The organism is Streptomyces sp. NPDC001920 (assembly GCF_053594495.1).
Genome location: NZ_JBSFEP010000013.1, coordinates 1 through 57,671, shown reverse-complemented (window position 1 = coordinate 57,671; position 57,671 = coordinate 1). Strand labels below are relative to the sequence as shown.

Annotated in this window: 40 protein-coding genes (1 of these 40 running past the window's edge); 26 read left to right on the top strand and 14 right to left on the bottom strand. The window is 71.4% G+C overall.

All coding sequences use genetic code 11. The features are described 5' to 3' along the window. Both ACWCPI_RS22815 and ACWCPI_RS22810 read left to right on the top strand, forming a co-directional pair. Positions 1-791: the 3' portion of a gamma-aminobutyraldehyde dehydrogenase gene (locus ACWCPI_RS22815; RefSeq protein ID WP_451039843.1), read on the top strand. The gene continues 658 nt to the left of window position 1, outside the view; 791 of the gene's 1,449 nt are visible here — the last part of the coding sequence; the start codon falls outside the window, past its left edge; its stop codon occupies positions 789-791. Positions 792-934: 143 nt separating this feature from the next. Further along, positions 935-2,125 (top strand): ABC transporter substrate-binding protein, encoded by a 1,191-nt coding sequence (locus ACWCPI_RS22810; protein WP_451039842.1) that lies wholly within the window; start codon positions 935-937, stop codon positions 2,123-2,125. Positions 2,126-2,213: 88 nt separating this feature from the next. On the opposite strand, the gene ACWCPI_RS22805 is transcribed toward ACWCPI_RS22810, so the two are convergent. The 5 genes from ACWCPI_RS22805 to ACWCPI_RS22785 form a co-directional block, all read right to left on the bottom strand. After that, the gene (locus tag ACWCPI_RS22805) at positions 2,214-6,125 is read right to left on the bottom strand and encodes an nSTAND1 domain-containing NTPase (RefSeq protein WP_451039841.1); all 3,912 of its coding nucleotides are present in this window, start codon (positions 6,123-6,125) and stop codon (positions 2,214-2,216) included. Between the two features lie 177 nt (positions 6,126-6,302). Further along, on the bottom strand, positions 6,303-7,820 hold the full coding sequence (locus ACWCPI_RS22800) for an NlpC/P60 family protein (RefSeq protein WP_451039840.1): 1,518 nt from the start codon (positions 7,818-7,820) through the stop codon (positions 6,303-6,305). A gap of 198 nt (positions 7,821-8,018) precedes the next feature. Continuing rightward, positions 8,019-8,537, bottom strand: a complete 519-nt coding sequence (locus ACWCPI_RS22795; RefSeq protein WP_451039839.1) for a hypothetical protein — start codon at positions 8,535-8,537, stop codon at positions 8,019-8,021. A gap of 97 nt (positions 8,538-8,634) precedes the next feature. Then, positions 8,635-9,099 (bottom strand): hypothetical protein, encoded by a 465-nt coding sequence (locus tag ACWCPI_RS22790; protein ID WP_451039838.1) that lies wholly within the window; start codon positions 9,097-9,099, stop codon positions 8,635-8,637. Between the two features lie 249 nt (positions 9,100-9,348). After that, entirely contained in the window at positions 9,349-10,698 is a 1,350-nt protein-coding gene (locus ACWCPI_RS22785) for a diacylglycerol/lipid kinase family protein (RefSeq protein ID WP_451039837.1), read from the bottom strand. Positions 10,699-10,866: 168 nt separating this feature from the next. Between ACWCPI_RS22785 and ACWCPI_RS22780 the strand changes: the two genes are divergently transcribed. Further along, complete coding sequence (locus ACWCPI_RS22780; RefSeq protein WP_451039836.1) at positions 10,867-11,400, top strand: hypothetical protein; 534 nt, start codon at positions 10,867-10,869, stop codon at positions 11,398-11,400. On the opposite strand, the gene ACWCPI_RS22775 is transcribed toward ACWCPI_RS22780, so the two are convergent. The 3 genes from ACWCPI_RS22775 to ACWCPI_RS22765 form a co-directional block, all read right to left on the bottom strand. Next, positions 11,390-12,550 (bottom strand): serine hydrolase domain-containing protein, encoded by a 1,161-nt coding sequence (locus ACWCPI_RS22775; RefSeq protein ID WP_451039835.1) that lies wholly within the window; start codon positions 12,548-12,550, stop codon positions 11,390-11,392. The two genes, ACWCPI_RS22780 and ACWCPI_RS22775, sit on opposite strands and share 11 nt — an antisense overlap. Positions 12,551-13,012: 462 nt before the next feature. Continuing rightward, on the bottom strand, positions 13,013-13,732 hold the full coding sequence (locus ACWCPI_RS22770) for a glycerophosphodiester phosphodiesterase (protein WP_451039834.1): 720 nt from the start codon (positions 13,730-13,732) through the stop codon (positions 13,013-13,015). 27 nt (positions 13,733-13,759) lie between these two features. Beyond that, positions 13,760-14,821, bottom strand: coding sequence for an adenosine deaminase (locus ACWCPI_RS22765; RefSeq protein ID WP_451039833.1), 1,062 nt, complete (start codon positions 14,819-14,821; stop codon positions 13,760-13,762). Between the two features lie 398 nt (positions 14,822-15,219). Between ACWCPI_RS22765 and ACWCPI_RS22760 the strand changes: the two genes are divergently transcribed. Continuing rightward, a complete protein-coding gene (locus tag ACWCPI_RS22760; protein ID WP_451039832.1) occupies positions 15,220-16,164 on the top strand; it encodes a hypothetical protein in 945 nt (314 codons plus the stop codon). Positions 16,165-16,413: 249 nt separating this feature from the next. On the opposite strand, the gene ACWCPI_RS22755 is transcribed toward ACWCPI_RS22760, so the two are convergent. Then, the gene (locus ACWCPI_RS22755) at positions 16,414-16,998 is read right to left on the bottom strand and encodes an NADAR family protein (RefSeq protein WP_451039831.1); all 585 of its coding nucleotides are present in this window, start codon (positions 16,996-16,998) and stop codon (positions 16,414-16,416) included. Positions 16,999-17,168: 170 nt separating this feature from the next. Between ACWCPI_RS22755 and ACWCPI_RS22750 the strand changes: the two genes are divergently transcribed. From ACWCPI_RS22750 to ACWCPI_RS22715, 8 genes are all read left to right on the top strand, one after another. Further along, positions 17,169-18,704, top strand: coding sequence for a gamma-aminobutyraldehyde dehydrogenase (locus ACWCPI_RS22750; protein ID WP_451039830.1), 1,536 nt, complete (start codon positions 17,169-17,171; stop codon positions 18,702-18,704). A gap of 86 nt (positions 18,705-18,790) precedes the next feature. Continuing rightward, positions 18,791-20,038: an ABC transporter substrate-binding protein gene (locus ACWCPI_RS22745; protein WP_451039829.1), complete on the top strand. Its 1,248-nt coding sequence runs from the start codon at positions 18,791-18,793 to the stop codon at positions 20,036-20,038. A 5-nt stretch (positions 20,039-20,043) separates the two neighbouring features. Continuing rightward, positions 20,044-21,189 carry an ABC transporter ATP-binding protein gene (locus ACWCPI_RS22740; RefSeq protein ID WP_451039828.1) on the top strand — a complete coding sequence of 382 codons (1,146 nt, stop codon included), beginning with the start codon at positions 20,044-20,046 and terminating at the stop codon, positions 21,187-21,189. Continuing rightward, a complete protein-coding gene (locus ACWCPI_RS22735) occupies positions 21,189-22,118 on the top strand; it encodes an ABC transporter permease (RefSeq protein ID WP_451039827.1) in 930 nt (309 codons plus the stop codon). The genes ACWCPI_RS22740 and ACWCPI_RS22735 overlap by 1 nt, the downstream gene beginning before the upstream one ends. Continuing rightward, on the top strand, positions 22,119-22,946 hold the full coding sequence (locus ACWCPI_RS22730) for an ABC transporter permease (protein ID WP_451039826.1): 828 nt from the start codon (positions 22,119-22,121) through the stop codon (positions 22,944-22,946). Between the two features lie 18 nt (positions 22,947-22,964). Next, entirely contained in the window at positions 22,965-24,383 is a 1,419-nt protein-coding gene (locus ACWCPI_RS22725) for an NAD(P)/FAD-dependent oxidoreductase (RefSeq protein ID WP_451039825.1), read from the top strand. A gap of 113 nt (positions 24,384-24,496) precedes the next feature. Continuing rightward, positions 24,497-24,949 (top strand): hypothetical protein, encoded by a 453-nt coding sequence (locus ACWCPI_RS22720; RefSeq protein ID WP_451039824.1) that lies wholly within the window; start codon positions 24,497-24,499, stop codon positions 24,947-24,949. 86 nt (positions 24,950-25,035) lie between these two features. Beyond that, positions 25,036-26,829, top strand: a complete 1,794-nt coding sequence (locus ACWCPI_RS22715) for a chitinase (protein WP_451039823.1) — start codon at positions 25,036-25,038, stop codon at positions 26,827-26,829. Here ACWCPI_RS22715 and ACWCPI_RS22710 read toward each other — a convergent pair. Continuing rightward, a complete protein-coding gene (locus ACWCPI_RS22710) occupies positions 26,768-27,631 on the bottom strand; it encodes a phosphatase PAP2 family protein (RefSeq protein ID WP_451039822.1) in 864 nt (287 codons plus the stop codon). The two genes, ACWCPI_RS22715 and ACWCPI_RS22710, sit on opposite strands and share 62 nt — an antisense overlap. Positions 27,632-27,822: 191 nt before the next feature. After that, the gene (gene gabT / locus ACWCPI_RS22705) at positions 27,823-29,157 is read right to left on the bottom strand and encodes a 4-aminobutyrate--2-oxoglutarate transaminase (RefSeq protein WP_388800746.1); all 1,335 of its coding nucleotides are present in this window, start codon (positions 29,155-29,157) and stop codon (positions 27,823-27,825) included. Positions 29,158-29,387: 230 nt separating this feature from the next. Here gabT and ACWCPI_RS22700 point away from each other — a divergent pair, with 230 nt between their 5' ends. From ACWCPI_RS22700 to ACWCPI_RS22690, 3 genes are all read left to right on the top strand, one after another. After that, the gene (locus ACWCPI_RS22700) at positions 29,388-31,508 is read left to right on the top strand and encodes an ATP-binding protein (RefSeq protein WP_451039821.1); all 2,121 of its coding nucleotides are present in this window, start codon (positions 29,388-29,390) and stop codon (positions 31,506-31,508) included. A 143-nt stretch (positions 31,509-31,651) separates the two neighbouring features. Beyond that, positions 31,652-33,334, top strand: coding sequence for a PucR family transcriptional regulator (locus tag ACWCPI_RS22695; protein WP_451039820.1), 1,683 nt, complete (start codon positions 31,652-31,654; stop codon positions 33,332-33,334). A gap of 160 nt (positions 33,335-33,494) precedes the next feature. After that, positions 33,495-34,940, top strand: a complete 1,446-nt coding sequence (locus ACWCPI_RS22690) for an aldehyde dehydrogenase family protein (protein WP_451039819.1) — start codon at positions 33,495-33,497, stop codon at positions 34,938-34,940. A 210-nt stretch (positions 34,941-35,150) separates the two neighbouring features. Here the strand turns inward: ACWCPI_RS22690 and ACWCPI_RS22685 are convergent, their stop codons facing one another. Next, complete coding sequence (locus ACWCPI_RS22685) at positions 35,151-37,991, bottom strand: glycoside hydrolase family 3 C-terminal domain-containing protein (protein ID WP_451039818.1); 2,841 nt, start codon at positions 37,989-37,991, stop codon at positions 35,151-35,153. A 370-nt stretch (positions 37,992-38,361) separates the two neighbouring features. Between ACWCPI_RS22685 and ACWCPI_RS22680 the strand changes: the two genes are divergently transcribed. The 7 genes from ACWCPI_RS22680 (at position 38,362) to ACWCPI_RS22650 (ending at position 49,304) form a co-directional block, all read left to right on the top strand. Beyond that, the gene (locus ACWCPI_RS22680) at positions 38,362-40,041 is read left to right on the top strand and encodes an extracellular solute-binding protein (RefSeq protein WP_451039817.1); all 1,680 of its coding nucleotides are present in this window, start codon (positions 38,362-38,364) and stop codon (positions 40,039-40,041) included. Continuing rightward, positions 40,041-41,093, top strand: a complete 1,053-nt coding sequence (locus ACWCPI_RS22675) for an ABC transporter permease (RefSeq protein WP_451039816.1) — start codon at positions 40,041-40,043, stop codon at positions 41,091-41,093. Before ACWCPI_RS22680 ends, ACWCPI_RS22675 begins: the two co-directional genes overlap by 1 nt. Further along, the gene (locus ACWCPI_RS22670) at positions 41,090-42,016 is read left to right on the top strand and encodes a carbohydrate ABC transporter permease (protein WP_451039815.1); all 927 of its coding nucleotides are present in this window, start codon (positions 41,090-41,092) and stop codon (positions 42,014-42,016) included. Before ACWCPI_RS22675 ends, ACWCPI_RS22670 begins: the two co-directional genes overlap by 4 nt. A 154-nt stretch (positions 42,017-42,170) precedes the next feature. After that, complete coding sequence (locus ACWCPI_RS22665) at positions 42,171-44,384, top strand: 1,4-beta-glucanase (RefSeq protein WP_451039814.1); 2,214 nt, start codon at positions 42,171-42,173, stop codon at positions 44,382-44,384. Further along, positions 44,384-46,351 carry a beta-galactosidase gene (locus tag ACWCPI_RS22660; protein WP_451039813.1) on the top strand — a complete coding sequence of 656 codons (1,968 nt, stop codon included), beginning with the start codon at positions 44,384-44,386 and terminating at the stop codon, positions 46,349-46,351. The genes ACWCPI_RS22665 and ACWCPI_RS22660 overlap by 1 nt, the downstream gene beginning before the upstream one ends. Next, positions 46,348-48,549 (top strand): glycosyl hydrolase family 95 catalytic domain-containing protein, encoded by a 2,202-nt coding sequence (locus ACWCPI_RS22655; RefSeq protein WP_451039812.1) that lies wholly within the window; start codon positions 46,348-46,350, stop codon positions 48,547-48,549. Before ACWCPI_RS22660 ends, ACWCPI_RS22655 begins: the two co-directional genes overlap by 4 nt. A gap of 38 nt (positions 48,550-48,587) precedes the next feature. Next, complete coding sequence (locus tag ACWCPI_RS22650; protein ID WP_451039811.1) at positions 48,588-49,304, top strand: glycoside hydrolase family 12 protein; 717 nt, start codon at positions 48,588-48,590, stop codon at positions 49,302-49,304. 31 nt (positions 49,305-49,335) lie between these two features. On the opposite strand, the gene ACWCPI_RS22645 is transcribed toward ACWCPI_RS22650, so the two are convergent. Beyond that, positions 49,336-50,523, bottom strand: a complete 1,188-nt coding sequence (locus ACWCPI_RS22645; RefSeq protein WP_451039810.1) for a sulfotransferase family protein — start codon at positions 50,521-50,523, stop codon at positions 49,336-49,338. Between the two features lie 247 nt (positions 50,524-50,770). After that, positions 50,771-51,787, bottom strand: a complete 1,017-nt coding sequence (locus ACWCPI_RS22640; protein WP_451039809.1) for a LacI family DNA-binding transcriptional regulator — start codon at positions 51,785-51,787, stop codon at positions 50,771-50,773. Between the two features lie 331 nt (positions 51,788-52,118). On the opposite strand from ACWCPI_RS22640, the gene ACWCPI_RS22635 reads away from it, so the two are divergent. From ACWCPI_RS22635 to ispG, 4 genes are all read left to right on the top strand, one after another. After that, complete coding sequence (locus ACWCPI_RS22635; RefSeq protein WP_451039808.1) at positions 52,119-54,065, top strand: acyl-CoA dehydrogenase family protein; 1,947 nt, start codon at positions 52,119-52,121, stop codon at positions 54,063-54,065. A 117-nt stretch (positions 54,066-54,182) separates the two neighbouring features. After that, a complete protein-coding gene (dxr, locus tag ACWCPI_RS22630; protein ID WP_451039807.1) occupies positions 54,183-55,445 on the top strand; it encodes a 1-deoxy-D-xylulose-5-phosphate reductoisomerase in 1,263 nt (420 codons plus the stop codon). 8 nt (positions 55,446-55,453) lie between these two features. After that, positions 55,454-56,746 carry a M50 family metallopeptidase gene (locus tag ACWCPI_RS22625; RefSeq protein WP_451040013.1) on the top strand — a complete coding sequence of 431 codons (1,293 nt, stop codon included), beginning with the start codon at positions 55,454-55,456 and terminating at the stop codon, positions 56,744-56,746. 170 nt (positions 56,747-56,916) lie between these two features. Continuing rightward, a partial coding sequence (ispG, locus tag ACWCPI_RS22620) for a flavodoxin-dependent (E)-4-hydroxy-3-methylbut-2-enyl-diphosphate synthase (RefSeq protein ID WP_451039806.1) occupies positions 56,917-57,671 on the top strand: 755 nt, incomplete at its 3' end.

Sequence of the window (57,671 nt, the reverse complement as noted above, 5' to 3'; positions counted from 1 at the left end):
TCGAGCACGAGATCCCGGCCATGGCGTCCATCACCGGTTCGGTGCGGGCGGGCATGCAGGTCGCCGAGTCGGCGTCGAAGGACCTCAAGCGGGTCCACCTGGAGCTGGGCGGCAAGGCGCCGGTCGTCGTCTTCGAGGACACCGACATCGCCAAGGCCGTCGAGGACATCTCCGTCGCGGGCTTCTTCAACGCCGGGCAGGACTGCACGGCCGCCTGCCGCGTCCTCGTCCACGAGGCGATCCACGACGAGTTCGTCACCGCGCTCGCGAAGGCCGCCGCCGACACCAAGACGGGGCAGCCGGACGACGAGGACGTCCTCTTCGGCCCGCTCAACAACCCCAACCAGCTCAAGCAGGTCGAGGGCTTCATCGAGCGGCTGCCGGCGCACGCGCGCGTGGAGGCCGGCGGCAAGCGGGTCGGCGACAAGGGGTACTTCTTTGCGCCGACCGTCGTCTCCGGCGTCAAGCAGGACGACGAGATCATCCAGAAGGAGGTCTTCGGGCCGGTCATCACCGTGCAGTCCTTCTCCGACGAGGCGCAGGCCGTCGAGTGGGCGAACGGCGTGGAGTACGCGCTCGCGTCGTCGGTGTGGACCAAGGACCACGGGCGCGCGATGCGGATGTCCAAGGCGCTGGACTTCGGCTGCGTGTGGATCAACACGCACATTCCGCTGGTCGCGGAGATGCCGCACGGCGGGTTCAAGAAGTCGGGCTACGGCAAGGACCTCTCGGCCTACGGCTTCGACGACTACACCCGGATCAAGCACGTGATGACGTCTCTGGACGTGTAGTCGCACTCGGGCGTCGCGGCCCCGGACGGTCAAGTGCCGTCCGGGGCCGCGGTGTTCCCCGGTGACAAGGTGTCCGCTCCGGGCCCCGGCGCTCGACACGGCGTCGATTGCCCGGCGACCGGGAACGGCTGCATGCTGCGGCCATGGCCCCTCCCTCGAAGAACCCGCTGCCGTCCCGCCGGACCGTGCTGCGGACGCTCGGCGCAGGCACGGTGCTGGGCGGGCTCGCGGGCTGCGGGGTGCCCGCCGCCTACGTGCCGCCCGCCGAGCGGGCCGCCGCCGATCACTCCGCCACCGAGAAGCGGCTCACCTGGTCGAACTGGCCCCTGTACATCGACACCGACGAAGCGGACGAAAGCCGGCGGCCGACGCTGGAGGCGTTCCGGCGGCGCACGGGCATCTCCGTCGAGTACGTCGAGGAGATCAACGACAACGACGAGTTCTTCGGCAAGCTCAGCCCCGCCCTGATGAACCGCCGGCGCACCGGCCGCGACCTCGTCGTCATCAGCGACTGGATGTGCGCCCGGTTCGTACGGCTGGGCTGGGTGCAGGAGATGGACCGGGCGAGGCAGCCGAACGTCACGAAGTACCTGGATCCGCTGCTGCGTTCGCCCGCCTTCGACCCGGGCCGCAGGTTCACCGTCCCCTGGCAGTCCGGCATCACCGGCATCGCCTACAACCGCCGCAGGCTGGGCCGCGAGATACGCCGCGTGTCCGAGCTGTGGGCGGGCGACCTCAAGGGCCGGGTGACGCTGCTGTCCGGCCTGGACGAGGCGTTCGCGCTGCTCATGCAGGGCAACGGCGTCGACATCACCCGGTGGGCGACGGACGACTTCCACACGGTCTGCGACCAGGTCGAACGGCAGGTGCGCAAGGGCCAGATCCGCCGCTTCACCGGCAACGACTACATCAAGGACCTCTCCAGCGGCGACGTGCTGGCCTGCCAGGCGTACTCCGGCGACGTCATCCAGCTCCAGGCGGACGACCCCGACATCCGCTTCGTGGTCCCCGAGGAGGGCGCCGAGCTGTGGTCGGAGTCCTTGATGATCCCCAACCTGGCCCGCCACAAGGCCAATGCCGAGCGGCTGGTCGACCACTACTACGAGCCCGAGGTCGCCGCGGAGCTGGCAGCGTGGGTCAACTACGTCTGCCCGGTCCCGGCCGCCCGGGACGTGCTGGCCTCCGCCAAGGACCAGGAGACGGCCGCCCTCGCCGAGGACCCGCTGATCTTCCCGGACGCGGCGATGCGTGAGCGCCTCGCCGTCGCACGGGACATCACCCCCGGGGAGCGGGCGGTCCTCGCCGATCGGTGGAACGCGATCGCGGGGCTGTAGCCGTTCGCAGGGCGGCTGTGACCGGGATGGCCGGTGTCCCCACGTCAGGACGGGGTGAGCCGGCGCGGTCAGGTCGCGCCGCCCTGTCTCACCCCCCGCACGTCCCGCGGTAGGCGTACCCCGGCAGCAGCCGTCGCCACCGCTGGCGGTCGACCGGCCCCACCACGCCGCACAGGTCCGCCACCCGGTCGGCGATGTCCGGGTCCCACAGCCTGACCGTGCCGTCGTTGCCGGCGCTGGCGACCGTCCTGCCGTCCGGGCTGTACGCGACGCTCCACACCGCCCGGGTGTGCCCGGTCAGCGTGGCGACGAGCCGGTGCCCCCGGGGGTCCCACAGCCGTACCGTGCGGTCGTTGCCGCTGCTGACGAGGGAGTTGCCGTCGGGGCTGAAGGCCAGGCCCCGTACCGAGCCGGTGTGCCGGGCGAGCTGGGCCGTCACGCGGGCCCGGGCCACGTCCCACACGCGGACGACACCGTCGTTGCCGCTGCTGGCGAGGGTGCGTCCGTCGGGGGCGAAGGCGACGGCGCGTACCGAGCCGCCGTGGGCGGTCAGGACGGTTGCCGGGCGGGCACCCGACACCGTCCACAGGCGCAGGGTGAGGTCGTCGCCGCCGCTGACGAGCGTGGCGCTGTCGGCGCTGAAGGCCAGGCAGTTCACGAAGTCGGTGTGCCCGGTGAGCACTTCGGCGGCGGGCGTCCTCGCCGGGATGCCGGTGGCCGACATCCGCCACAGCCGCACCGTGCGGTCGGCGCTCGCCGAGGCCAGCCAACGGCCGTCCGGGCTGAACGCCACGTCGAACACGGCACGGGTGTGCCCGGTGAGTACGACGGGGGCGGCGCCCTCTCCCGCCGTGACGGGCCACAGCCGTACGGTGTGGTCCGCGCCGGCCGAGGCGAGCCACCGGCCGTCCGGGCTGAACGCCACCGAGTAGGCGGCGCCGCTGTGGCCGGTCAGGGTGCGGATGCCGGTACGGCGTGCCACGTCCCAGAGCTGGACGGAGCCGTCCGTCGCCGCCGAGGCGAGCAGGCGTCCGTCGGGGCTGAAGCCGGCCGTCCACAGCTCGTCGACCGGGTAGCCGGCGAGCGTGTGGCCGGTGAGGTCCCACAGGGCGACGGTGCCGTCGAATCCCGCCGTCGCCAGCAGGTCGCCGTCCGCCGCGACGGCGATCACGTAGTCGGTGTGCCCGGAGAGCGTGTCGATCGCGCGGTGGGTGTGGACGTCCCAGCGGACGATCGTGCCGTCGCCCCCGGCGGAGACCACCGTGTGGCCGCCGGGCCCGAAGGCGAGCCCGTTCACATCGTCGTCGTGGCCCGACAGAACGGCGCTCCGGCGGAGTGCCGCCGGGTCCCACAGCCGTACGGTGCGGTCCGCGCCGCCGGAGGCGAGGACCCGGCCGTCGGTGCTGAACGCCACGGCGAGGGCGTCCCCGCTGTGCCCCCGCAGGACGCCGTTCCCGCGGTGGGTGCGCGGATTCCACAGCCGTACGGTGCGGTCGGCGCCCGCACTGGCCAGCCGGGATCCGTCGGGGGCGTACGCCAGCGCGAGAACGTCGTCGGTGTGGCCCTTCAGCAGGGCTGTCTGCCGCCGGGTCCTGATGTCCCACAGCCGTACCGTGCCGTCCTTGCCGGCGGAAGCCAGGGAACGTCCGTCGGGTGCGAAGGCCACGGCGCGGACCGGGCCCCGGTGGGCTGTCAGTACGGCGGTCTGGCGCCGGTCGGACACCGACCAGAGCCTGATCGTCGCGTCCGAACCGGCCGAGGCGAGGGTGCGTCCGTCCGGCGAGAAGGCCACGGAGCGCACGGGCGCCCGGTGGCCGGTCAGCGTCCCCGCGACGCGCCGGGTCCGGGTGTCCCACAGCCGTACGGTGCCGTCGGAACTGGCCGACGCCAGCAGCCGTCGCCCCAGGCCGAAGACCACGCCGTTCACCGGTCCCCGGTGGCCGGTGAGACGGCCGGCGAAGGCGTTGGCCTGGGTACTGAGCAGCGCGCTGCGCGCCTCCGTGGTGGGCGCGGTGCGGAAGGCGGACTCGGCCAGCAGCATCGAGGCCTCCGGGTGCCCGAACGCCAGTTGGGCGGAGCGGGCCGCCATGGCCTGGGACGTGGCCGTCCTGCGCTGCTCGTCGGCGGAGATGCGCTGCTGGAGAACCGTTCCGCCGGCGAGGAGGGCCAGGGCGAGCAGCACGGCGAGGACGACGAGTCCGGTCCGCTGCTGACGGACCCGGCGCCGCGCCATACGCCGGCGCAGGTCCTCCTCGTGCTCGGAGGCGCGCAGGAAGTCGGTCTCCACGGGGGCCGGCACACTGTCCCGGCCGCTGGGACCGGCCGCCCATTCCCGGGCCGCCGTCAGCCGCGCCCCGCGGTAGAGGAGTCCCGGGTCGCGGTTCTCGCGGTCCCATTCCCGGGCGGCGGCGCCCAGTTGCTGGTGCACGAGCAGATCGGCGCGCGTCGTGTGGATCCAGGTGCGCAGCCTCGGCCACGCTCGCAGCAGCGCCTCGTGCACCAGCTCGACGCGGTCGGCGTCCACGGTCAGCAGCCGGGCCGTCACCAGGGTGTCGAGGGTGGCACGCGCGGCTGCGGGATCGGGCAGCCCGGCGAGCAGGTCGGAGGTGGTGCGCGGTCTCCGGGAGGCCTCGTTGTCCTCCCCGACGCGCACCAGCCGCAACAGCAGCCTGCGGGCGGCGTCCTGCCGGGCCGGTGACAGCGCGGCGAACAGGTTCTCGGCGGCGGTGGCGACGGAGCCGTGAATCCCGCCCGTCGCCAGGTACCCCGCCACGGTCATGGTGGAGCCGGCGCGCCGCTGCCAGGTCTCCCGCAGGGCGTGCCCGAGCAGCGGAAGCACCCCGGGCCGCCCGCCGGGTACGGCCGTGTCCGGGCCGCTGCCGGCGGACGCGGCGGGGGTGTCGACCGCTCCCAGGTCGCGCAACAGCAGCTCGACCAGGCCCGGTTCCAGGCCCGTCCCGCTCGCCCTGGCCGGACGTACGATGCACTCCCGCAGTTCGTCCGCGGTCATCGCGCCCAGCGCGAACAGCCCGTCGCTGACGACCGGAACGAGGGTCGGGTGCTCCAGACAGCGCCCGGTGACATCGGCGCGCACCCCGAGGACGACGGCGAACGTGCCCTCGTCGGCACCCGGTTCGCCGTCGCCCGTGGTCGCCAGTGTCGTGAGCGCCTCGATGTAGGACCGGCGTTCCGCCTCGTCGTCGCAGAGGGTGAAGACCTCCTCGAACTGGTCGACGATGATGACGCCGCCGCCGTGGCGCGCTCGGACGGTCGTGGTGGCGGTCGTGGTGGCGGTCGTGGTGGCGGTCGTGGCGGCCCAGGAGCGCAGGGCCGTCACCAGTCGGTCCGCCCGCTCGTCGGGCGGGCCCTCGTCGTGCAGATGGTCCAGCAGACCGGCGGGCAGGGCGGTGCGCAGTGCCTGCCGGAGGGCGGACAGAGGGTGCGCGGTGGGGGTGCACATGACACTGGAGAAGGCGCCGCCGACGTCCTCGGGGTGTTCGGCGAGAGCGGGTACGAGCCCTGCCCCCAACAGCGAGGACTTGCCGGCCCCGGAGAGCGCCACGACGGCCACCGGTCCCTTGCCGAACCGCTGGCCGAGACGCTCGACGAGCACCGCGACGGCCCGCTCCCGGCCGAAGAACCGGCCCGCGTCGGACGGACCGAACGCGGACAGCCCCGGGTAGGGGCTGTCCTCTCCGTCGTCCCCCGCCTGCCCCTGGTCCCCCTCGCTCAGGGCGGGCGGCAGCAGGGCGAGCAGCGCGCCGTCGGCCTCCAACGCCTCGTCGCACAACCGCGCGACGTCGCGGTTGACGGGCTTTCGGCCCGTCTCGATCTTGCTCAGATAGCCCTTGCTGTAGTGCGTGATCCGGGCCAGGTCCGTCAGCGAGAGGCCGCGTTCCACGCGCAGTTCGCGCAGCGCGGCGCCGAAGGACGCATGCGGAGGCCGCCGTCGGGTGACGGCGGCCGGCGAGTGCGCGGACCCGCCGTCCCTGTGGTCCATGAGTGGTGTTGCCCCCGAGGCCGACGGCGTGGTGGATCGCCGTTCTGTGCCGCCGAGTGGTCAGGTCGGCGGGCGTGGTCTGGGGGATGTTACGCATGGGACAGGGACGGCGGTTCTTCGGCGTGACGCGAAGTGACGTGTGTCACACGGGCTTGCGGCGTCGGCCGGTGCGGCCGGTCAGGAAGCGCCCCGGGGCACGCAGTTGCGGACTCCGTCCAGCCACGCGTCCCCCCGCATGTAGATGTTGCTGATCCAGCCCTGGTACTCGGGGAGATACGACCAGACGTCGTTGGTGTACCCCTCGGCCGTGACCGACTCCGCGTGCTTCTGGCAGGAGACCGCCACCCCGGTCGGACCGGAGAGCCGGGTCACGACACCCGCGCTGGTGGAGGGAGTGCTCCGGATCGTCACCCCGGTGCCCCAGGTGCTGTGGGCGTGCGCGCCGACCGGGGTCGCCGTGCCCCTGCCGTCGCAGGCCGGGACACCCGCGAGCCAGGCGTCACCCCGCATGTAGATGTTGGTGATCCAGCCGCCGTACTGCGGAAGATAGGACCAGGCGTCGTTGGTGTACCCCTCGGACGTCACGGTCTGGGCGCGCATCTGGCAGCTGACGGCGACCGAGGTCGGACCGGCCAGCCGGGCGACGGTGGTCCCGTTGGTGGTGGACGGCTGGGAACGGATCGCCACGCCCGTGCCCCAGGTGCTGTGCGCGCCGCCCTGGGTGGCGTTGCCGCCCCCGCCGGGGCCGATCTCCGAGTCGTGGTCGGCGCCGGAGCAGGTGGGCACCTCCGGCAGCCAGGCCGGTCCCTTGAGGAAGATGTTGCTGATCCAGCCACCGCGGTTGGACAGATACGTCCAGGCGTCGTTGGTGTAGCCCTCGGCGGTGACGCGCTCCCCGCGCTGCTGGCACTTGGCGTACACGATGTCCGGTCCCGACAGCCGGGTCACCAGGGCCGACGAGAGGTTGGGGTGCCGGCGTACGGCGACGTCGGTGCCCCAGGTCACCTGGAGCGTGCCTTCGTAGCCCGTGGGCTCCGTGAACGGGCTGCCCTGGGGCATCCGCGTGACGCCGGCCAGACGGTTTCTGTCGATGCGGGACTCGATGTCGATCACACGGATCGGCTTCTGCGACTCCCAGGCCTCGACGACGTAGCCGTCCCCGAGGTAGAGCATCACGTGGCTGATGTCCTGCACCTTGCCGCCGACCGCGGTGAACACCAGGTCGCCGGGCTCCATGTCGGACACGGCCGGCTTGCCGCCGCCGACGCCCTTGACCTGCTGGTACGTCCGCCCCGCGTTGACGTACATCTGATAGGCCGTGCCTCCGCCGAGGATGTCGCGCCCGGTCGCCTTGTACCAGGCCCAGCGTGCGAAGCCCGAGCAGTCGAAGCCGCGGGTCTGGGGGTCGAGCGCGGTCTGCTCGAACGCCTCCCAGCTGCTGCGGTCCCAGGTGCCGTAACTCTGGCCCGGCGCCGGTCCGTGACCGCCGCCCCATGTGTACAGCGTGCGCGCACGCCATTCCGCGCAGGCCGCGTCCACGGCGCGGCGCGCCTCGGGCGAGGCGATGCCCTGCACGGCGCACCAGTTCTGCTCTCCCGTGCCGGCCGCCTGTGCGGCGGTCGTCGGGAGGAGGGCCAGGAGGAGTGCCGTCACCAATGTGGCGACCAGCCCCGCTCCCCGGCGCAGTGTTCTCATCCGGTTCTCCTCTCGCGGCCGTGCCACGGTGTCGTGGCGCCGACAGTCCGGACCGCGTTCGATAAGGCCCCCGTGTGGCTCAGGGGAAGCAAGCAGGACTCACCGTGGCCTCGGCGGACGGACGAGGACCAGGGGTTTCCTGTTGCCTCTTGGCGTGATCACCGGGAAACCCCTGTCCCATCCCCCGTTCCGGCCGGCTCAGCCGCGCCAGATCTTGATGTGACTCACCGCGTCGTTGAGGGTGTCGCCGACGTAGGACACGGAACGGCTGCTGAAGGATCCGTTGCCCCGCGGGCCGCTCAGGAACGACCGGGTGCAGCCGCCGTCGAGGAGGAACGACGACAGATGCGTCGACCAGTAGTTGTTCGGGCTGAAGCTGTAGCCCGCGGAGTCGCAGGGCCCGGCGCCGCCGTAGACCTTGGTGTACGTGCCGCCGTAGTCGGCGTGCTCGGCCCAGGTCATGAGCTCCGTCTGCGCCGCGGCGCGCGGCACGGCCGCCGCGGCCCGGGCCGAGGCGCCGGCGCCCGTGAAGCACTTGTGCGAGCTGACGGCGGAGACGCTCTCGCCGGTCTTCACCTCGTCCAGGACGAGGACGCAGTGGGTCGTCGTGGCGGCGGGCGCGGTGCCGGTCGCGAGTGCGGGGCTGCACACGGCCAGCACACAGGCGGCCGACGCGAGGGCGAGAGCGGTACGGGGCAGGTTCACGCGCAGGTTCACCCGGTTCTCCAGAGGTGCGTCACGGACGTCGTTCGGGGACGGGACGGGGACGAAGGCGGGGAGGAAGGCGGGGACGGAGGCGCGGCCGGGCGCCGGCCTACCACCACGGCTCCGTGCAGTGGATGCCGGAGCGGGTCGAACCGCAGGCACGGAACTTCCAGTTGGGGTCGTTGCTGGTGCGCTGCGCCGCGCTCGTCTTGTTCTCGCCGTTGCGCGAGGTGAACGGGCCGCACTGGATCCAGGTCCGGCCGCCGTCCCGGGTCCAGTCCATCCACACCTGGTTGCCCGGCTGCACGTCACCGGCGATGAGGGCCCAGCCGCGCTGGACGCCGCGGATGTTGCCGTACTGCAGGCTAATGTTGATGCCCTCGGAGTACAGCGTCACCTGGCGGGCCGTGGTGTCGTAGGCGTTGTCGGAGATGTCGATGAAGCCGTTCCTGCCGCCCTCGCAGTCCGACGCGGCGGCCTGCGCGCCGCTCGCCGGCCCGAAGAGCGTCATTCCGCCGGCGAGCAGCACCGCGGCGGTCGTGGCGGAGAAGCCCTTGCGTTTCCTACTGGTCACTGGCCCAGCCCCTTGCGTGAGTAGCGATGGGTTCGACGCGGCTCACGTTGTCGTCGGGGACGTACGGCGACCAGGGGTTTCCCGGGGATTTCCCGTTGCCCGCGCGTTGGGAAACGGCGAGCGGCGCACCGCGATGACGGCACGGCGGTCAGGGGGGCAGGACGAGACGCGCAGCCCGGCGACGCGGGCCGGCACCCGGCGGCGCGGGAGGCGGCCCACCGCAGGGCCGGCCGGCCGCGGTCAGGTGCGTCAGAGGTAGGACCGGCGATGCACGGCCGTGCGCCCCACCGTGGCCGCCAGTTTGCGCACTCGGCGCCAGTCCAGACGGGGGCCGCGCTGCGGGACGCCGGGGCGGTGGCGGGGGACGCGAACGCGCAGGGCGCCGGGGACGACGCGGCAGTGGACGGGGGCGGGCAGGACGAGGGCCTCGCCGTCGACGCCGGCCTCGATCTGCGGGCGGTCGGCCTCGATGACCACCTCGGTCGCGGTGAGGATGGTGAGGCCGCCCGGCGCGGAGTCCAGCAGGAGCGCGGCGGCCTCGGCGGCGTTGTCCACCCTGATGCCGAGCACACCGAGGACTGCGGCGTCGAGACGGTCACGGCGGCCGAGCCCGAAGGGGTCGTCGGTGCGGTAGGGGTTGTTGCTGACCAGCACGGCGTGCGGGTGGGTGAGCGTCTTGCCGCCCGCGTGGGCGGTCAGCAGCGGCCCTTGCTGCCGGGTGAGCAGGTCGGGCAGCAGCTCCAGACTGGTACCGATCTTGTCGTCGCGGTAGCCGGGGCTCTGCACGATGGCCGCGTACGCCCCGAAGGAGGCGTTGTTGACGAAGGGCCGGTCCCCGGCGAAGCCGAGGTCGACGCGGAGTTCCACACCGTCGGTCAGCGCGTCCAGGCAACTCGACGGGTCTTCGCGGTCGAGGCCCAGGTCCATGGCGAAGTGGTTGCGGGTGCCCGCGCTGATCACCAGGAACGGTATGTCGTGCTCGGCGGCGACCGCCGCGACCAGCGCCTGGGTGCCGTCACCGCCCGCGACGCCCAGCAGGTCGGCCCCGTCGGCCACGGCCTTGCGGGCGAGGGCGGTGACGTCCTGGTGCTGGTCCGGGTCGAGCAGGATCACGTGCGCGCCGAGCCGTTCGGCCTTCTCCTTGAGAGCGAAACGGCCCACCTTCCCGCCGCCCGAGCGCGGATTCATGATCAGGTACGGGCGCAGAGCCCGTGCGGCCTTCCGCTCCCGCATCACGCGCACCCGGGGGCTGCCGGTGCCCTGCAGCGCGTGCCGGCCGCTCCAGACGGCCACCGCCCACAACGCCACCGACGTCGGCAGTGCCCAGGACAGGGTGGCCGCGAACAGGGCGACCAGGGCGGCCGGCAGCGCCACGGCCAGAGCGGCCGCGACCCAGCGGACCGGGCCGCGAAGGGTGAGGGTCCACCACGCGGCCACCGCGCTGAGGCCCAGTCCGGCGGCGCCGGCCACCAGCAGCAGGACACCGCCGATCCCGCCGTAGGCGAGCGGCACGAGCAGCGCGAGCGCCGCCGCGGCCAACGCCGTCCGCGCCGCCCACCGCTGTTCACGGTAGGCCCGATCGCTCAGGTCCAAGCCCATGACTCCTCCGTCCGCCGCGGACATCGTAGGGCCGGCCCATGAAGGGCGGGACGGCGGAGGCGGGAAGGGCCGACGCGGCAAGGGGCGAGGCGGGAGGGGCCAAGGAGCGCCCGGACGGCCCCGGAACCATTTTTGAACATGTTCAACGGCAGGCGTACGCTACCCCGCATGAGCGACAGAGCCGCCCTGCTCAAGGGCATCCGCGTCTGGCTGGTCTTCTTCGTCGTCTGCCTGGTGCTCAGCGGTGCCACGGCCTTCCCCCTCGTCCACGAACTGCGCTGGACCGAGGACCTGTTGCGCGGCCTGTCCGCACCGGAGCACCTCCCCGGCCTCATGGACTGGATCGAGCGGGTCCGGCGCGGCCTCGACGCCGCCGACGCCGACCACCCCTTCCTCCTCTACGGCACCGACTGGCTTGCCTTCGCCCACCTCGTGATCGCGGTGGCCTTCTACGGCCCCTACCGCGACCCGGTCCGCAACATCTGGGTCGTCGAGTTCGGGATGATCGCCTGCGCGGGCATCGTCCCGCTCGCCCTGATCTGCGGACCCGTCCGCGGCATCCCCTTCTGGTGGTCGGTGATCGACATGGCGTTCGGCGTCTTCGGGGTGATCCCGCTGTACGTCGTGCGCAAGAAGATCAAGCGGCTGGAGGCGCTGACCCGGTCGCCCGCGCCCCCGGCCGCCGTCGCCGTCAGCGGTTGAACGCGGGGAAGGCGAAGCGCCTGGCGATGGCCTCGCCGTCGCCGCGGGCGTCGGTGGAGTTGACCGAGTAGACCACCGTGCGGGACAGGTTGCGGGTGGCCGCCACGACCGTGTGGTAGCCGGGCCGGGATCCCGTCTTGGCCCAGACCTTCGTGCCGTTCACCTCGAACGGCACGAAGGGCGCGGCCATCGTGGCGTCCGGGACGTCCGGCACCGCGAACATCTCCTTCAACTGCGGTTCGGGCACCACCCGCCCGCGGAACACCCCCACCAGCAGCCTTTCGAGGTCCGCGGTCGTCGAGATCATGTCCCCCGCGGCCCATCGGTCGGACATGTTCCAGTCGGTCACGTCCGTCAACTCGCCGTCGATCCGCTCGTACCCCCGGTTGTGCGGACCGTGGACACGGGGGTCGGGGCCGTCGGGGAACGAGGTGTGCCGCATGCCGAGCGGCCGGAAGATCCGTACGGCCGCCTGATGGGCGTACGAGTCGCCGGTGACCTTCTCTATCAGCATGGCGAGCACCGTGTAGTGGATGTTGCTGTAGCGCTGGTGCTCACCGGGGCCGTGGTCGGGGTCCGGGCCCTTGGCGACCGACGCGGCGACGACCTCCTCGGGGGTCAGCGTCTCGAAGCGGTGCGGGTACATCTCCTCGGTGGTGTCACCGAGCGACGCCCCGGGCTGGAGCCCGCTGGTGAAGTTCAGCAACTGCCGTACGGTGATGGGCTCGAACTCCTCGGTCAGCAGTCCGGGCAGGTACTCCTGCACCGTGCCGTCCAGGGAGATCCGCTTCTCGGCGGCGAGTTGCAGCGCGATCGCCGCGGTCACGACCTTCGTCGTCGAACCGGCACGGAACCGGGCGTTCTCCAGCGCCGGGGCCCCGGTCCTCAGGTCCCGCACCCCGGCCACCCCGTGCCAGCTCCCCTTGCCGCCGACGCGGACCAGCGCGGCCGTCGCGTCCTTGTCGGGCAGTCCGGCGAGCGCGGCACACAGGGCCTTGACGTCGGGTCCTTCCTTCGGGGCCGCCTCGATCGCCTGCGCGCCGCACGACGAGGACGCGGGCCGCGCGGAGGCCGTCCCCGCCAGCGGCAGCGCCGTGAGGGTCAGGACCAGCGCGGAGGTGAGGAGGGCGGGCAGGGGGCGTACGGGCATCAACTGCTCCTGAAGTCGACGGGATGTGCGGTGCGAGCGTCCGGTGGACGGTGCGTGATCATCGTCGCGTCGGCCCCGGGCCGGCCGAATCATCAGCGGGGAGGGGCTTCGCCCCTGGGGTGTCCCGGAGCAAGTGCTGCGCCGGGCAAGGGTGTTGTCAGGGATCGCCCGTACGGGCCGCGGAGGGACACGGCCCGTGCCGCGGAGGGACACGGCCCGCGCCGCGGAGGGACACCGCGGGGCCGGTGGTGGAGCGTGCCGTCAGGGAAAGTGTTATCGCCGCCCCCTTCGCCGCGTCTCCACTCCGGAAACGGAAGCGTGACGCTCAGCGGACAGGGCTACCCGGTACGGCCCTTCGCAGGGCGCCGTCCGCTGCGGCCTGGTCCGCGACGACGGCGAGGACACCGCCCCGGTCCCGCAGTACGTGACCCGGGGGACACCGGCCGACCCGGCCACGGTGCCTCAGCGCTCGCGCGTGTAGCGGTCCCGTGGCCCTGACCAGGTGGTGCGCAGGCCGAGCAGGACGTCGACACGGTTCGTCGTGATCGAGTCGACCCCGAGGCCCAGCAGCCGGCGCATGGAGCGGCGGGTGTCCGGGGTCCAGACGGACAGCAGGTGGCCGCCGCGGTGGACGCGCTCGGCGAGCGCCCGGTCGACCAGCCCGAAGCGGTAGTTGAGCCAGCGCGGGCGTACCGCGTCCAGCAGTACCGGGCGCGGCGGGGCCAAGGTCGTCCAGGTCAGGGCGATCTCGGCGGCCGGGTCGGCGGCCCGCACCGCGAGCATGGCGGGAGCGCCCGCGCAGTAGTAGACGCGGTCCTGTGCACCGCACTCGCGCACGACGTCCACCACCCGCCGGGCGGCCCTCACATCGGGCGTACCCGGCAGGTCGAGCATCACCCGGCTCCCGCCGCACGCCGCCAGCGCCTCCCGCAGCGTCGGCACCCCGCCCGCCGTCAGCCCCCGCACCTCGGCCGCCGACAGCGCCAGCAGCGGCCGGTCCTGCTCCCACAGCCGCTTCAGCGTCCCGTCGTGCAACAGCACCGGCACGCCGTCCCGGGTGAGCCGTACGTCGATCTCCACCGCGTCCGCGCCGAGTTCGAGCGCGGAGCGCAGCGAGTCCAGCGTGTTCTCGCGGACGCGGTAGGGGTCGCCTCGGTGGGCGACGGCGGTCACGTTCTGCATGGGGACATTGTGGTGGCCCGGGTGGGCTCAGCCGGCGAGCCAGTCGGCGGTGTAGGTCTCGATCTCGGCCGCGATGCGAGCCTTGCCGGGCTCGTCGAGGAACGACGCGTCCACGGCGTTCCTGGCGAGGTCGGCCAGGCCCCGCTCGTCCAGGTCGAGCAGGCGGGCGGCGACCGCGTACTCGTTGTCGAGGTCGGTGCCGAACATGGGCGGGTCGTCGGAGTTGATGGTGACGATGACTCCCGCCTCGACGAACTCCTTCACCGGGTGCTCGTCGATCAGGCTGACCGCGCGCGTGGCGATGTTGGAGGTGGGGCACACCTCCAGCGGGATCCGGTGCTCGGCCAGGTGCGCGAGCAGCTTCGGGTCCTGCGCCGAGCTGGTGCCGTGCCCGATGCGCTCGGCACGCAGATGGGTGAGGGCGTCCCAGACCGTCTCCGGGCCGGTGGTCTCGCCGGCATGCGGCACGGAGTGCAGGCCGGCGGCGATCGCGCGGTCGAAGTACGGCTTGAACTGCGGCCTCGGCACGCCGATCTCGGGCCCGCCGAGCCCGAAGGAGACCAGGCCCTCCGGGCGCAGCCGGTCGTCGGTGGCGAGCCGTGCGGTCTCCTCGGCGGCCTCCAGGCCGGCCTCGCCGGGAATGTCGAAGCACCACCGCAGGACGGTTCCGAGATCGGCCTCGGCCGCCTTGCGGGCGTCCTCGATCGCTGCCATGAAGGCGCCCGCCTCGATGCCGCGGCGCGTGGAGGAGAACGGTGTGATGGTCAGCTCGGCGTAGCGCACCTGCTGGCGGGCGAGGTCGCGGGCCACCTCGTAGGTCAGCAGCCGTACGTCCTCCGGGGTGCGGATCAGGTCCACGACGGACAGGTACACATCGATGAAGTGGGCGAAGTCCGTGAACGTGAAGTAGTCGACCAGGGCCTCGGGGTCGGTGGGAACCTTGGAGTCGGGGTGGCGGGCGGCCAGTTCCGCGACGATGCGGGGGGAGGCGGAGCCGACGTGGTGGACGTGCAGTTCGGCCTTGGGCAGTCCGGCGATGAACGCCTTCAGATCGCGCGGGGTGTGCGGGTCGACGAGACGGTCGGTCAAGGTTCCTCCCCGGGAACGGCGTCCTGGGCCGGGTGTACCGGCGGCGGGACGCGGGTGATCGGCTGATCGGTGACTCGGGATCATCGTAGGCCGGGACGGCGGGGCCCGAGCCGGGGCCTTAGCATGACGGCACGTACGACTGAGGGGGTCCTGCGCATGTCCGACGACGAACGGACACCGAAAGCGCCGGACGTACCGGGGGATCGGGGGGTTCTGGGGTGACGGGGGATACGGGGTCGTCGGAGGAGGCGGCCGCAGCGGGGGCGGCTTCGCCGCGGGACGGTACGGGGGAGGCGCCGAAGACGTCGTTGGACAAGAAGCCGGAGGGCTCGCGGGGCGGAGCGGTGCCGGGTGAACCGGAGCCGCGTCCCGAGGCGGATCTCCGGGCGCTCCCACGGATGAGCGGGCCGGCACCTTCCGGCACGGCCCCCGAACCCGCCGCCCCCCACGACGCCGGGCACACGATGGCCTCGCAGCAGCCGCCGTCCTGGGCCGCGCCTTCCGTGCACGACCAGCAGACGGTCACGTCCATGCCGTCCACGGACGTGCCGCCCACACCGCGGGACGCCGTACCGTCGGCCTCGCCCTGGACGCATCCGTCGGCGGGACCGGGCATGACGGCCCCGCCGCAGGGTTCGGCGTCGAACCCGTTCGCGCCTGAGGGGTCGGTGTCGGCGACTCCGCACGGCTCACCGACCAACCCGTTCGCGCCTCCGGGGTCGGTGTCGGCGACTCCGCACGGCTCACCGACCAACCCGTTCGCGCCTGAGGGGGCGACGTCCGCGACTCCGCACGGCTCACCGACCAACCCGTTCGCGCCTCCGGGGCCGGTGTCGGCTACTCCGCACGGCTCACCGAGCAACCCGTTCGCGCCTCCGGGGCCGATGCCGGCGACGGCCCACGGCTCACCGGCCAACCCCTTCGCGCCCCCGGTGGCGCCGGGCCCCTACGTGGCTCACGGGGAGCCCGTCCCTCCGCCGCCGATCGGACCGGAGGGGCCCGGCCAGATCCCGTACGGCTATCCCGGCGGGCAGGGCTACCCGCCGGGGCCGCCGAACGCCGGGGGCTACTACGGCTGGCCCGGTCTGCAGCCCCTGCCGAACAACGGGATGGGCACGGCCGGGCTCGTGCTCGGGATCATCTCGGCGGTGATCTTCTGCCTGTGGCCGGTGGCGATCGTCGTGGGCATCCTCGCCCTGATCTTCGGGACGATCGGGCGGGTCAAGGCGAGCCGGGGCGAGGCGACCAACCCCGGCCAGGCCCTGGCCGGCATCATCTGCGGCGCGGCCGGTGTGGTCCTCGGGCTGGGGATGCTGGCGCTGGTGATCTCGACTGCGTTGTAGCCATACCGGCACCGAGTGCCTGAGGCCGCGCTGCCACCGAGTGCCTGAGGCCGCGCTGCCACCGAGTGCCTGAGGCCGCGCCTGCCACCGGTGCCTGAGGCCCGCGTGCCACCGAGCCCCTGAAGCCCCACCTGCCATCGAGCCCCTGAGCCCCACCTGCCACCCAGCCCCCGAAGCCCCACCTGCCACCCAGCCCCCAAGGCCCCACTTCCCAGCGAGCCCCCCGGGGCCTCACCCCGTACCCTGCCCCTACCCCCGCAACCGCTCCCGCGCCTCCATCAACGCGAACCCGAGCAGGTTGGGACCCCGCCACCGCTCGGGATCCCCCGCCCCGTCGTCCCGGGCCGCGAGCCCGATCCCCCACACCCGGTCCACCGGCGACGCCTCCACCAGCACCCGGTCACCCGTGCGCAGCAGGAACTCCCGCAGATCGGGGTGCGCGGCGAACTTGTGGACCGACCCCTCGACGACGATCCGGAACCGCTCGCGCTCCCACACCGCGTCGTCGAACCCGCGCACCAGCCGCCCGGCCTTCTTCGCCACCGACGGATGGTCGGCGTCCAGCACCCGCCGCTCCGCCTCCGCGTCCCCGAACAGCCGGGCCTTCTCGGCCATCATCCAGTGCTCGGCCGTCGCGTACGTGAGCCCCTCCACCGTGAACGGCGACGGCCACCACTGGCTCAGGCAGCTCGCGCCCACCCGGCCGTCGGGCAGCGGCCGGTGCCCCCAGAAGTGCAGATACCTGACCCTCGCCCCCGTGCGGACCTCCCGGATCAGGACGTCCCAAGAATCGATCTTCGCCATGCCTCCGAGCATGGCACGCACCACCGACATTCCGTCCTGCGTTTTCGCGGCCCACTCGACACCTGGTCGACAGATTCCGTTGCGTAACCAAAAGGCAACAACGGAATCACTTGTTGGTGCCGCCCCTCTCTGTCAGGATCGGCACTCAAATCGAGCCTGAGCCACGCCGGCCCCATCTCGGGGACACGGAGGAGAGCGACATGCAGAACCCGGGCACCGCCACCCCGGAACGATTCCCGGCCCAGGACCGCTTCGCGGACGGCGCGCAGTACATCGCGGGCCGCCCGGTGAAGGGGACCTCGGGACGTACCCACGCCGTCGTCGACCCTGCCACGGGCGAGGAGGTGTACCGGTACGACCTGGCCGGCGTTGATGACGTGGACGCCGCCGTCGCCGCCGCGTGCGAGGCCTTCCCCGGCTGGGCCGGGGCCACTCCGGGGGAGCGCTCCGACGCGCTGCACCGCTTCGCCGCCGTCCTGGCCGAGCGCGCCGAGGACTTCGCCCGCGCCGAGTCCCTGCAGTGCGGAAAGCCGCTGAAGCTGACCCGTGAGTTCGACGTGCCGGGCACCATCGACAACACCGCGTTCTTCGCGGGAGCCGCCCGGCACCTTCAGGGGCAGTCCGCCGGCGAGTACTCCGGCGACCACACCTCCTACGTCCGCCGCGAGCCCATCGGCGTCGTCGGCTCCATCGCGCCCTGGAACTACCCCCTCCAGATGGCCGCCTGGAAGATCCTCCCGGCGATCGCCGCGGGCAACACCATCGTGCTCAAGCCCGCCGAGCTCACCCCGCTCACCTCGCTGCTCTTCGCCCAGGCCGCCACCGACGCCGGGATCCCGGACGGTGTCGTCAACATCGTCACCGGGACCGGGAAGGAGGCCGGTGAGCACCTGGTCGGGCACCCCGGGGTGGCCATGACCTCCTTCACCGGCTCGACCGCCGTCGGCAAGCGCGTCGCCGAGATCGCGACCGCCACCGTGAAGCGGATCCACCTGGAGCTGGGCGGCAAGGCTCCCTTCGTCGTCTTCGACGACGCCGACATCGAGGCCGCCGCCCAGGGCGCCGTCGCCGGCTCGCTCATCAACAGCGGGCAGGACTGCACGGCCGCCACGCGCGCGTACGTGCAGCGACCGCTGTACGAGGAGTTCGTCGAGCGGACGGCCGCCCTCATGCGGAGCGTCCGGCTCGGTGACCCGTTCGCTCCGGGTACCGACCTCGGGCCGCTGATCTCGCACGTCCAGCGTGACCGGGTCGCCGGGTTCGTCGACCGTGCGCGTGCCTACGCGCGCGTCGTCACCGGCGGTGAGGCGCCCCAGGGTGATCTCGGGAACGGCGCGTACTATCGGCCCACCCTCGTGGCCGACGCGCCCCAGGACAGCGAGATCGTCCAGTGCGAGATCTTCGGGCCGGTTCTGGTCGTCCTGCCGTTCGACAGTGACGACGAGGGGATCGCGCTCGCCAACGACACCCCCTACGGACTCGCCGCCTCCGCCTGGAGCCGGGACGTCTACCGGGCGAACCGGGCCACCCGTGAGATCAAGGCGGGCTGCGTCTGGATCAACGACCACATCCCGATCATCAGCGAGATGCCGCACGGCGGCTACAAGGCGTCCGGCTTCGGCAAGGACATGTCAGCGTACTCCTTCGACGAGTACACCCAGATCAAGCACGTCATGTTCGACAACACCGCGGTGGCCAGGAAGGACTGGCACCGCACCGTCTTCGGGGACCGATAGCCAGATCAGGCGGGAGCAGCCGGCCGCCCGACCCACGACCGGCCTCCCCCGACCTTTCCGATCTCTCCCGAAAGGGCACCACGCGCATGGAGCAGTTCGAGCCCGACCGCCTGTCCCCGGCCCAAGTGGCCGCCATGCGGCGCAGCTTCCGCAACGGCCGGGCCGCGATGACCCGCCGTTCCCTGCTGCGCGCCTCCGCGGGCGGCGCGCTCACGGTGGGCGGCCTGGGCACGCTCAGTGCCTGCGGGATTCCCGCGGCCGGCAAGACCGAGGGCGGCACGTCCGCCGAGGACCACTCGGCGAAGGAGAAGACCGTCAGCTTCTCCAACTGGACCGAGTACATGGACGTCGACGACAGCGGCAAGCGCCACCCGACGCTGGAGCAGTTCACGAAGCGGACCGGGATCAAGGTCAAGTACACCGAGGACATCAACGACAACAACGAGTTCTTCGGCAAGATCAAACCGCAGCTGGCGGCGGGCCAGGACACCGGCCGCGACATCGTCGTCCTGACCGACTGGCTCGCGGCGCGGCTGATCCGCCTCGGCTGGGCCCAGAAACTGGACGCCTCCAACCTGCCGCACGCCTTCGCCAACCTCTCCCAGCAGTTCCGCGACCCCGACTGGGATCCGGGACGGGCGTACTCCTACCCCTGGCAGGGCATCTCGACGGTCATCGCCTACAACAAGAAGGCCCTCGACGGCGTCGAGGTGAAGACGGTCTCCGACCTGCTCGACAACCCCAAGCTCAAGGGCCGCGTCGGCTTCCTCACCGAGATGCGGGACACCGTCGGGATGACCCTGCTGGACATGGGCAAGGACCCGGCCAAGTTCAGCGACGACGACTACGACGCGGCGATCGCCCGCCTCCAGAAGGCCGTCGACAAGAAGCAGATCCGCCGTTTCACCGGCAACGACTACACCTCCGACCTCACCAGCGGAGACTTCGCCGCCTGCCTCGCCTGGGCCGGTGACGTCGTCCAGCTCAAGGCCGACAGCCCGGACATCGACTTCCTCATCCCGGACAGCGGCTACATGACGTCCAGCGACAACATGCTGATCCCGAACAAGGCCCGTCACAAGACGAACGCCGAGCGGCTCATCGACTTCTACTACGAGCCGAAGGCCGCCGCCGAGCTCGCCGCCTACATCAACTACGTCTGTCCCGTCGACGGCGTGAAGGAAGAGCTTGCGAAGATCGACGAGGACGCGGCGAACAACCCGCTGATCCTCCCCGACAAGGCCATGCAGGCCAAGTCCGTCGCCTTCCGCTCCCTGAGCTCGAAGGAAGAGACGGTCTACGAAGAGAAGTTCGCGAAGCTCACAGGGGCGTGACCACCATGACGAACGACACCAGCGGCGACGTCCGCCTCTCCGGCATCACCAAGACCTACGGCTCCTTCACCGCCGTGCACCCGCTCGACCTGACCGTGCCCCAGGGCTCCTTCTTCGCCCTGCTCGGCGCCTCCGGCTGCGGCAAGACCACCACCCTGCGCATGATCGCGGGCCTGGAGGAGCCCACCTCCGGCACGGTGCACCTCGGCGAGCAGGACGTGACGGCGCTCGCGCCGTACAAGCGGCCGGTGAACACGGTCTTCCAGTCGTACGCCCTCTTCCCGCACCTCGACATCTTCGAGAACGTCGCCTTCGGTCTGCGCCGGCGCGGCATCAAGTCGGTGAAGAAGCAGGTCGAGGAGATGCTCGACCTCGTCCAGCTCGGCGAGCAGGCCCGCAAGAAGCCGCACCAGCTCTCCGGTGGCCAGCAGCAGCGCGTCGCCGTGGCCCGCGCGCTGATCAACCACCCCAAGGTGCTGCTCCTCGACGAGCCGCTCGGCGCCCTCGACCTCAAGCTGCGCCGTCAGATGCAGCTGGAGCTCAAGCGCATCCAGACCGAGGTCGGCATCACCTTCGTCCACGTCACGCACGACCAGGAGGAGGCCATGACGATGGCCGACACGGTCGCCGTGATGAACGCGGGCCGCGTCGAGCAGCTCGGCTCGCCGACCGATCTGTACGAGAACCCGCGGACGACGTTCGTCGCCAACTTCCTCGGCACCTCGAACTTCATCGAGGCCGAGGTCGACTCCAGGAGCGGCGACGACATCGTGCTGAAGGCGGGCGGCGGCAAGCTGGTCCTGCCCGAGGCGCGCTGCGGCGCGCCCACGACGACCGGCGGCAAGGTGCTGGTCGGCGTACGCCCGGAGAAGATCTCCCTCAGCCACGCCGACGACGCGGGCGAGATACCGGAGGGCCGCAACCGCATCACCGGCAGGATCGCCGCCACGTCTTTCATCGGCGTCTCCACGCAGTACGTCGTCGACAGCGCCGTCTGCCCGGACTTCGAGGTCTACGTCCAGAACGTCGACCGCGACACCCGCCTGGTCCCGGGCGCCGAGGTGGTCCTGCACTGGAGCCCCGCCCACACCTTCGGCCTCGACGCCGCCCAGGACATCGACGCGGGCGTCGACGAGGGGGCGGCCGCCTGATGTCGACGCTCACCGAGGCGCCCCCGCCTCTCACCCCGACCGCCCCGAAGAAGAGGCCGCCCCGCAGACGCGGCCGCCTGGTGCCGTACTGGCTGCTGCTGCCCGGCATCCTGTGGCTGGTCGTCTTCTTCGCGCTGCCGATGATCTACCAGGCCTCCACGTCCGTGCAGACGGGCTCCCTGGAGGAGGGCTACAAGGTCACCTGGCACTTCGCGACCTACTGGGACGCCCTGTCCGAGTACTACCCGCAGTTCCTGCGCTCGGTGCTCTACGCCGGCTCGGCGACGGTCCTGTGCCTGGTCCTCGGCTATCCCCTCGCGTACCTCATCGCCTTCCGGGCGGGCCGCTGGCGGAACCTGATCATGATCCTGGTGATCGCGCCGTTCTTCACCAGCTTCCTGATCCGCACCCTGGCCTGGAAGACGATCCTCGCGGACGGCGGCCCGGTCGTCGGAGCCCTCAACGCGCTGCACGTCCTGGACGTCACCAGCTGGCTCGGGATGACCGAGGGCGACCGCGTACTGGCCACGCCGCTGGCGGTGGTGTGCGGTCTGACCTACAACTTCCTGCCGTTCATGATCCTTCCGCTGTACACCTCGCTGGAGCGCATCGACCCACGGCTGCACGAGGCGGCGGGCGACCTGTACGCCAAGCCCAGCACCGTCTTCCGCAAGGTCACCTTTCCGCTGTCGATGCCGGGCGTCGTCTCCGGCACGCTGCTGACCTTCATCCCGGCGGCCGGCGACTACGTCAACGCGGATCTGCTCGGTTCCACCGACACCCGCATGGTCGGAAACGTCATCCAGACGCAGTTCCTGCGCATCCTGGACTACCCGACGGCCGCGGCCCTCTCCTTCATCCTGATGGCCGCCATCCTCGTCATGGTGACCGTCTACATCCGCAGGTCCGGCACGGAGGATCTGGTTTAAATGGACACGCGACCAAGTCGCATATTCGACACGAGCGTCAACTGGCTCAAGCGCAATCTCGTCGTCATCGCGGGACTGCTGACGCTCGCCTATCTGCTGCTGCCGAACATCGTCGTGACGGTGTTCTCCTTCAACCAGCCGAAGGGCCGCTTCAATTACGAGTGGCAGGAATTCTCCACGGCCGCCTGGCAGGACCCGTGCGGAGTCTCCGACCTGTGCGGCTCACTGTCGGTCAGCCTCCAGATCGCGTTCTGGGCGACGCTCGGCGCCACCCTGCTCGGCACGATGATCGCCTTCGCGCTGGTCCGCTACCGCTTCCGGGCGCGGGGCGCCGTGAACTCGCTGATCTTCCTGCCGATGGCGATGCCCGAGGTCGTCATGGCGGCCTCGCTGCTCACCCTGTTCCTCAACATGGGCGCCCAGCTGGGGTTCTGGACGATCCTCATCGCCCACATCATGTTCTGCCTGAGCTTCGTCGTGACGGCGGTGAAGGCGCGCGTGATGTCGATGGACCCGCGTCTGGAGCAGGCCGCGCAGGACCTGTACGCCGGACCCGTCCAGACGTTCCTGCGCGTCACCCTGCCGATCGCCGCCCCCGGAATCGCGGCGGGCGCGCTGCTCGCCTTCGCGCTCTCCTTCGACGATTTCATCATCACCAATTTCAACGCGGGTTCCACCGTCACCTTCCCGATGTTCGTCTGGGGCTCGGCCCAGCGTGGAACGCCCGTTCAGATCAATGTCATCGGTACGGCCATGTTCGTCGTCGCCGTACTGTTCGTGCTGACTTCCATGGTCATCGGTAATCGCCGCAACAGACAAAAGGCATAACTGTAGGGAGTTGAAATCATGGCCCCAAGCGCCATGAATCACTGGACGAAGTCGCTCTCCGACGCCCAGCCGGTCCCGTACTGGCTGGACGACCCCGGCAGGCCCCACCCCGAACCCGCCCTCACCACCGCCGAGACCTGCGACCTGCTGGTCGTCGGCGGAGGCTACAGCGGACTGTGGACCGCGCTCCTCGCCAAGGAGCGCGACCCGCGGCGGGACGTGGTCCTGCTCGAAGGCCGTGAGGTGGGCTGGGCCGCCTCCGGCCGCAACGGCGGCTTCTGCGCCGCCTCCCTCACCCACGGTCTGCCCAACGGGCTGGCCCGCTGGCCCGACGAGATCCACACCTTGGAGGAGCTGGGCGCGCGCAACCTCGACGAGATCGAGAAGGCGGTCGCCCGCTACTCCCTGAACTGCGACTTCGAACGCACCGGCGAGATCGACGTCGCCACCGAGACGTACCAGGCGTGGGAACTGCGCGACTGGTACGAGGAACTGCGGGACAAGGGCCTGGCCGACGGCATCGAGTTCCTGGACCGGGAGGCGGTGCGGGCACAGGTCGACTCACCGACCTTCCAGGCCGGCCTCCACGACCGCCGCGGCGTCGCCATGCTCAACCCGGCCAAGCTGGTGTGGGGCCTGAAGCGGGCCTGCGTGGACCTCGGCGTCCGCGTCTACGAGCACACTCCCGCCCTCACCCTGAAGCCGTACGGCGCCGGCATGGCCGTACGCACGCCCTACGGCCAGGTGCGCGCACGCCAGGTCGCCCTCGGCACGAACATCTTCCCGAGCCTGGTCAAGCGCGTGCGCGCCTACACCGTCCCGGTCTACGACTACGCCCTGATGACCGAGCCGCTCACCGCCGACCAGCTCGCCTCGATCGGCTGGCAGAACAGGCAGGGCCTCGGCGACTCGGCGAACCAGTTCCACTACTTCCGCCTCTCCGCCGACAACCGCGTCCTGTGGGGCGGCTACGACGCGATCTACCCGTACGGCGGCCGGGTCCGTGCCGAGTACGACGACCGCCCGCAGACGTACGCCAAGCTCGCCGGGCACTTCTTCACCTGCTTCCCGCAGCTGGAGGGCATCCGCTTCACGCACGCGTGGGGCGGCGCCATCGACACCTGCTCACGCTTCTCGGCGTTCTTCGGGACCGCCCATCAGGGCAAGGTGGCGTACGCGGCGGGCTTCACGGGTCTCGGTGTCGGGGCGACCCGGTTCGGCGCGGACGTGATGCTGGACCTGCTGGCGGGGGAGCGCACGCAACGCACACAGCTCGAAATGGTCCGCAGGAAGCCGCTCCCCTTCCCTCCCGAGCCCTTCGCCTGGACCGGCATCGCGCTCACCAAGTGGTCGCTGGCGCGCGCCGACGCGCACGGCGGCCGCCGGAACCTGTGGCTGAGGACGATGGACCGACTGGGCCTCGGCTTCGACAGTTGATGTGATCCAGATCACTGCGAATCGGTTGCGGGAACCCGCGTAATGCCCGCCGGGTGACCTCCCTCTCCCTCGTGACGCGATCGGCGTCCACGACAGAAAGGGAGGTCACCGTCATGACAGGGGCGAAGACGGCGGTGGAGTGGCTGGCATCCGTCGCTCCGGATCCCGAGGCCTGCCGCTGGGAGTGGGAGCGCAACCCCCTGGGGGTCGCCCTGCTGCCGGCCGGCAGGGCCTGGGACGTGCTCATCCTGCCTGCCGAACTCGGCTATCCCACGCTCGACGTCCTCACCCGCATCCTCGACCAACTCGGCCCGGTCCTGGTCGACTTCGGTGACGCGCGCATGGGCTTCTTCGTGCCGCCCGGCACGGCCGCCCGCTGGCTGGGCACCGGCATCCGCACGGCCGGATCCGGCACCTGGATCGTCGTCCCGTACCCGGGGCGGGCCAGCGGTGGGGTGCGCTGGCTGGTCCCGCCGGACGGCACCGGCACCCTCATCGACCCGGCACTGCTCGAACTGGCCATGCACGAGGCGGCGGCGGGTCTGGCGGCGGAAGGGGAGGGGTGACGCGCGAAAAGCCTTGACAAGGCGGATTGGTCTGGACCAAGTTGTGGGCGCTCCACCCTCCAATTCCCCCATGCCTGGAGGTACTTGTGGATCGCTTCAGACCTCTCGCCCTGCTCGCCGCCGTGGTACTGACCCTGCCCGGTGTCACCGCGCTCTCGTCGGCCGCCCGTGCGGCCGACGCGGACCTCGTACGCAACGGCGGTTTCGAGTCCGGCCTCGACGGCTGGACCTGCCCGGCCGGTACGACCGTGAACTCACCGGTGCGCAGCGGCAGTTTTGCGCTCCAGGCGACCCCGGCCGGCGCCGACAACGCCCGGTGCGCCCAGACGGTGACCGTGAAGCCGGACTCCCAGTACACGCTGTCCGGGCACGTCCGCGGCTCCTACGTCCACCTCGGCGCGAGCGGTACAGGCACCACCGACGTCTCCACCTGGACCCGGTCGGCCCCCGCCTGGCAGCAGCTCACGACGACCTTTCGGACCGGCCCCGCCACCACCCGCGTCACCCTCTACACCCACGGCTGGTACGGCACGGGCGCCTACCACGCCGACGACATCTCGCTCGTCGGACCGGGAGGGGAGACCGGGCAGCCGCCCGCAGCCCCGACCGGCCTGAAGACCGGCGCGGTCACCTCCTCCAGCGTCGCCCTGTCCTGGACGCCGGTGCCGGGCGCGACGAGCTACGCCGTCCACCGCGACGGCGCCAAGGTCCAGACGGTGAGCGGCACTTCGGCGACGATCGGTGGGCTCTCACCCTCGACGGCGTACGGCTTCCAGGTCACCGCCGTGAACGAGGCGGGCGAGTCCCCGCGGTCGGCCACGGTGACCGCCACGACCACCGCCCGGCCGGGCGGCGAGGGTCCGGACCTGCCGGCCCATGCCCTGGTCGGCTATCTCCACGCGAGCTTCGCCAACGGCTCCGGCTACACCCGCCTGGCCGACGTTCCCGACAGCTGGGACGTCATCGACCTCGCCTTCGGCGAGCCGACCTCGGTCACCTCGGGCGACATCCGCTTCGAGCGCTGCCCCGCCACCGAGTGCCCGAACGTCGAGAGCGACGCCGAGTTCAAGACGGCGATCCGTGCCAAGCAGGCGGCCGGCAAGAAGGTGCTGATCTCCGTCGGCGGCCAGAACGGCCAGGTGCGGCTGACGACCACCGCGGCGCGGGACACCTTCGTGTCCTCCGTTTCGAAGATCATCGACGAGTACGGCCTCGACGGCCTCGACATCGACTTCGAGGGCCACTCGCTCTCCTTGAACGCCGACGACACCGACTTCAGGGACCCGAAGACGCCGGTCATCGTCCATCTCATCTCGGCACTGAAGACCCTGAAGGCGAAGTACGGCGACGACTTCGTGCTGACCATGGCCCCGGAGACCTTCTTCGTCCAGCTCGGCCACCAGTACTACGGCACCGGCAGATGGGGCGGCCAGGACCCGAGGGCAGGGGCGTATCTCCCGGTCATCCACGCCCTGCGCGACGCCCTGACGCTGCTGCACGTCCAGGACTACAACTCCGGCCCGATCATGGGCCTGGACAACCAGTACCACTCGATGGGCGGCGCCGACTTCCACATCGCCATGACCGACATGCTGCTCACCGGCTTCCCGGTGGCGGGCGACGCGAACAACGTCTTCCCGCCGCTGCGCCCCGACCAGGTGGCGATCGGTATGCCGGCGTCGACCCACGCGGGCAACGGACATGTCCCGCCCGCCGAGGTCATCAAGACCCTCGACTGCCTGACGAAGAGGACGAACTGCGGCTCGTACGCCCCGCACGGCACCTGGCCGGCGCTGCGCGGCCTGATGACATGGTCGGTCAACTGGGACCGCTTCGGCGGCTGGGAGTTCCAGCGGACGTTCGACGGCTACTTCGGCTGAGGAACAGCCACAGCAGCGAGAGCAGCACCGCGCCCAGGCACCAACTGGCCACGACGTCCAGTGGCCAGTGGTAGCCGCGCCGGACCAGACCGAAGGCGACGCCGAGGTTGAGGGCGGCGCAGAGCGCGAGCAGTGCCCGGCGGGCGAGGGCGGATCTCAGCCAGGGAAGGAGCAGCAGGGTCGCGGCCCCGTAGGCGACGGCGGCCGTGGCCGTGTGGCCGGACGGGTAGTAGCCGGTGGCGGATGGCACGGCCGGCGTGCCGGGGCGGTCGGTCAGCACCTTCAGCGGTACCACCAGCGCCGGGACCAGAACCATGTGCAGGGCGGCGCAGGCGGCGGGCGCCCACCAGTGGTGTCCGCCAGTGCGCCGGTGGCGCCAGGTCGCGCACGCCAGGGCGGCGGCGAGCACCGGCACCGCGACCTGCACATTGCCGAGATCTGCGAGGAACTCGGAGAGGCGGTCCGGGTGGACCAGGGCCCGGCTGACCGTCGCGTCGGCGTCCAGCAGGGGGCCGTCGGCCATCACCTGCCAGGTGATGAGCGCGAAGAGGAGAGCGGGAAGCCCGAGAAGGAGGAAGAGGGAGGTCGGCCGCCCCGGAACAGGGGGGGTGGTTCCGAGGCGGCCGTCCGGACCGGGTGGTCGCGCGCCCCGGGGGGTTTGGGGCGGGCGACTGTCCGATCGGTGAGGAGATCCAGAGCCGGAGGCTCCGGTTGTGTGCGCGAGGGCACGACCAGGTCGAAGCTGGGGAGGCCTCGGCCCGAAGTCGCCCAGAGTCCCCTCTGGGCGGGGTGTATCTCTCATCTGCTTAGAACCTACGACAGGGGAAGGGGGTTCGACAGGTGGAATCGCGTCCTGACATCCACCTCGCACACCTTCTTCACACGCTCTGACGACGGCCGCCCCAGCCCCGGAACCGCGTGCGGTGTCGGGGCTGGGGCGCAGGAGACCACCGGGCCGGGACCCTGGCGCTCACCAGTGGTTTCGCCGGGACCTCAGATACGGGCGAAGGCCTGCTCGATGATGTCGAGACCCTCGTTCAGCAGGTCCTCGCCGATGACCAGCGGGGGCAGGAAGCGCAGCACGTTGCCGTAGGTGCCACAGGTCAGGACCAGCAGGCCCTCGGCGTGGCAGGCCTTGGCGAGGGCGCCGGTCGCCTCCGGGTTCGGCTCCTTGGTGGCGCGGTCCTTGACCAGCTCGATGGCGATCATCGCGCCGCGGCCGCGGATGTCGCCGATGATGTCGAACTTCTCGGCCATGGCGCCGAGGCGGGCCTTCATGATCGCCTCGATGCTCTTCGCCTTGGCGTTGAGGTCGAGCTCCTTCATCGTCTCGATCGAGCCGAGCGCGCCGGCACACGCGACCGGGTTGCCGCCGTAGGTGCCGCCCAGGCCACCGGCGTGCGCGGCGTCCATGATCTCGGCGCGGCCGGTCACGGCGGCGAGCGGCAGACCGCCCGCGATGCCCTTCGCGGTGGTGATCAGGTCGGGGACGATGCCCTCGTCCTCGCACGCGAACCACTGGCCGGTGCGGCAGAAGCCGGACTGGATCTCGTCCGCCACGAAGACGATGCCGTTGTCGGCGGCGAACTGGCGGATCGCGGGCAGGAAGCCCTTGGCCGGCTCGATGAAGCCGCCCTCGCCGAGGACCGGCTCGATGATGATCGCGGCGACGTTCTCAGGGCCCACCTGCTTGGAGATCTGGTCGATGGCCTGCGCGGCGGCCTCCGGCCCCGCGTTCTCCGGGCCGGTCGGCCAGCGGTAGCCGTACGCCACCGGCACCCGGTAGACCTCGGGCGCGAACGGGCCGAAGCCGTGCTTGTACGGCATGTTCTTCGCGGTCAGCGCCATGGTGAGGTTGGTGCGGCCGTGGTAGCCGTGGTCGAAGACGACCACGGCCTGACGCTTGGTGTACGCACGCGCGATCTTGACGGCGTTCTCGACGGCTTCGGCGCCGGAGTTGAACAGCGCCGACTTCTTGGCGTGGTCACCCGGGGTCAGCTCGGCGAGGGCCTCGGCGACCTCCACGTAGCCCTCGTACGGCGTGACCATGAAACAGGTGTGGGTGAAGTCGGCGAGCTGGGCGGAGGCCCGGCGTACGACGGCCTCGGCGGAGGCGCCGACCGACGTCACGGCGATGCCGGAGCCGAAGTCGATCAGGCGGTTGCCGTCGACGTCCTCGATGATGCCGCCGCCCGCACGCGCGGTGAACACGGGCAGCACGGAGCCCACGCCCTGCGCGACCGCGGCGGTACGGCGGGCCTGCAGCTCCTGCGACTTCGGGCCGGGGATGGCGGTGACGACGCGGCGCTCCTGCGGAAGTGCGCTCATGAGGGGCTCCTGGGGGTTTTGCTGACGCTTGTCTTGTCTTTTCTCGCAGGCTAGGGCGGGGAGTGGGGGGTGGGCATGCTCCATGTGGGCGTTGTCGGCACGGCGTGTTGTCCGCGGTGGACATGGCGCTCGTGGCGACGCCCGGCCGCGTAAGCGGTGAAGTCCCCATGCGAGGGCGTTAGATTGGCTCGCTGATGGTGGACGGAGCGGCTGGTCAGGGGGCAAGGGCGATGGACAGCGACGGGACGCAGGACGCGCGGGGCACGCATGCGACGCCTGTGCCGCGTCCGGCGGTACCGCCGGAGGCTCCTGCGGTGCCGCCGCGGCCGACGCGGGCACCCGGGGTGCCGGGGCCGGACGGGCCGTTCCTGGCCTGGCTGCGGGCGCCGCGACCGGAGACCCCGCCAGGTGTGTGGCGGTTCGGGCACGTGCCCCGGCCGGACGAGGAACCCGAGCGGATCCCGACGCGCCAGCTGCTGAGCGGTGCGCTGATCGCCTTCCTGGTCGGCTGGCTGATCTGGTCGCTGCTGTGGAACGGCTATCTCGGCGGCTGGTGGGTGCTGCCCCTGGAGCTGTTCACCCCGGACTCCTGGCGCGAGAACAACGACCGCGTCGGCAACGCCGTCCTCTGGTACAGCTACTACACGCTCATCGCCCTCGCCATCATGCTGGCCGTCGGCCGCCTGGGCCGCTGGGGCGAGGTCTGGCGCCGCTTCGGCCCGCCCGCCTGGCGCCCGGGAGCACCCGCGGCCGAGCGCCCGCCCGCCCCCGAGCAGGACCTCGCCTCCTGGCCGGCGCTGCGGGCCGCGGGGGCCGACGCCGCCGCCGAGCGGCTCGCCGCCGACGCACGGGCGGGGCTGATGCGCGACGTCGACTACGCCCGGATCGCCCGCGCCTGGCAGGGCGTGAGCAGCGGACGCCATGACCTCGCCACGTTCACGGGCGCCGTGCTCAAGGACGGCGCCGCGGCCTGTCTGCACCCGTCGGGCGAGCGGGACCTGCCCTCTCGTGCCGCCCGGCACGACCTGGTCAGCGGCCAGGTCAGGCTCGGCACGACCGCCGACGACCCGCGCAACCCCTACGCCTACCGGGGCACCGGCCTCGGCCTCGGCCCCGACCTGCTCGGCACCTCCCTGCTCGCGGTCGGGCCGGCCGGATCCGGCAAGACCGGGACCGTGGTGCGGCCGCTCGCCGAGTCGCTGTGCCTGCACGCGCTGGCCGGGCGGGCCGCGGTCGTCGTGGTCGGCGCGGCGGGCGCGGGGCTCGGACCGGCGGACGCGTACGACGTCGTCGTACGGATCGGCGATCCGGACTCGGTGTACGACCTGGACCTGTACGGCGGCACCAGCGACCCCGACGAGGCCGCGGCCGTGCTCGCCGAGGCACTCGTCGGGGATCTCGCCGACCCGCACCCCGGCAGCGACAGCCGGCGCTCCACCACCGTGCTGGCCCAGCTCCTCGGGCCGTTCCGGGCGGTCCACGACCGCTTCCCGTCCGTGCCGGAGCTGCGGCAGCTGCTGGACGGCTCGCCCGGTGCGCTCGGCGCGCTGCGCACGGCGCTGGAGGGCTCCGGGCAGGAGTCGCTCATGCGCGAGCTGGACGCACGGGAGCGGCAGCTGGGGCACCCCGGTGATGTGGCGGCGGTGCTCGCGGACCGGGTGGCGTTGCTCGACCGGCCGGCCTTCGCGGGGTTCTTCGACACCTCGGGCCGGTCGCGGCCGTTCTCGCTGAAGGCGCTCGACCACCCCGTCCGGGTCCGCATCGACCTGCCCGCGCGCGGGCACGCCGAGGCCTCGCGGATGCTGGCACGGCTGGTCCTCGCCCAGTTCACGGCGAGTGTCGCGGTGCGGGAGGACCGGTCGCTGTTCGCCTGCCTGATCCTCGACGACGCGACCGGGGTGGTCACGCCCGAAGCGGTCCGCGGCATCCAGCGGCTGCGGTCGGGCAACGCGGGCGCCGTGCTCACGCTGCGCTCCCTGGACGACGTACCGAGGCCGCTGCGCGGGCCGCTGCTCGGGGCCACCGGGTGCCGGATGGCGCTGGCCGGGGTCACGCCGTGGGACGGGCAGGACTTCGCCGAGGTCTGGGGCAAGGAGTGGACCGAGGCCCGGGACGTCACCGACCGGCAGATCATCGCCGAGACGCCGGCCGGGAAGGCGGTGCACGCCTTGCGGCGAGTGATCACCGGCAAGGCGCCGACCGCGCGGGCGGTGACCGTCCGGCAGGTCGAGCGGGAGCGCTGGTCCGCCTCCGAACTGGCCCACGCGGTCCCTCCGGGGCACGCGGTGCTGTCGCTGACCAGCGTCCAGGGGGAGCACGCGCCGCCGTTGCTGGTGGATCTGCGGGGGTGACCCGGTATCCGGGCGTCGGGTCACACGCGACCGTACGGTGAGGCAGAATCGGCACAGGCCGTTCATACACGGCGGCCAAAAGATCACAGGGATCACGTGGGTGATCACCGTGATCACACAGATCACACGGATGTGAAGGCCTCATGCCCCCGACGCTCGCCTCGCTCGTCCACCACTCCGCGCTCAAGCTGACCGTGCGGGCGGGCGAGGACCGCCTGGACGTGCCCGTGCGCTGGGCGCACGTCAGCGAGCTCGCCGACCCCGTCCCCTACATGGAGGGCGGGGAACTGCTGCTGGTCACCGCGCTCAAGCTGGACGCGGAGAACCCCGAGGCGATGCGGCGCTACGTACGGCGGCTGGTCGGCGCGGGCGTGGTCGGCCTCGGCTTCGCGGTCGGCGTCAACTACGAGGAGGTCCCCGAGGCGCTGGTCGAGGCGGCGAAGCAGGAGGGCCTGCCGCTGCTGGAAGTACCTCGCCGTACGCCCTTCCTCGCCATCAGCAAGGCGGTGTCGGCGGCGATCGCGGCCGACCAGTACCGGGCGGTGACGGCAGGGTTCGCGGCGCAGCGGGAACTGACGAAGCAGGCGCTGAACGCCGGCCCCGAAGGGCTGCTGGCCGTGCTCGCGTCGCAGGTGAACGGCTGGGCGGCGCTGTACGACGCCTCCGGTGCCGTGGTCGCGACGGCACCCGACTGGGCGGGGCGGCGGGCGGCGCGGCTCACCGCGGACGTGGAGCGGCTGCGCGAGCGTCCCGCGCCCGCGTCGTCCGTGGTCGGCGGGCCCGAGCACGAGGACCGGGTCGAGCTGCACACCCTCGGCACGGGGCGCCGGCCGCGCGCGGCGCTCGCGGTGGGAACGGCGGCGGCACCGGGCACGGCGGAGCGCTACGCCGTCCACTCGGCGATCGCGCTGCTGACCCTGACGACCGAACGGTCCCGGTCGCTGCACGCGGCCGAACAGCGGGTCGGGGCCGCTGTGCTGCGCATGCTGCTCGCCGGGGAGCCGGATCACGCCCGGGCGGTCGCGGGGGATCTGTACGGCGGCCTCCTGGACGCGCCCTTCCGGGTGATCGTCGCCGAGGCCGGGTCGGTGTCGGCGGCACGCGTGGTGGACTCCGGGGCGCGGGTGACGCTCACCAAGCCGTCGGCAGCGGCGCTGGCCGTGGTCTCCGGCGGGGCGAACGGTGATCCGCTGGGGGCGCTCACCGAGGTCGTGGAGTCGGCGGCGGCCCGGGCCGGGGAGTCCGTGCTGGTGGTGCCGGAAGGGGAGGGCGACACCGCGCGGGTGGTGGTGCTCGCCGCGGACGGGGGCGCCGCGGTCAAGGCGTGCGCGCAGTACGCGGCGGCCCTGGAGGCGGCGCGCGCGGGGGCCGTACCGGAGGGGCACGCGGGTGCCGACGAGGACGAACTGGTCGTGGGGCTCTCGGCGCCGTCGGGGCCCATCGCCGCGGCGGCCGCCTACAAGCAGGCCGAGCAGGCCGTGTCGGTGGCCCGGCGCCGGGGGCGGGTGTGCGTGGAGCACGAGCAGCTGGCCGCGGGGTCGGTGCTGCCGCTGCTCGCCGACGACGCCGTGAAGGCGTTCGCGGACGGGCTGCTGCGGGCGCTGCACGAGCACGACGCGACGGGCCGCGGGGACCTGGTCGCCTCGCTGCGGGCCTGGCTGTCGCGGCACGGGCAGTGGGACGCGGCGGCCGCCGACCTCGGAGTGCACCGGCACACGCTGCGGTACCGGATGCGGCGCGTGGAGGAGATCCTGGGGCGCTCGCTGGACGACGCGGACGTGCGGATGGAGCTCTGGCTGGCGCTGAAGGCCACATCGGCCGAGTGAGTCCCCCCGCGGGACGGAGTGCCGGACGGCCGCGTACGCCAAATCGGCGCATGCCCCGTACCGCATCACTACACCGCGGCCAAGCGATCCCGCACCTCCTCCCCCCTACCGTGGACCCCGACACAGGACACCCCCAACGCGGAAGGGCCGGGAAATCGACATGACTTCCACTTACGCCTTCTGGCTCGCCGGCCGCCAGGTCGGCGGCGAGGACAGCTTCGACGTGACCTCCCCTTGGGACGGGCGGACCGTCGGCAAGGTGAGCGTGCCGACGGACGCGCAGATCGAGGAGGCCGTGGCCGCCGCGTACGCCGTGCGGGACGAGTTCGCCGCGACCCCGGCCCATGTGCGTGCAGCCGCGCTCGACCACGTCAGCAAGCGGCTCGCCGCGCGCACCGAGGAGATCGCGCAGCTCATCTCCGCCGAGAACGGCAAGCCCATGAAGTGGGCCCGCGGCGAGGTCGGCCGTGCCGTGTCCGTGTTCCGGTTCGCTGCCGAGGAGGCCCGGCGGTTCAACGGCGGCGAGGCCCAGCGCCTCGACACCGACCTCGGCGGCCAGGGCCGACTCGCCCTGACCCGGCGCTTCCCCAAGGGCGTCGTCCTCGGCATCGCGCCCTTCAACTTCCCGCTCAACCTCTGCGCCCACAAGGTCGCCCCGGCCATCGCCGCCGGCGCGCCGATCATCCTCAAGCCGGCCCCGGCCACTCCGCTGTCCGGGCTGGTCATCGGCGAGCTGCTGGCCGAGACCGATCTGCCGGCCGGCGCCTGGAGCATCCTGCCGGTCCCCAACGACCGGATGCCCGCGCTCGTCCAGGACCCGCGCCTGCCCGTGATCTCCTTCACCGGGTCCGAGAAGGTCGGCTACGCGATCATGGACTCGGTGCCCCGCAAGCACTGCACCCTGGAGCTGGGCGGCAACGGCGCGGCGGTCGTGCTCGCCGACTACGCCTCCGACGCGGACCTCGACTGGGCCGCCGGCCGCATCGCCACCTTCTCCAACTACCAGGGCGGCCAGTCCTGCATCTCGGTGCAGCGGGTGATCGCGGACGCCTCGGTGTACGACCGTCTGCTGCCGCGCGTCGTCGCCGCCGTCGAGGCCCAGGTCACCGGTGACCCGGGCGACGACACGACGGACGTCGGGCCGCTGGTCAGCGAGGACGCCGCCAAGCGCGTCGAGGCGTGGGTGGACGAGGCCGTCGCCGCCGGGGCGAAGCTGCTCACCGGTGGCAAGCGCGACGGCGCCTCCTACGCGCCGACCGTCCTCACCGACGTACCGGCCGACGCCACCCTCGCCTGCGAGGAAATCTTCGGACCTGTCCTCACCGTGCAGAAGGTCGACGGGGAGGACGCCGCCTTCGCCGCCGTCAACGACTCCAAGTACGGCCTCCAGGCGGGCGTGTTCACCCACGACCTGCAGACCGCCTTCCGGGCCCACCGGGCGCTGGAGGTCGGCGGCGTGGTCGTCGGCGACGTCCCCTCCTACCGTGCCGACCAGATGCCGTACGGCGGCGCCAAGCAGTCCGGCGTGGGGCGCGAGGGCGTGAGGTTCGCGATGGACGACTACACCTACGAGCGGGTGCTGGTCCTCACCGGGCTCGCCCTGTGAGCACCTCCTGAACGGACGGCCGGAGCCCGCTGTGCGGGGGCTCCGGCCGTCGGCGTCACCCCGGTCGTCCGGGTCCGCGAAAACTCCTGGCTAATGGGAACCGTTTTCAGGTACAGTCGGATGTGACGCGAGTTTCGCCGTCCCGAAGGGGTCCGGCACCGATGCCTTCCGGTGCCGGGCCCCTTCTTCGCGCCGGCCTGCTCCGGACCCTCAACCGGAGAAGCCGACGTGCGCGAGCCGCAACGAGCCGCGCAGCCCGAGGCGGACGTCGTGGACGCCCTCGGCGACGATCCCGGCGCTCAGGGTCGTGTAGTCGTACGGGCCTCCCGCATCCGACGCGTCGGATGCCAGGACGGCGAGCACCGGGCCGCCGTCCAGCGACACCTCGATCACGCCCTCGCCGGACACGGTCGCCGTCACCCGCGTGACACCGTCCCCGAAGTCGCAGCTCAGATAGACCAGTTCGGCCGCCGTGCCCCGGGCCGGCGTCACCGCGTCGCCCGAGACCTTCGTGCGGTCGACGATCGCGACGCCGCGCTGCGTGTCGAAGTCGGCCGCGTCGAGGCCGCGGTGCGTCACCGGACGCGGTGCGCCCGCCTCGCCGTCCAGGACCAGCGTCGTCCGCAGCCGGACGTCCTCGCTGGACGCGCCGGCCAGCAGCTCGTACGGGCCGGGCTCGCGGCGCCATCCGCCCCGTGCTGCGTCCCAGAAGTCGAAGGCGGACAGCGGGAGTTCGAAGGTGAGTGCGGTCCGCTCGCCGGGCTCCAGCCGCACCCTGCCGTGCGCCACCAGCTCGCGGCGCGGACGCGGCACGGACGGCTCCACCGCGCGGGTGTAGAGCTGGGCGACCTCGTCGGCCGTCACATCACCGGTGTTGGTGACCGTGAAGGAGACGTGCAGCGCGTCGTCCGCCACCCGGGTCTCCAGATCGCCGTAGGCGAACGTCGTGTACGACAGGCCGTGCCCGAACGGGAACAGCGCGGTCCCCTCGAAGTACAGGTAGGTCTGACGGCCGCCGATCACGTCGTAGTCGAGGAGGTCGGGCAGGTCGGCGTCGTCGGCGTACCAGGTCTGCGGAAGGCGGCCCGCGGGGGAGACGTCGCCGGCCAGGATCCGGGCCAGCGCGGTGCCGGCCGCCTGGCCGCCGTGGGCCGTCCACAGCATCGCCGGGACCTCGGTGTGGTCGACCGTGTACGGGTACGCCGACACCAGTGCCAGCACGGTCTTCGGGTTGGCCGCGCGGGCGGCGCGCAGCAGGCGCTCCTGGTGCGCGGGAAGGGCGAGGGTCGTACGGTCCTCGGTCTCGCGTCCATTGATGTGCGGGTCGTTGCCGGCCACCACCAGCACCACGTCCGCCTGCCCGGCGGCCCTGGCCACGGCGTCCTCGCCGGTCTCGACCACGACGATCTCGAAGATCTCCCCCGGCCCTTCGGCAACCCTGACGCCGTCCGCGGCGACACAGACGTGGCGACCCGTACCGATGTGCCGGAGGAGGTGCCCGTTCTCGTGCGGTTCCAGGCGGAACGTCTCCTGGACGACCCAGCCTCCGGGCTGGTCGGCGGAGGCGCGGACGCATCCGTCCTCGGCGACGGAGAGATAGCGCCCGTCGGGGGCGCGCAGCGTCAGCACGCCCTCGCCCCAGTCGACGAGGGCGAGTTCGGTGCCGTCCGGGCCGGCGGTGAGCGGGGGCAGGTCCGTCCGCCCGGCGAGCAGGGCCGGGTCGAGGGCGCCCTCCGCGCCGCGCACCTCGTCGTCGGCATCCGCCTCGGGGACGTGCAGGAAGGTTCCGGCCGAGGTCTTCAGCAGGACGCGGTCCACGCCCTCGGCGAACTCCACGCGCTCCGCGCCGAACCGCTCGCGCAGACCCGCCAGCGGGGTGGAGCGGTGGATGAGCGTGCCGCTGTACCAGTCGAGCTTGCACTCGTCGGCGAGCAGGCCCACCACCGCCATCCGGGTGCCCGGGGCGAGCGGCAGCACATGGCCGTTGTTCTTGAGCAGGACGACCGCCTGCTCGGCGGCCTCCTGGGCGAGGGCGCGGTGGGCGGGGGTGTCGAAGTCCTTGGTGAGTGCGTGCGGGTCGTACTCCGGGTCGAACTCGCCGAGCCGGAAGCGGACCGACAACTGGCGGCGGACCGCCGCGTCGACGTCCGACTCGGTCAACAGGCCGCGCTCCAGGGCGCCCCGCACACGTGCCGTGATCTGCGAGCTGTCGGTGCCGTGGTCGGTGAAGCTGTCCACACCGGCCAGCAGCGTGGCCGCAGTCGCCTCCTCGTGGGTGTCGAAGTAGTGCTCGGAGTCGACCAGGTTGGAGGGCGCGCCCGCGTCCGAACAGACCATCAGGTCCTGTTCGGTCCAGGCGCGCAGATGCTCACGCAGGTACGGCGAGACATGGTTCGGCCGGCCGTTGACCAGGTTGTACGCCGGCATCACCCCGGCCGTCGCCCCCGCCTCGACCGTCTCGCGGAAGGCGCGCAGGTCGTACTCGTGCAGCACGCGCGGGCGGACGGAGGCGGCCGTGACGTCGCGGCCCGTCTCGTGGTTGTGGGCCAGCCAGTGCTTGAGGACGGGCGCGGTGCGCCAGTACGTCGGGTGGTCGCCGCGCAGGCCGCGGGTGTAGGCGACGGCGATGGCCGAGGTGAGCTTGGGGTCCTCGGAGTAGCCCTCCTCGTTGCGGCCCCACAGCGGGTGGCGCAGGAGGTTCACGGTGGGGGACCAGACGTTCAGCCCCACGCGGTCGTCGCGGGCGCGCATCGCCCTGGTCTCCTTGGAGACGGCTTCGCCGACCCGTCGTACGAGATCGGTGTTCCAGGTCGCGGCGAGGCCCACCGCCTGCGGGAAGACGGTGGCCGGGCCCATCCAGGCCACCCCGTGCAGAGCCTCCTGCCCGGTGCGGAACGCGTCGATGCCGAGCCGCTCGACGGCGGGCACGAACTGGTGCAGGAACCCGATCTTCTCATCGAGAGTGAGACGGGACATCAGGTCGTCGATGCGCTTCGCGAACGGCAGGCGCTGATCGCGGAAAGGCGGCGTGGGCGGCGTTTGTGCGGTCACTTGGGGTTCCCCTTGCAAAGGAGCGGCGAGGCGCTTTCGAAGCGCTTCGATGCTCAGTCGACTCGGGGTGGGGTGTCAAGACACCCAGCCGCAATAAGTCCGACTCCTCACCGGTATGCCAAGCGGTATAAGAGTGCGGTGGATCCCGCGCGCCTCCGAGGAATCTTGGAAACGACTCTTGTGCGCCCCCATACCTTCACTTAACCTCGCAGCAACATCGAAGCGCTTCGACTACGAGGCCGACCCGCTTCAGGGGTGGGTGTTCTCGTCCGTGGTCGGAGGGCCGCTTCAGCTCAGCCAGTTCCACTTAAGACACCGCAGCCGACGGCCCACCGCCGGGTGTCCAGGTGCGCCACGAAGGGTTGACGCAATGACGCCGAACGCCGCCTCCGCCCCCTCCGGACCCAGCAGGAGAAGCTTCCTCGCCTCCACTGCGGTCGCCACCGCAGCGGTGGCCGGTGGGATGCCGCTGCTCGCCGCCTGCGGCGGTTCGGAGGGGGGATCGCGCGAGGGAACCACGTCGGGCAAGGCCGCGGACAAGCTGCTGCCGACGTACGTCACCAGCACGGTCGCCAAGCCGGACATTCCGTCGAAGAACGGTTCGGCGGCGGGTTACACCGGCAAGGTCGACCTCGCGGCGCTGAAGACCTCGGTCCCGGAGAAGCTCGGTACCGGCGCCCCCCTGAAGATCATGGCCCCGCTCTGGGGCACCCCGCCGAAGCCCGCAAACCCCTACTACAAGGGACTCGACGAGGCCGCCGGCACCAAGATCACCTGGCAGAACCAGGACGGCAACACCTACGGTGAGAAGCTCGGTGCCGTCCTCGCCTCCCGTTCCATACCCGACATGGTGGTCGTGCCCGGCTGGGAGCTGGTCGGCAAGATCTCGAGCGCGGTCACCGCGAAGTTCATGGACCTCGGCCCCTACCTGGCCGGTGACAAGGTCAAGAAGTACCCGAACCTGGCCGCGATCCCGTCCGACTCCTGGCGCATGAGCATCTTCGGTGGTGCGCTGCGCGGCATCCCGATGCCCGCCGCTTCCGTGCCCAACATCGTGCCCTTCTACCGCAAGGACGTCTTCGACAAGAAGGGCTACACCGTCCCCAGGTCGGCGGACGAGTTCCTCAGCTGGGCCAAGGAGGCCACCAGTGCCAAGGCCAAGGTGTGGGCCTGTGGTGACATGAGGTGGTCGGCGGCGGGCTTCTTCGGTGTCCGGCCTGCCGGGTCGCTCGGCTGGAACATCGGGGACGGCGGCAAGCTGACGTACCGCATCGAGCATCCTGAGTACCTCGAACATCTGGAGTGGGTCCGCAAGTTGTTCGCCGCGGGTGTGGTCCACCCCGACGACAAAGCAAACACGGGCGATCCCACCCAGCGGTTCACCGCCGGGCAGACCCTGGTCGCCAACAGCGACATGTCCGGCTGGTACGGCACGACCGTCGAACAGGCCCGGTCCAACCCCGACTACGAGATCGACGGCATGGACTACTTCGGCGCCGACGGCGGCACCCCGACGCTGTACGCCGGCCAGCCGGCCGGCATCTGGTCGATGATCCGCAAGGGCGCCTCGAAGGAGACGGTCGAGAACGCGCTGGCCGCGGCCAACTTCGCGGCTGCGCCCTACGGCACCAAGGAGCGGATGTTCGTCGACTACGGCGTCGAGGGGACCCACTACACCGTCAAGGACGGCGTTCCGATCAAGAACGACCAGGGCACCCAGGAGGTGAACAACGCCTGGGTGCTGCTGGCGGCCCCGGCTCCCTTCCTCGCCCACCCCGACCTCCCCGAGATCGCCCGCAAGCAGGTCGAGTGGCAGCAGCGGCAGGGTGCCTTCGTGAAGAAGACCTCCACTTACGGCATGAACATCGTCGAGCCGAGCCGCTACGCCACCCTCTCCAGCCAGTTCGAGCAGCTGGAGATCGACTTCGTGCGCGGCAACAAGAAGCTGTCCGACGTGCAGCAGGCCATCTCCACCTGGAAGTCCTCGGGCGGCGACAAGCTGCGCGACTGGTACAAGGAGCTCCTCGACAAGAACGGCAGTGGCAACTGATGTCCCTCACGGCCGGGAGCAGGCCGGACGGGACGCGTCCCCCCGTGGCCGTCGAGGAACCGACGGCCGCGGTCGTCGCCGCCGCCGTGAAGGAGAGCGTGCCGCGCGGGGCCGGCAAGGCGGGCAAGGTCCCCTTCCGGGTCCGGCTGCGCCGCGATCGCACGCTCATCCTGATGACGCTGCCCGTCATCGTCCTGCTCCTGATCTTCAACTACGTCCCGCTGCTCGGCAATGTCGTCGCCTTCCAGGACTACGACCCGTACGCCGCCGACAACGGCATCACGGCGATCTTCCACAGCCCGTGGGTCGGCGTGGAGCAGTTCTCGCGGATGGTCGACGACCCGCTGTTCTGGAGCGCCACCGAGAACACCATCGTGCTGTTCCTGCTCCAACTGGTGCTGTTCTTCCCGGTCCCCATCGCCCTCGCGCTGGTCATCAACAGCGTGATCCGGCCCCGGGTCCGGGCCGTGGCCCAGGCGATCATGTACCTGCCGCACTTCTTCTCGTGGGTCCTCGTGGTCACCGTCTTCCAGCAGATCCTCGGCGGCGCGGGCATCATCGCGCAGACGCTGGAGCAGCACGGGTGGAGCGGCTTCGACCTGATGACCGACGCGGACTTCTTCAAGTACCTGGTCACCGCGCAGGCCGTGTGGAAGGACGCCGGCTGGGGGATCATCGTCTTCCTCGCGGCCCTGTCCGCCGTCAGCACCGACCTGTACGAGGCCGCCGCCATGGACGGCGCGGGGCGCTGGCGACGTATGTGGCACGTGACGCTGCCCGCGCTGCGCCCGGTGATCGCGCTGCTGCTGGTCCTCAGGGTGGGTGACGCGCTGAGCGTGGGCTTCGAGCAGTTCCTGCTCCAGCGGTGGGCCGTCGGCGCGGGGGCCAGCGAGGTCCTCGACACCTACGTGTGGAACATGGGTATCCAGAACGGCGACTTCAGCTACGCGGCCGCGGTCGGCCTCGTCAAGGGAGTCATCGGAGTGTGTCTCGTCCTGGGCGCGAACAAGGTCGCGCATCTGCTCGGCGAGCAGGGGGTGTACAAGAAGTGAGCCTCAACACGCAGCTCATCCGCAGTCTGAAGGCTCCCGCCCGCCCCGTGTGGGAGGAGCCGCCGAGCAAGGCCGGACTCACCGCCAAGAGCGCGTTCCTGGCGCTGTGCTGCCTGGGAGTGCTCGGTCCGCTGTGGATCGTGATCGTCACCAGCCTCTCTCCCAAGCCCGTGATCGACCGGGTCGGCGGCCTCGTCGTGATCCCCCAGGGCATCACCTTCATCAACTACACGGAACTGCTGAGCGGTGGTCAGGTCAGCCGCGCGATCATGGTCTCCGTCGGCGTGACGCTCTTCGGCACGCTGTTCTCGATGACGGTGTCGGTACTCGCGGCCTACGGCCTGTCCCGGCCGGGCAGTCTGGGGCACCGGTTCTTCCTGATGGCCCTGATGGCGACCATGTTCTTCGGCGCCGGCCTCATCCCGACCTACCTCCTGGTGCAGTCGCTGGGCCTCACCGACACCTATCTGTCGCTGATCCTGCCGAGCGCGGTCAGCGTCTTCAACATCCTGGTGCTGCGCGCCTTCTTCATGGGGATCTCCCCCGAACTCACCGAGTCCGCCCGCATCGACGGAGCCGGTGACCTGCGGATCCTGCTGACCATCATCCTGCCGCTGTCGCGCGCCGTGCTGGCCGTCATCTCGCTGTTCTACGCGGTCGGTTACTGGAGCGCCTGGTTCAACGCCTCCATCTACCTCAGCGACCAGCAGATGATGCCGCTGCAGAACGTGCTCATCCAGCTGGTCCAGAAGAACACCGAAGCCCCGACGGGCCTGCAGCAGGCGGTCCGCACCGGCGAACTCTCCGCGCTGGGGCTGCAGATGGCCGTCATGGTCCTCGCCCTGATCCCCGTCGCGGTCGCCTCCCCCTTCGTCCAGCGCCACTTCAAGAAGGGCATGCTCACGGGGGCGATCAAGGGCTGACGCCCTTGCCCCGGCCCGCGCTGCGGAGCCGTCGGCCGCGGGTCCGCAGCCTCGCCGTGCGCCTCGCGCCCACGCGGCGGAGCCGCACAGTGAGACGCCCGCGCCCCCTGAGAGCGTCAACTTTCCCCTGATCCTGCACGTGAAGAGGTACGTCATGCACACGCACCGCCTCAGCAGAAGAGCTGTCCTCGCCGGAACCGCCGCCACCGCCGCGGTCGCCACCCTGCCGGTCCTCCAGGGACAGGCGCAGGCAGCCGGCAGCGCCACCGAGACCACCGCCGCCGCCTACCGCTGGCGCAACGCCGTCCAGGGCGGCACGGGATTCATCAGCGGCGTCCTGTTCCATCCCTCCTGCCCCGGTCTCGCCTACCTCCGTACCGACATCGGCGGCGCCTACCGCTGGGACGACCGGACCGACCGCTGGATCCCGTTGACCGATCACCTCGGCTGGGACGACTGGAACCTGCTCGGCGTCGAGGCCATGGCCGTCGACCCGGCCCACCCGAACCGGGTGTACCTGACCCTCGGCGCGTACACCCAGTCCTGGGCCGGCAACGGGGCCGTGCTGCGCTCCGACGACCGCGGGGCCACCTGGAAGCGCACCGACCTCACCGTGAAGCTGGGCGCCAACGAGGACGGGCGGGGCGCGGGGGAGCGCCTGCTCGTCGACCCGCGCGACAGCGACACCCTGTGGCTCGGCACCCGGCACGACGGGCTGCTCAAGTCCACCGACCGCGGCGCCACCTGGCAGGCCGCGGACTTCCCTGCCGCCCCGAGCGCCACCGGCCAGGGCATCACCCTCCTCGTCGCCGTGGGACGCACGGTCTACGCCGGCTGGGGCGACTCCGACGGTACGGCCGACCGGCCGAACCTGTACCGCACCTTTGACGGCAAGACCTGGAAGCCCGTCCTCGGACAGCCCACCGGCACCGCCGCCAAGGTCCCGATCCGCGCCGCGTACGACCGCCACACGCGCGAGCTGTACGTGACGTACGCCAACGCCCCAGGACCCAACGGCCAGTCCGACGGCAGTGTGCACAAGCTGCGCACCACCGACGGGAAGTGGACCGAGGTCACCCCGGTGAAGCCGGGCGGGACGGCGACGGACGGGTCGGCCGACACCTTCGGCTACGGCGGTGTCGCCGTCGACGCCCGCCGCCCCGGCACGCTCGTCGTCTCCACCAACAACCGGTGGGCCGAGATCGACACCGTCTTCCGCTCCACGAACGGCGGTCGCACCTGGACGTCCCTGAAGGACACGGCCGTCCTCGACGTCTCGGAGACCCCTTACCTCAAGTGGGGCGGCGACAAGCCCAAGTTCGGCTGGTGGATCCAGGCCCTGGCCCTCGACCCGTTCGATTCGGAGCACGTCGTCTACGGCACCGGAGCGACCCTCTACGGCACCCGCGACCTCAAGCACTGGGCCCCGCAGATCCGCGGCGTGGAGGAAGCGGCCATCCGCCTGCTGATCTCGCCGCCGACCGGTGAGGCGCACCTGCTCAGCGGGAACGGGGACATCGGGGTGATGTACCACGAGCGGCTCACGGCGTCGCCGTCGCGCGGCATGGCGTCGAACCCCGTGTTCGGCACCTGCACCGGCCTGTCGCTGGCCCCGGCCAAGCCGTCGTACGTGGTCCGGGCGGGCTGGGGCAACGACGGCAACGGCGCCTACTCGAACGACGGCGGCAAGACCTGGGCGCCCTTCGAGACGCAGCCCGCCGTCGCCAAGGACGCGCCGGGGCCGATCGCCACCAGCGCCGACGGCAGCGTGCTGCTGTGGTCCTTCGGCACGGCCAACCCCGCATACCGCTCGGCCGACAACGGCGCCACCTGGTCCGAGGTCGCCTCCTTCCCCAAGGGCGCCGCCCCGGTCGCGGACCCCGTCGACCCGGCCCGCTTCTACGCCTTCGACCCCACCACCGGCACGGTGTTCGCCAGCACCGACGGCGGCCTGACCTTCACCGCGGGGGCCACCGGCCTGGCCACGGGCGACGCCGAGTTCCAGCTGAAGGCCGCCCCGGGCCGTACCGGCGACCTGTGGCTCAGCCTCAAGGGGAACGGGCTGCACCGCTCGACCGACGGCGGCGCGACCTTCACCAAGGTCAGCAGTTGCCAGGCCTCGCACACCCTGGGCTTCGGCAAGGCCGCAGAGGGCGCTTCCTACCCGGCGATCTACATGGTCGGCGCCATCGGGACCTCCAACGCCGTCCACCGCTCCGACGACGAGGCGAAGACCTGGACGCGGATCAACGACGACCAGCACCAGTGGGGCTGGACCGGCGCCGCCATCACCGGCGACCCGCGCGTGTACGGCCGGGTCTACCTCGGCACCAACGGACGCGGCGTGCAGTACGGGGACCCCGCCTGATGCCCGACCTGAGCGACGCCACCCGGGGCCGCCTCCTCTTCGGCGGCGACTACAACCCCGAGCAGTGGCCTGAGGAGACCTGGCACGAGGACGTCCGGCTGATGACGCAGGCCGGCGTCAACTCCGTCACCCTCGGCGTCTTCTCCTGGTCGACGATCGAACCGGAGCCCGGGGCGCGGGAGTTCGGGTGGTTGGACACGCTGATGGACCTGATGCACGACAACGGCATCGGCGTCGTCCTCGCCACCCCCACCTCCTCGCCCCCGCCCTGGATGGGCCGGCTGCACCCCGACACCCTGCCCGTCACCGAGGACGGCCGCACCGAGTGGTGGGGCGGCCGGCAGCACTTCTCGCACTCCAGCGCCACCTACCGGCGCTACGCCGCCGCCATCACCGAGGACCTGGCCGCCCGCTACGGCGGCCACCCGGCCCTGGCGATGTGGCACATCAACAACGAGTACTGCACCTTCGACCACGGCAACGAGGCCGCGGCGGCCTTCCGCCGCTGGCTGCGCGAGAAGTACGGCACCCTCGACGCACTCAACACCGCCTGGGGCACCGCCTTCTGGAGCCAGGGCTACGACACCTGGGACGGCATCCTGCCGCCCCGCCTGCCGCACTACATGCGCAACCCCACGCAGGTCCTGGACTTCCGGCGCTTCACCTCCGACATGCTGCTGGAGTGCTATGCCGCCGAGCGCGACATCGTCCGCCGCCACACCCCGCACATCCCCGTCACCAGCAACTTCATGCCGCTGTGGTTCGGGCAGGACGCCTGGCGCTGGGCCGAGGAGGAGGACGTCGTCTCCGTCGACATCTATCCGGACCCGCGCGACCCCTTCGGCGCCCAGAGCGGTGCCCTCGTCCAGGACATGACCCGCTCCCAGGCACGCGGACCGTGGATGCTCATGGAGCAGGCGGCCGGGCCGGTGAACTGGCGGGGCGTCAACCACCCCAAGCCGCGCGGCCTCAACCGGCTCTGGTCGCTCCAGGCCATCGCCCGGGGCGCCGACGCGGTCTGCTACTTCCAGTGGCGGCAGTCCCGGCAGGGGGCGGAGAAGTTCCACTCCGGCATGGTCAGTCACGCCGGGGAGGAGGGCCGTACGTACCAGGAGGTCAAGCAGCTCGGCGCGGACCTCGCCCGGATCGCCCCGGCCGTGGCCGGCACGCACAGCACCGCCGACATCGCCGTCCTGCACGACTGGCACGCCTGGTGGGCCGGCGCCCAGGACGGCCGCCTCTCCCACGAGGTGGACCACGCCGACGTCCTCAAGGCCTGGCACCGCGCCCTGTGGCAGGCCCACCTCACGACCGACTTCGCCCACCCCGAACACGACCTGTCCGGGTACCGGCTCGTCGTCGTCCCCCAGCTCTACCTGCTCAGGGACGCGGCCGTCGAGAACCTCCTCGGCTACGTCCGCCAGGGCGGCACCCTCGTCTGCGGGTTCCAGACCGCAGTCGCCGACGAGGACGACCGGGTCCGCCCCGGCGGCATGGACACGCGGCTGCGCGAGCTGTTCGGCATCCGCACCCTGCACGAGTGGTGGCCGCTGGACGCGGGGGAGACCGTCGCCTGCGAGGGCTTCGGCGGCTCCCTGTGGTCCGAGGAACTGGAAGCCGACGGCACCGCCGACGAGAGCGTCCCGTACAAGGGCGGTGAACTCGACGGACTGCCCGCCGTCCTGCGCAAGGGCCGGGCCTGGTACGTCTCCACGCTCCCGGAGCCGGACGCGCTGCGCGACCTGCTGGCCCGAGTCGCGGCCGGCGCGGGCGTCCGGCCGGTGCTCGACGGGCTCCCGGAGCAGGTCGAGGCGGTACGCCGGGGCGAGGTGCTGTTCGTGCTCAACCACGGCCGTGAGCCGGTGACCGTCGAGGTGCCCGGCACCCACCGCGACCTGCTGACCGGGACGGCAGTCACCGACCGGGTCACCCTCGTACGGCGTGGCGCCGCGGTGCTCCGGCCATGACGGCGCTCACCGGACCCGTCCACGGCACGTGGGAGCCGCACCCGGCCGTCCGCTGGGAGGACGGCTTCCTGAGCGGCAACGGCCACCACGGCGCCCTGGTGTTCGGCGATCCGAACGCCGAGCGGGTCATCGTCACGCACCACACCCTGGTACGGCCGAGCGGCGACGGCGGGCACCGCCGGCCGCCGTGGCTCGCCGCCCGGCTCCCGGCACTCCAGGACCGCCTCCTGGCGGGCGACGTGAGCGCCGCGGAGCACTTCACCGACGGCCGTCCGCACCAGCGGGTCCAGCCCTTCCACCCCGCGTTCCAGGTCAGCCTCGTACGGCCCCCGGACGACCGCGACGACTACCGCCGCGACGTCGACTTCGCGACGGGCGTCGTACGGACGACCTGCGCCGGCTGGACCAGCAGGGTCTTCGTGTCGCGCGCCGACGACGTGATCGTCCAGCACCTCACGGGCCCCGGCCTCACCCTCGACGTCTCCCTGGACCACCGCCTCCCCGGCGCCCCCGGGGCACTGGCCGTCGGCCACGGAGCCGTCGTCACCGCCGAGGGCGCCCTGCTGAGTCTGCGGGCCCGCTACCCCGGCAGCGACCGCGCCTTCACCGGCGTCACCCTGGTCGCCGTCACCGCGGGCACGACCACCCTCGCCCCACCGCGCGCACACGTCGAGGGAGCCCGGTCCGTGCTGCTCCTGACCCGGGTCCGGCGGCACACCGGCGAACTCGACGTCATCGCCGAGGGCCGCGCCCTGCGCGACCTGCCCACGCAGTACGAAGAGCTCCTCGAACGCCATGCCGCCCTGCACCGCACCGCCTACCGGCGCGTCACCCTCGACCTCGCCGCCGCCCCGGCCGAACGCGCCCTGCCCGGCTCGGAGCTGCTGAAGCGGCCCGGTTCCACCGCTCTGCTGGAGCGCCTGTTCGCCGCCGGCCGCTACCACCTGCTCTCCGCCTCCGGCCTGTTCCCGCCCCGCCTGACCGGTCTGTGGACCGGCGACTGGGACACCGCCTGGTCGGGGGCGTTCACCAACGACGCCAACCTCAACCTCCAGACCGCCTGCGCCGCGGCCGCCGCACTCCCCGAGGTCACCGAGGCCCACGCCGCACTGATTGACCGTCAGCTACCCGACTGGCGCGAGAACGCCCGCGCGGTCTTCGGCACCCGGGGCGTGGTCGCACCCGCGCACTCCGACGGCGAGTCCGGGCACGCGTACCACTTCAGCCGCGAGTACCCCCTGCACCTGTGGACGGCGGGCGCCGACTGGCTGCTCAAGCCGCTCGTCGACCACGACGAGACCCACGGCACCCGCGACCCGCGCACCGCGGCCGCGATCGCCGAAGTCGCCCTGTTCTACGAGGACTTCCTCAGCCGTACCGACGACGCGGGCCACCTCGTCGTCGTCCCCTCCTACTCACCCGAGAACCGGCCGGCGAACGCGAGCTGGGGCACCCTCAACGCGGCCATGGACCTCTCCGCGGCCCGCCACGCCCTGCTGACCGCCGCCGAGTACCACCCGGGCCCCGACGCCGACCGCCGGCGCGCCCTCGCCGACCGGCTCCCGCCGCACCGGATCAATGACGACGGGGCGCTGGCCGAATGGGCCTGGCCGGGTCTGGCGGACTCCTACGACCACCGTCACCTCAGCCACCTCTACGGCGTCTGGCCGCTCGACGAGATCACCCCGTACGACACCCCGGATCTCGCGACGGCCGCCCGCCGCGCCCTGGAACTGCGCGGCGCCGAGAACGACTCCGCGCACGGGCACCTCCACCATGCCCTGATCGCGGCCCGGCTCGGGGACCGCGACCGCGTCGCCCACGCCCTCGGCCTGGTCCTGGACGGCGACTTCTTCCACGCCTCCCTGATGAGCGCCCACTACCCGAACCGCGAGGTCTACAACGCCGACGCCGCGCACACCCTGCCCGCCGTGCTGATCGAGGCGCTCGTCCAGTCGACCCCGCGTCGACTGGTCCTCCTGCCCGCGCCGCCGCCCGCTCTCCCGGCGGGCCGGCTCACGGGCGTCCGTACGCGGTTCGGCGCCGAGATCGATCTGACCTGGGCGCCCGACGGAGCGAGAGCGGTCCTCAAGCCGACCCGCACCGTCCGTATCGAAGTCAGGACTTCTTCCGGAGACGCGGAGCCGCTCGACCTCGTCGCCGGAGAGGAACACGTCCTCATCAAGGGGGCGTGGTAGCAACCCCCACAATTCCCCCCACCCGTGGAAGGGACACCATGGTAAAAAGCACGATACGCAAGATCACCATGGCGGTGCTCGCGCCGGCGATGGCTCTCGGTGCCACCGTCGGACTCGCCTCCGCCCCCGCTTCGGCAGCCGTCTGGAACTCCTGCGACCAGTGGGGCAACACCAGCCTGAACGGCTACAAGCTCTACAACAACATCTGGGGCTCCGGCGCGGGCAGCCAGTGCACCTGGGCCAACTCCGGGACCAACTGGGGCGTCTGGGCCAACCACCCCAACACCGGCGGCATCAAGTCCTACCCCAATTCCACGAAGACGATCAACAAGACCATCGACTCCCTCGGCTGGCTCACCAGCAGCTACAACGTCAGCGTCCCGTCGTCCGGCGCGTACAACACGGCGTACGACATCTGGGACAACGGCCACCAGTACGAGATCATGCTCTGGGTCAACTACAACGGAGCCGTCGGCCCGCTCGGCAACTACGAGGGCAACGTCAGCCTCGGCGGCCACAACTGGAACGTCTACAAGGGCACCAACGGGGTCAACCAGGTGTTCTCGTTCCTGCGGACCTCCGACTCCAACGCCGGTACCGTGGACATCAAGCCGATCCTCCAGTGGATCGCCTACACCAAGCGCTGGATGCCCGGCAACGAGATCATCGGTGACGTCCAGTTCGGCTACGAGATCACCTCGTCGTCCGGCGGACTCAACTTCAACACCAACAACCTGACCGTCAGCGGCGGCTGATCGCCCATCAGGGTCGAGGTCGATCCGCTCCTCAAGGGCGGTCGACCTCGGCCCGCAGCGCGTTGTAGTCCGCGAAGGCGGACTCGACCTCGGCGCGGCTCAGGCCGTACCTGGACAGGTCGTAGGTGTGCTTGCGGGTCCCCCGGGGTCGGGCGACGGCAGCCGGGAGCCGGGCCGCGTCCGCCTCCGTCCAGGGGGCGCCGACGGCCGCGTAGAGCTTGGGGGCGCCGGCGACGGGGTCGGAGCCGAGCCAGGAGTACGGGGCGTCCACCAGGTGCTCCGGCGGGATGGCGGCCCGGGCCGCGAGTCCGCGTTCCATGGCACGGCTCAGCAGGCCCGACCACGTGGTGCCGATGCCGGCCAGGTCCAGCGGGCGGGTGCTGACGGCCATGCCGTGCTCGATCAGCGAGCAGAAGGACGCCACGGCGGTGACCGGGTCGCGGTGGCACCACACGATCGTGGCGTCGGGAAAGACCGTGCGCAGGGCGTCCAGGTTCTCCAGGTGCATCGGGGACTTCAGCATCCAGCGGCGGCGCGGACGGCCGTGCTGGAGGACCTGGTAGACCTGCTTCAGATACCGGTAGTCGGCGACGAAGTCGCGCTCGCAGTGCCATTCCCGGTATTCGGGAATACGGGCCTGGGAGAACGGCATCAGGGCGTGCGGGAGCGCGAACGTGCACTCCTCCGGGCCCTCGGCCACCAGCGCGTGGATGTCGCGGAAGCGCGGCGTGAAGAGGTTGGTGCCCTGGACCAGCCGGCGCCCGGCCGTGACCGCCTTGCGCCGTTGCCGGGGCGGCAGCTCCAGATCCGGCGTGAGCAGTTCCCACAGCAGCGGGCAGCGGTGCTCGGCCGACAGCGACAGGACGGCGTGGGTGACGGTGGTCGCGGTGCGTGGCAGCCCCACGACGAACACCGGTTTCTCGATCGGCTCCTGCTCGATCTCCGGATGCTCGGCGATCAGCCGCCGGACACGGGCCCGGTTGCTCAGATGCCGGCGCACATGCGCCTGCGCCGACCGCCAGCCGACCGGGGTGAGCCGATCGGCCCTGGCCCACCAGCCCAGCAGGGCACGGAAGTCCTCGACGAACTGCCGGTCACCGGGCGCCTGCCCGGCCGCCACGGCGATCCGGTCGAACACCCGGTCCGGGGCGCGGCGGGAGCCGAACCCCGGACGCAGCAGCAGGTCGGCGAGGGCGAGGGCGAACCGGGACGAGGCCACGACGGGAACCTACCCCGCCGAACTGATGCCCGCAGTACGCAAGTTGGCCGAACCGCGCGAGGGGTGGCCGGAAGACCTCCACCGTCCGGCCGCCCCCCCTCGACGCGGCCACTTCGCCACAGGCGGCCGCGCCCCGTCCCGCAGGAAGAGCGGGATGCGGTCGAGGGGGGCGTCGACCCTCGCGGTCGTACCGCCCTGGTGCGTCACACCGGTCCACGCGTGGGGGTGACGCGAAGCCGCGGCGGGGTCAGCGGGTGGCGGACGGCGCCGGGCCCGTGCTCGCCCGGACCGTCAACTCGGGTGCGATCAGCATGACTTCGTCGCTCCCGCGCCCTTCGAGCTTGGCCACCAGCAGCTCCACGGCGTGCCGGCCCATCTCCTGCGCGGGGATGGACACCGACGTCAGCCGCACCGAGGCCTGCGTGGCGACCTGGTCGGGGCAGATGGCGACCACCGACACGTCCTCGGGCACCGCACGGCCCTGCTGGCGCAGCAGGGCGAGCAGCGGCTCGACGGCCGACTCGTTCTGCACGACGAACCCGGTGGTGCTCGGGCGCTCGTCGAAGATCCGGGCCAGGGTGACGGCCATCGCGTCGTACCCGCCCTCGCAGGGCCGGTGCAGCAGCCGCATGCCCAACTCCTGGGCGCGCTGCCGGAGTCCGTCCAGCGTGCGCTCGGCGAAACCGGTGTGCCGCTCGTAGACGGCCGGGGCCTCACCTATGACAGCGATGTCGCGGTGCCCGAGCATCGCCAGATGCTCCACGCACAGCGTGCCGGTCGCCTTGAAGTCGAGGTCCACGCAGGTCAGCCCGGAGATGTCGGCGGGCAGTCCGATCAGCACGGACGGCTGGTCGGTGCCGCGCAACAGCGGCAGCCGCTCGTCGTCCAGCTGGACGTCCATCAGGATCATCGCGTCGGCGAGCCCGCTGCCGGTGACGCGGCGCACGGCGTCGGGACCTTCCTCGCCGGTCAGCAGCAGGACGTCGTACCCGTGGGTGCGGGCGGTGGTGGCCACCGCGATGGCGATCTCCATCATCACCGGCACGTACATGTCGGTGCGCAGGGGGACCATCAGGGCGATGATGTTCGACCTGCTGCTCGCCAGGGCACGGGCACCCGCGTTCGGGTGGTAGCCGAGTTCGCGGATACTCTGCTCGACCCGCTGCCGGGTGGTCGCGGAGATGGACCGCTTGCCGCTGAGGACATAGCTCACCGTGCTCGCCGAGACTCCGGCGTGCTGGGCGACCTCGGCGAGGGTGACCATCCAGCTCTCCAAGCTTTGTGAAGCGCTTCGACAATGCGCGCTGTATGTCAGGGTGGTTGTGGGGTGGTTCGACAGTAGCTCCACAGGCAGTGGGTGTCCATAGGCTGTCGAAGCGCTTCGACTCCGACTTCTCCGTCGTGTCGAAGCCGGGCGGGCCCGGTGGCCGCCGACCGGGCTCATGCCTACCGCTGCGGCCCGCCCCGTGGCAACCTTCCGGCTGAACGGCCGCGCCCGGGGTGGTGGGCGCGCCCGTAATCGGGTACATACGATCGGGTAGCACCCGTCGGTAACCAAACGGCCCAAGATCCCGATTCGCGGCGAGGTGAGCCTCATGTCCGCAGCACCCACATCCTCTTCCGGACGCCCGACCGTCACCGAACGTGAGGCACGCCAGGTGGCGGAAGAGGCCCGACTACAGGAGTGGCGCAAGCCCAGCTTCGCCAAGGAACTGTTCCTCGGCCGCTTCCGCCTCGACCTCATCCACCCCCACCCGATGCCCACCGACGAGGCCGCCCAGCGCGGCGAGGAGTTCCTCGCCAAACTGCGCGACTTCGTCGAGACCAAGGTCGACGGCGCCCTGATCGAACGCGAGGCCCAGATCCCCGACGAGGTGATCGACGGGCTGAAGGAGCTCGGCGCCTTCGGCATGAAGATCGACACCAAGTACGGCGGACTCGGCCTCGGCCAGGTCTACTACAACAAGGCCCTCGCCCTGGCCGGCTCGGCGTCCCCCGCGATCGGCGTACTGCTCTCCGCCCATCAGTCGATCGGCGTACCCCAGCCGCTCAAATTGTTCGGCACCCCCGAGCAGAAGGAGCGGTTCCTGCCGCGCTGCGCCCGCACCGACATCAGCGCCTTCCTGCTCACCGAGCCCGACGTGGGCTCCGACCCGGCCCGCCTGGCCACCACCGCCGTACCGGACGGCGACGACTACGTCCTCGACGGCGTCAAACTGTGGACGACCAACGGCGTGGTCGCCGACCTCCTCGTCGTCATGGCGCGCGTGCCCAAGTCCGAGGGGCACAAGGGCGGCATCACCGCCTTCGTCGTGGAGACCAACTCGCCCGGCATCACGGTCGAGAACCGCAACGCCTTCATGGGCCTGCGCGGCATCGAGAACGGCGTCACCCGCTTCCACCAGGTCCGCGTCCCCGCCGCCAACCGCATCGGCCCCGAGGGCGCCGGCCTGAAGATCGCCCTGACCACGCTCAACACCGGGCGGCTGTCCCTGCCCGCGTCCTGTGTCGCGGCCGGCAAGTGGTGCCTGAAGATCGCCCGCGAGTGGTCGGCGGCGCGCGAGCAGTGGGGCAAGCCGATCGCCCATCATGAGGCCGTCGGCTCGAAGATCTCCTTCATCGCCGCCACCACCTTCGCCCTGGAGGCCGTCACCGACCTGGCCTCCCAGATGGCCGACGAGGACCGCAACGACATCCGCATCGAAGGCGCCCTCGCCAAGCTCTACGCCTCCGAGATGGGCTGGAAGATCGCCGACGAGCTCGTCCAGATCCGCGGCGGCCGCGGCTTCGAGACGGCCGACTCGCTCCGGGCACGCGGCGAGCGGGGCGTCCCCGCCGAGCAGGTCCTGCGCGACCTGCGCATCAACCGCATCTTCGAGGGCTCGACGGAGATCATGCACCTCCTGATCGCCCGCGAGGCCGTGGACGCCCACCTGTCCGTCGCCGGCGACCTCATCGACCCCGACAAGTCCCTCCAGGACAAGGCGAAGGCGGGCGCCAACGCCGGCGTCTTCTACGCCAAGTGGCTGCCGAAACTGGTCGCGGGACACGGGCAGCTGCCGTACACGTACGGCGAGTTCAAGCGCGAGGTGGACCTGTCCGCCCACCTGCGCTACGTCGAGCGCACCTCCCGCAAGCTCGCCCGCTCCACCTTCTACGGCATGTCCCGCTGGCAGGGCCGCATGGAGACCAAGCAGGGCTTCCTGGGCCGCGTCGTCGACATCGGCGCGGAGCTGTTCGCGATGAGCGCGGTCTGCGTCCGCGCCGAGCACCTGCGCGGCCGGGGCGAGCACGGACGGGAGGCCTACCAGCTCGCCGACATCTTCTGCCGCCAGGCACGGCTGCGCGTCGAGGAACTCTTCGGCCGCCTGTGGTCCAACACCGACGACCTCGACCGCACGGTCGTCAAGGGCGTGATGTCGGGCACCTACGAGTGGCTGGAGCAGGGCATCGTCGACCCGTCGGACGACGGCGGCGTATGGATCGCGGACGCGACGCCCGGGCCTTCGCAGAAGGAGAACGTGCACCGCCCCGTCCGGTGACGAAGCGGTGAGGGGACGGCGCAGAGGTCACTGCCCGCAGTGACCTCTCACCCCCCGGTCACCCACCGAAGGGGACACCCTGTCCTCCCCGGCAGCCGTTACGGCCACAATGGGGGGATGAGCGACAGTCCAGCCCTCCGCGCCCTCGCCGATCCGCACCTCGTCTACGACCCCGTGGCGGGCGACGGCCCCAAGGACGTGGTGATCCTCGGCTCCACCGGGTCGATCGGCACCCAGGCCATCGATCTCGTGCTGCGCAACCCCGACCGCTTCCGGGTCACCGCCCTGTCCGCCAACGGCGGCCGGGTCGCCCTCCTCGCCGAGCAGGCGTACCGGCTGAAGGCACGGACCGTCGCGGTCGCCCGCGAGGACGTCGTGCCGGCACTGCGGGAAGCCCTGACGGCCCAGTACGGCACGGGGGAGCCGCTCCCCGAGATCCTGGCCGGCCCCGACGCGGCCACCCAGGTCGCGGCGTCCGACTGCCACACCGTCCTGAACGGCATCACCGGCTCGATCGGCCTCGCCCCCACCCTCGCCGCCCTGGAGGCGGGCCGCACCCTCGCGCTCGCCAACAAGGAGTCGCTCATCGTCGGCGGCCCGCTGGTCAAGGCCCTGGCCAAGCCCGGGCAGATCATCCCGGTCGACTCCGAGCACGCCGCCCTGTTCCAGGCGCTGGCCTCCGGCAACCGCGCGGACGTGCGCAAGCTCGTCGTCACCGCGTCCGGCGGCCCCTTCCGCGGCCGTACCAAGCAGGAGCTGGCGGACGTCACGGTCGAGGACGCTCTCGCCCACCCCACCTGGGCCATGGGCCCGGTGATCACCATCAACTCCGCGACCCTGGTCAACAAGGGCCTGGAGGTCATCGAGGCGCACCTGCTCTACGACATTTCCTTCGACCGCATTGAGGTGGTCGTGCATCCCCAGTCGTATGTCCACTCGATGGTTGAGTTCACGGACGGATCCACGATCGCCCAGGCGACGCCCCCCGACATGCGAGGGCCGATCGCCATCGGCCTCGGCTGGCCGGAGCGCGTCCCCGACGCCGCGCCCACCTTCGACTGGAGCAAGGCGTCGACCTGGGAGTTCTTCCCGCTCGACAACGACGCGTTCCCGTCGGTCAACCTGGCGCGCCACGTCGGAGAGCTCGCGGGCACGGCACCCGCGGTGTTCAATGCGGCCAACGAGGAGTGCGTCGAGGCCTTCCGGGCCGGCGCGCTGCCGTTCAACGGGATCATGGAGACCGTGACGCGGGTGGTGGAGGAGCACGGCACCCCGAGTGCGGGAACTTCGCTGACCGTCGCGGACGTCCTCGAAGCGGAGACCTGGGCCCGCCGACGGGCCCGGGAACTGGCGGCACACACGGCGGAGGCCCGTGCATGACGACCCTGATGTTCATCCTCGGCATAGTGCTGTTCGCGATCGGGCTGCTCTTCTCGATCGCCTGGCACGAGCTGGGCCACCTGTCCACGGCCAAGCTGTTCGGCATCCGCGTGCCGCAGTACATGGTCGGCTTCGGCCCGACCATCTGGTCGCGGAACAAGGGCGAGACCGAGTACGGCATCAAGGCGATCCCGTTCGGCGGTTACATCCGCATGATCGGCATGTTCCCGCCCGGCCCCGACGGCAAGCTGGAGGCCCGCTCCACCTCACCGTGGCGCGGCATGATCGAGGACGCCCGCTCGGCCGCCTTCGAAGAGCTCAAGCCGGGCGACGAGACCCGCCTCTTCTACACGCGCAAGCCGTGGAAGCGGGTCATCGTGATGTTCGCGGGCCCCTTCATGAACCTCGTCCTCGCGGTGGCCCTGTTCCTCACCGTGCTGATGGGCTTCGGCATCCAGCAGCAGACCACCACCGTCAGCTCGGTCTCCCCGTGCGTCATCGCCCAGACCGAGAACCGCGACGAGTGCAAGGCGTCCGACCCGAAGTCCCCCGCCGAGGCCGCGGGCATGAAGGCCGGCGACAGGATCGTCGCCTTCGACGGTGTGCGCACCGAGGACTGGAACACCCTCTCCGACCTCATCCGTGACAGCGCCGGCAAGCAGGTGCCGATCGTCGTCGACCGCAAGGGCCAGGAAGTGACCCTGGAGGCGAAGATCGCCACCAACCGGGTCGTGAAGAAGGACGCGAGCGGCGCCTACGTCGAGGGCGAGTACGTCAAGGCCGGATTCCTCGGCTTCAGCTCGGCCACCGGCGTCGTCAAACAGGACTTCGGCGACTCGGTGACCTGGATGGGCGACCGGGTCGGCGAGGCCGTCGACTCCCTCGTCGCCCTGCCCTCCAAGGTCCCCGCCCTGTGGGACGCGGCCTTCGGCGACGGCCCGCGCGAGCCGGACTCCCCGATGGGCATCGTCGGCGCGGCGAGGGTCAGCGGCGAGATCGCCACCCTCGACATCCCCGCCTCGCAACAGCTGGCCACCTTCGTCTTCCTCCTGGCCGGCTTCAACCTCTCCCTGTTCCTGTTCAACATGCTCCCGCTGCTGCCGCTCGACGGCGGCCACATCGCGGGCGCCCTGTGGGAGTCGCTGCGCCGCAACACGGCGAAGGTGCTGCGCCGCCCCGACCCCGGTCCCTTCGACGTGGCGAAGCTGATGCCGGTGGCCTACGTGGTGGCCGGGATCTTCATCTGCTTCACGCTCCTCGTCCTCGTCGCGGACGTCGTCAACCCGGTCAGGATCTCCTAGTCGCACGGAGTCGGAGGCGGCCCGGGACCTTCTGGCCCGGGCCGTCTTCCATCGAGTGGGTTTGGGGGCCCGGGATGTGCTGAGGTCAGGCCCCGTGCCGTAATCTCGAAGCCTGGAGCCCGCTGCTGACGGGACCGGACCTTGATCCACGACTTGGGGTTGCACAGCAGATGACTGCGATTTCTCTCGGCATGCCGTCCGTTCCGACCAAGCTCGCCGAGCGCCGGAAGAGCCGGCAGATCCAGGTCGGGACGGTGGCGGTGGGTGGCGACGCCCCGGTCTCGGTCCAGTCGATGACGACGACCCGCACCTCCGACATCGGCGCCACCCTCCAGCAGATCGCCGAGCTCACGGCCTCCGGCTGCCAGATCGTCCGCGTCGCCTGCCCCACCCAGGACGACGCCGACGCCCTGTCGACCATCGCGCGCAAGTCCCAGATCCCGGTGATCGCGGACATCCACTTCCAGCCGAAGTACGTCTTCGCGGCGATCGAGGCGGGCTGTGCGGCCGTCCGCGTCAACCCCGGCAACATCAAGCAGTTCGACGACAAGGTCAAGGAGATCGCGCGGGCCGCCAAGGACCACGGCACGCCGATCCGCATCGGCGTCAACGCGGGTTCGCTGGACCGGCGCCTGCTGCAGAAGTACGGCAAGGCGACCCCCGAGGCCCTGGTCGAGTCGGCCCTGTGGGAGGCGTCGCTCTTCGAGGAGCACGACTTCCGGGACATCAAGATCTCGGTCAAGCACAACGACCCGGTCATCATGATCGAGGCGTACAAGCAGCTCGCCGCCCAGTGCGACTACCCGCTGCACCTCGGTGTGACGGAGGCGGGCCCGGCGTTCCAGGGCACGATCAAGTCGGCCGTCGCCTTCGGCGCGCTGCTGTCCCAGGGCATCGGCGACACGATCCGGGTCTCGCTGAGCGC

Bases quoted from the DNA above. Each gene is read 5' to 3' on its own strand.
- ACWCPI_RS22810 (WP_451039842.1), top strand. From the start codon at position 935: ATGGCCCCTCCCTCGAAGAACCCGCTGCCGTCCCGCCGGACCGTGCTG.
- ACWCPI_RS22805 (WP_451039841.1), bottom strand. From the start codon at position 6,125: ATGGACCACAGGGACGGCGGGTCCGCGCACTCGCCGGCCGCCGTCACC.
- ACWCPI_RS22800 (WP_451039840.1), bottom strand. From the start codon at position 7,820: ATGAGAACACTGCGCCGGGGAGCGGGGCTGGTCGCCACATTGGTGACG.
- ACWCPI_RS22785 (WP_451039837.1), bottom strand. From the start codon at position 10,698: ATGGGCTTGGACCTGAGCGATCGGGCCTACCGTGAACAGCGGTGGGCG.
- ACWCPI_RS22780 (WP_451039836.1), top strand. From the start codon at position 10,867: ATGAGCGACAGAGCCGCCCTGCTCAAGGGCATCCGCGTCTGGCTGGTC.
- ACWCPI_RS22775 (WP_451039835.1), bottom strand. From the start codon at position 12,550: ATGCCCGTACGCCCCCTGCCCGCCCTCCTCACCTCCGCGCTGGTCCTG.
- ACWCPI_RS22770 (WP_451039834.1), bottom strand. From the start codon at position 13,732: ATGCAGAACGTGACCGCCGTCGCCCACCGAGGCGACCCCTACCGCGTC.
- ACWCPI_RS22760 (WP_451039832.1), top strand. From the start codon at position 15,220: ATGAGCGGGCCGGCACCTTCCGGCACGGCCCCCGAACCCGCCGCCCCC.
- ACWCPI_RS22755 (WP_451039831.1), bottom strand. From the start codon at position 16,998: ATGTCGGTGGTGCGTGCCATGCTCGGAGGCATGGCGAAGATCGATTCT.
- ACWCPI_RS22750 (WP_451039830.1), top strand. From the start codon at position 17,169: ATGCAGAACCCGGGCACCGCCACCCCGGAACGATTCCCGGCCCAGGAC.
- ACWCPI_RS22745 (WP_451039829.1), top strand. From the start codon at position 18,791: ATGGAGCAGTTCGAGCCCGACCGCCTGTCCCCGGCCCAAGTGGCCGCC.
- ACWCPI_RS22740 (WP_451039828.1), top strand. From the start codon at position 20,044: ATGACGAACGACACCAGCGGCGACGTCCGCCTCTCCGGCATCACCAAG.
- ACWCPI_RS22735 (WP_451039827.1), top strand. From the start codon at position 21,189: ATGTCGACGCTCACCGAGGCGCCCCCGCCTCTCACCCCGACCGCCCCG.
- ACWCPI_RS22730 (WP_451039826.1), top strand. From the start codon at position 22,119: ATGGACACGCGACCAAGTCGCATATTCGACACGAGCGTCAACTGGCTC.
- ACWCPI_RS22725 (WP_451039825.1), top strand. From the start codon at position 22,965: ATGGCCCCAAGCGCCATGAATCACTGGACGAAGTCGCTCTCCGACGCC.
- ACWCPI_RS22720 (WP_451039824.1), top strand. From the start codon at position 24,497: ATGACAGGGGCGAAGACGGCGGTGGAGTGGCTGGCATCCGTCGCTCCG.
- ACWCPI_RS22710 (WP_451039822.1), bottom strand. From the start codon at position 27,631: ATGAGAGATACACCCCGCCCAGAGGGGACTCTGGGCGACTTCGGGCCG.
- gabT (WP_388800746.1), bottom strand. From the start codon at position 29,157: ATGAGCGCACTTCCGCAGGAGCGCCGCGTCGTCACCGCCATCCCCGGC.
- ACWCPI_RS22700 (WP_451039821.1), top strand. From the start codon at position 29,388: ATGGACAGCGACGGGACGCAGGACGCGCGGGGCACGCATGCGACGCCT.
- ACWCPI_RS22695 (WP_451039820.1), top strand. From the start codon at position 31,652: ATGCCCCCGACGCTCGCCTCGCTCGTCCACCACTCCGCGCTCAAGCTG.
- ACWCPI_RS22690 (WP_451039819.1), top strand. From the start codon at position 33,495: ATGACTTCCACTTACGCCTTCTGGCTCGCCGGCCGCCAGGTCGGCGGC.
- ACWCPI_RS22680 (WP_451039817.1), top strand. From the start codon at position 38,362: ATGACGCCGAACGCCGCCTCCGCCCCCTCCGGACCCAGCAGGAGAAGC.
- ACWCPI_RS22675 (WP_451039816.1), top strand. From the start codon at position 40,041: ATGTCCCTCACGGCCGGGAGCAGGCCGGACGGGACGCGTCCCCCCGTG.
- ACWCPI_RS22665 (WP_451039814.1), top strand. From the start codon at position 42,171: ATGCACACGCACCGCCTCAGCAGAAGAGCTGTCCTCGCCGGAACCGCC.
- ACWCPI_RS22660 (WP_451039813.1), top strand. From the start codon at position 44,384: ATGCCCGACCTGAGCGACGCCACCCGGGGCCGCCTCCTCTTCGGCGGC.
- ACWCPI_RS22655 (WP_451039812.1), top strand. From the start codon at position 46,348: ATGACGGCGCTCACCGGACCCGTCCACGGCACGTGGGAGCCGCACCCG.
- ACWCPI_RS22650 (WP_451039811.1), top strand. From the start codon at position 48,588: ATGGTAAAAAGCACGATACGCAAGATCACCATGGCGGTGCTCGCGCCG.
- ACWCPI_RS22640 (WP_451039809.1), bottom strand. From the start codon at position 51,787: ATGGTCACCCTCGCCGAGGTCGCCCAGCACGCCGGAGTCTCGGCGAGC.
- ACWCPI_RS22635 (WP_451039808.1), top strand. From the start codon at position 52,119: ATGTCCGCAGCACCCACATCCTCTTCCGGACGCCCGACCGTCACCGAA.
- dxr (WP_451039807.1), top strand. From the start codon at position 54,183: ATGAGCGACAGTCCAGCCCTCCGCGCCCTCGCCGATCCGCACCTCGTC.
- ACWCPI_RS22625 (WP_451040013.1), top strand. From the start codon at position 55,454: ATGTTCATCCTCGGCATAGTGCTGTTCGCGATCGGGCTGCTCTTCTCG.